At 64.6% G+C, this 55,467-nt stretch carries 52 protein-coding genes and 2 pseudogenes (2 of these 54 running past the window's edge); 32 read left to right on the top strand and 22 right to left on the bottom strand.

Annotated features, from left to right (window positions below; genetic code table 11):
- Positions 1 to 1,297: the 3' portion of a branched-chain amino acid transport system II carrier protein gene (gene brnQ, locus ACYUME_RS17800; RefSeq protein ID WP_460416092.1), read on the top strand. It extends 17 nt beyond the left edge of the window; the window shows 1,297 of its 1,314 coding nt (coding positions 18–1,314); its start codon lies off the left edge, out of view; it ends in the stop codon at positions 1,295 to 1,297.
- Between the two features lie 280 nt (positions 1,298 to 1,577).
- Positions 1,578 to 2,327 (top strand): DUF599 domain-containing protein, encoded by a 750-nt coding sequence (locus ACYUME_RS17795; RefSeq protein WP_279888589.1) that lies wholly within the window; start codon positions 1,578 to 1,580, stop codon positions 2,325 to 2,327.
- Between the two features lie 67 nt (positions 2,328 to 2,394).
- On the opposite strand, the gene ACYUME_RS17790 is transcribed toward ACYUME_RS17795, so the two are convergent.
- Positions 2,395 to 2,670, bottom strand: coding sequence for a hypothetical protein (locus ACYUME_RS17790; RefSeq protein WP_050706517.1), 276 nt, complete (start codon positions 2,668 to 2,670; stop codon positions 2,395 to 2,397).
- 136 nt (positions 2,671 to 2,806) lie between these two features.
- Here ACYUME_RS17790 and ACYUME_RS17785 point away from each other — a divergent pair, with 136 nt between their 5' ends.
- From ACYUME_RS17785 to ACYUME_RS17770, 4 genes are all read left to right on the top strand, one after another.
- Positions 2,807 to 3,283 carry a PaaI family thioesterase gene (locus ACYUME_RS17785; protein ID WP_460416090.1) on the top strand — a complete coding sequence of 159 codons (477 nt, stop codon included), beginning with the start codon at positions 2,807 to 2,809 and terminating at the stop codon, positions 3,281 to 3,283.
- Positions 3,280 to 3,738 (top strand): PaaI family thioesterase, encoded by a 459-nt coding sequence (locus ACYUME_RS17780; protein ID WP_050706515.1) that lies wholly within the window; start codon positions 3,280 to 3,282, stop codon positions 3,736 to 3,738. The genes ACYUME_RS17785 and ACYUME_RS17780 overlap by 4 nt, the downstream gene beginning before the upstream one ends.
- A gap of 94 nt (positions 3,739 to 3,832) precedes the next feature.
- Entirely contained in the window at positions 3,833 to 5,740 is a 1,908-nt protein-coding gene (gene htpG / locus ACYUME_RS17775; RefSeq protein WP_279888594.1) for a molecular chaperone HtpG, read from the top strand.
- Positions 5,741 to 5,898: 158 nt separating this feature from the next.
- The gene (locus ACYUME_RS17770) at positions 5,899 to 6,624 is read left to right on the top strand and encodes a dienelactone hydrolase family protein (protein ID WP_460416087.1); all 726 of its coding nucleotides are present in this window, start codon (positions 5,899 to 5,901) and stop codon (positions 6,622 to 6,624) included.
- Between the two features lie 30 nt (positions 6,625 to 6,654).
- Here ACYUME_RS17770 and ACYUME_RS17765 read toward each other — a convergent pair whose 3' ends face one another.
- Positions 6,655 to 7,518, bottom strand: coding sequence for a pirin family protein (locus tag ACYUME_RS17765; protein ID WP_460416085.1), 864 nt, complete (start codon positions 7,516 to 7,518; stop codon positions 6,655 to 6,657).
- Between the two features lie 116 nt (positions 7,519 to 7,634).
- Here ACYUME_RS17765 and ACYUME_RS17760 point away from each other — a divergent pair, with 116 nt between their 5' ends.
- The 3 genes and pseudogenes from ACYUME_RS17760 (at position 7,635) to ACYUME_RS17750 (ending at position 10,382) form a co-directional block, all read left to right on the top strand.
- The gene (locus ACYUME_RS17760) at positions 7,635 to 8,642 is read left to right on the top strand and encodes an amidohydrolase family protein (protein ID WP_460416083.1); all 1,008 of its coding nucleotides are present in this window, start codon (positions 7,635 to 7,637) and stop codon (positions 8,640 to 8,642) included.
- Positions 8,643 to 8,756: 114 nt separating this feature from the next.
- A pseudogene (locus ACYUME_RS17755) lies at positions 8,757 to 9,527 on the top strand (MCP four helix bundle domain-containing protein); the annotation flags it as partial.
- Positions 9,519 to 10,382, top strand: a complete 864-nt coding sequence (locus ACYUME_RS17750; RefSeq protein WP_460419384.1) for a methyl-accepting chemotaxis protein — start codon at positions 9,519 to 9,521, stop codon at positions 10,380 to 10,382. The pseudogene ACYUME_RS17755 and the gene ACYUME_RS17750, both read left to right, overlap by 9 nt.
- Before the next feature lie 207 nt (positions 10,383 to 10,589).
- On the opposite strand, the gene fabB is transcribed toward ACYUME_RS17750, so the two are convergent.
- From fabB to ACYUME_RS17725, 5 genes are all read right to left on the bottom strand, one after another.
- Positions 10,590 to 11,810, bottom strand: coding sequence for a beta-ketoacyl-ACP synthase I (gene fabB, locus ACYUME_RS17745; RefSeq protein ID WP_232883896.1), 1,221 nt, complete (start codon positions 11,808 to 11,810; stop codon positions 10,590 to 10,592).
- A gap of 11 nt (positions 11,811 to 11,821) precedes the next feature.
- Positions 11,822 to 12,337 carry a 3-hydroxyacyl-[acyl-carrier-protein] dehydratase FabA gene (gene fabA / locus ACYUME_RS17740; RefSeq protein WP_023631260.1) on the bottom strand — a complete coding sequence of 172 codons (516 nt, stop codon included), beginning with the start codon at positions 12,335 to 12,337 and terminating at the stop codon, positions 11,822 to 11,824.
- Positions 12,338 to 12,543: 206 nt separating this feature from the next.
- On the bottom strand, positions 12,544 to 14,472 hold the full coding sequence (locus tag ACYUME_RS17735) for a response regulator (protein WP_460416081.1): 1,929 nt from the start codon (positions 14,470 to 14,472) through the stop codon (positions 12,544 to 12,546).
- The gene (locus ACYUME_RS17730; protein ID WP_460416079.1) at positions 14,469 to 15,359 is read right to left on the bottom strand and encodes an ABC transporter substrate-binding protein; all 891 of its coding nucleotides are present in this window, start codon (positions 15,357 to 15,359) and stop codon (positions 14,469 to 14,471) included. Before ACYUME_RS17730 ends, ACYUME_RS17735 begins: the two co-directional genes overlap by 4 nt.
- Positions 15,359 to 17,473 (bottom strand): TonB-dependent receptor plug domain-containing protein, encoded by a 2,115-nt coding sequence (locus ACYUME_RS17725; RefSeq protein ID WP_460416077.1) that lies wholly within the window; start codon positions 17,471 to 17,473, stop codon positions 15,359 to 15,361. The genes ACYUME_RS17730 and ACYUME_RS17725 overlap by 1 nt, the downstream gene beginning before the upstream one ends.
- Positions 17,474 to 17,673: 200 nt before the next feature.
- Between ACYUME_RS17725 and ACYUME_RS17720 the strand changes: the two genes are divergently transcribed.
- The 3 genes from ACYUME_RS17720 to sixA are packed head-to-tail and all read left to right on the top strand — an operon-like array spanning position 17,674 to position 19,515.
- Entirely contained in the window at positions 17,674 to 18,699 is a 1,026-nt protein-coding gene (locus tag ACYUME_RS17720; RefSeq protein ID WP_460416075.1) for an NAD(P)H-dependent glycerol-3-phosphate dehydrogenase, read from the top strand.
- A gap of 13 nt (positions 18,700 to 18,712) precedes the next feature.
- Positions 18,713 to 19,060: a DUF4389 domain-containing protein gene (locus ACYUME_RS17715; RefSeq protein WP_460416073.1), complete on the top strand. Its 348-nt coding sequence runs from the start codon at positions 18,713 to 18,715 to the stop codon at positions 19,058 to 19,060.
- A complete protein-coding gene (sixA, locus tag ACYUME_RS17710; RefSeq protein WP_460416071.1) occupies positions 19,057 to 19,515 on the top strand; it encodes a phosphohistidine phosphatase SixA in 459 nt (152 codons plus the stop codon). Before ACYUME_RS17715 ends, sixA begins: the two co-directional genes overlap by 4 nt.
- 195 nt (positions 19,516 to 19,710) lie before the next feature.
- Here the strand turns inward: sixA and ACYUME_RS17705 are convergent, their stop codons facing one another.
- Complete coding sequence (locus ACYUME_RS17705) at positions 19,711 to 21,126, bottom strand: hypothetical protein (RefSeq protein WP_460416069.1); 1,416 nt, start codon at positions 21,124 to 21,126, stop codon at positions 19,711 to 19,713.
- A 197-nt stretch (positions 21,127 to 21,323) separates the two neighbouring features.
- Between ACYUME_RS17705 and ACYUME_RS17700 the strand changes: the two genes are divergently transcribed.
- From ACYUME_RS17700 to ACYUME_RS17650, 11 genes are all read left to right on the top strand, one after another.
- On the top strand, positions 21,324 to 21,674 hold the full coding sequence (locus ACYUME_RS17700; RefSeq protein WP_460416067.1) for a hypothetical protein: 351 nt from the start codon (positions 21,324 to 21,326) through the stop codon (positions 21,672 to 21,674).
- Between the two features lie 93 nt (positions 21,675 to 21,767).
- Entirely contained in the window at positions 21,768 to 22,556 is a 789-nt protein-coding gene (locus tag ACYUME_RS17695) for an alpha/beta fold hydrolase (RefSeq protein ID WP_460416066.1), read from the top strand.
- Positions 22,553 to 23,407 (top strand): alpha/beta hydrolase, encoded by an 855-nt coding sequence (locus tag ACYUME_RS17690; RefSeq protein WP_460416064.1) that lies wholly within the window; start codon positions 22,553 to 22,555, stop codon positions 23,405 to 23,407. Before ACYUME_RS17695 ends, ACYUME_RS17690 begins: the two co-directional genes overlap by 4 nt.
- A gap of 102 nt (positions 23,408 to 23,509) precedes the next feature.
- Positions 23,510 to 24,304 carry a DUF4892 domain-containing protein gene (locus ACYUME_RS17685; RefSeq protein ID WP_460416062.1) on the top strand — a complete coding sequence of 265 codons (795 nt, stop codon included), beginning with the start codon at positions 23,510 to 23,512 and terminating at the stop codon, positions 24,302 to 24,304.
- 12 nt (positions 24,305 to 24,316) lie between these two features.
- On the top strand, positions 24,317 to 25,369 hold the full coding sequence (locus ACYUME_RS17680; protein WP_279886683.1) for an AI-2E family transporter: 1,053 nt from the start codon (positions 24,317 to 24,319) through the stop codon (positions 25,367 to 25,369).
- 238 nt (positions 25,370 to 25,607) lie between these two features.
- Entirely contained in the window at positions 25,608 to 25,697 is a 90-nt protein-coding gene (gene kdpF / locus ACYUME_RS17675; RefSeq protein ID WP_279886681.1) for a K(+)-transporting ATPase subunit F, read from the top strand.
- A 9-nt stretch (positions 25,698 to 25,706) separates the two neighbouring features.
- Positions 25,707 to 27,401, top strand: coding sequence for a potassium-transporting ATPase subunit KdpA (gene kdpA / locus ACYUME_RS17670; RefSeq protein ID WP_460416060.1), 1,695 nt, complete (start codon positions 25,707 to 25,709; stop codon positions 27,399 to 27,401).
- A gap of 10 nt (positions 27,402 to 27,411) precedes the next feature.
- Positions 27,412 to 29,466, top strand: coding sequence for a potassium-transporting ATPase subunit KdpB (gene kdpB / locus ACYUME_RS17665; RefSeq protein ID WP_460416059.1), 2,055 nt, complete (start codon positions 27,412 to 27,414; stop codon positions 29,464 to 29,466).
- A gap of 13 nt (positions 29,467 to 29,479) precedes the next feature.
- Positions 29,480 to 30,043, top strand: a complete 564-nt coding sequence (gene kdpC, locus ACYUME_RS17660) for a potassium-transporting ATPase subunit KdpC (protein WP_460416057.1) — start codon at positions 29,480 to 29,482, stop codon at positions 30,041 to 30,043.
- Positions 30,044 to 30,223: 180 nt separating this feature from the next.
- Positions 30,224 to 32,878: a DUF4118 domain-containing protein gene (locus ACYUME_RS17655; protein WP_460416055.1), complete on the top strand. Its 2,655-nt coding sequence runs from the start codon at positions 30,224 to 30,226 to the stop codon at positions 32,876 to 32,878.
- The gene (locus tag ACYUME_RS17650; protein ID WP_460416053.1) at positions 32,875 to 33,573 is read left to right on the top strand and encodes a response regulator; all 699 of its coding nucleotides are present in this window, start codon (positions 32,875 to 32,877) and stop codon (positions 33,571 to 33,573) included. The genes ACYUME_RS17655 and ACYUME_RS17650 overlap by 4 nt, the downstream gene beginning before the upstream one ends.
- Before the next feature lie 110 nt (positions 33,574 to 33,683).
- Here ACYUME_RS17650 and lysA read toward each other — a convergent pair whose 3' ends face one another.
- On the bottom strand, positions 33,684 to 34,913 hold the full coding sequence (gene lysA / locus ACYUME_RS17645) for a diaminopimelate decarboxylase (protein ID WP_460416051.1): 1,230 nt from the start codon (positions 34,911 to 34,913) through the stop codon (positions 33,684 to 33,686).
- Positions 34,914 to 35,134: 221 nt separating this feature from the next.
- Here lysA and ACYUME_RS17640 point away from each other — a divergent pair, with 221 nt between their 5' ends.
- On the top strand, positions 35,135 to 36,049 hold the full coding sequence (locus tag ACYUME_RS17640) for a LysR family transcriptional regulator (RefSeq protein WP_460416049.1): 915 nt from the start codon (positions 35,135 to 35,137) through the stop codon (positions 36,047 to 36,049).
- A 21-nt stretch (positions 36,050 to 36,070) separates the two neighbouring features.
- Here ACYUME_RS17640 and ACYUME_RS17635 read toward each other — a convergent pair whose 3' ends face one another.
- The 9 genes from ACYUME_RS17635 to ACYUME_RS17595 form a co-directional block, all read right to left on the bottom strand.
- Complete coding sequence (locus ACYUME_RS17635; protein WP_279886659.1) at positions 36,071 to 36,328, bottom strand: PAAR domain-containing protein; 258 nt, start codon at positions 36,326 to 36,328, stop codon at positions 36,071 to 36,073.
- A complete protein-coding gene (locus tag ACYUME_RS17630; protein ID WP_460416047.1) occupies positions 36,325 to 37,434 on the bottom strand; it encodes a DUF6708 domain-containing protein in 1,110 nt (369 codons plus the stop codon). The genes ACYUME_RS17635 and ACYUME_RS17630 overlap by 4 nt, the downstream gene beginning before the upstream one ends.
- Before the next feature lie 210 nt (positions 37,435 to 37,644).
- Positions 37,645 to 38,784: a DUF6708 domain-containing protein gene (locus ACYUME_RS17625; RefSeq protein WP_460416046.1), complete on the bottom strand. Its 1,140-nt coding sequence runs from the start codon at positions 38,782 to 38,784 to the stop codon at positions 37,645 to 37,647.
- Positions 38,784 to 41,462, bottom strand: coding sequence for a T6SS effector BTH_I2691 family protein (locus ACYUME_RS17620; RefSeq protein WP_460416044.1), 2,679 nt, complete (start codon positions 41,460 to 41,462; stop codon positions 38,784 to 38,786). Before ACYUME_RS17620 ends, ACYUME_RS17625 begins: the two co-directional genes overlap by 1 nt.
- A 9-nt stretch (positions 41,463 to 41,471) precedes the next feature.
- Entirely contained in the window at positions 41,472 to 42,344 is an 873-nt protein-coding gene (locus tag ACYUME_RS17615) for a DUF4123 domain-containing protein (RefSeq protein WP_460416043.1), read from the bottom strand.
- Entirely contained in the window at positions 42,344 to 44,491 is a 2,148-nt protein-coding gene (locus ACYUME_RS17610) for a type VI secretion system Vgr family protein (protein WP_460416042.1), read from the bottom strand. The genes ACYUME_RS17615 and ACYUME_RS17610 overlap by 1 nt, the downstream gene beginning before the upstream one ends.
- 16 nt (positions 44,492 to 44,507) lie before the next feature.
- Positions 44,508 to 45,344, bottom strand: coding sequence for a type IVB secretion system protein IcmH/DotU (gene icmH / locus ACYUME_RS17605; RefSeq protein WP_460416040.1), 837 nt, complete (start codon positions 45,342 to 45,344; stop codon positions 44,508 to 44,510).
- 198 nt (positions 45,345 to 45,542) lie between these two features.
- Positions 45,543 to 45,842, bottom strand: coding sequence for an antibiotic biosynthesis monooxygenase (locus ACYUME_RS17600; protein WP_279888133.1), 300 nt, complete (start codon positions 45,840 to 45,842; stop codon positions 45,543 to 45,545).
- Positions 45,843 to 45,852: 10 nt separating this feature from the next.
- The gene (locus ACYUME_RS17595; protein WP_460416038.1) at positions 45,853 to 46,239 is read right to left on the bottom strand and encodes a hypothetical protein; all 387 of its coding nucleotides are present in this window, start codon (positions 46,237 to 46,239) and stop codon (positions 45,853 to 45,855) included.
- Between the two features lie 158 nt (positions 46,240 to 46,397).
- Here ACYUME_RS17595 and ACYUME_RS17590 point away from each other — a divergent pair, with 158 nt between their 5' ends.
- The 3 genes from ACYUME_RS17590 to ACYUME_RS17580 all read left to right on the top strand — a co-directional run bounded on the left by ACYUME_RS17590 (position 46,398) and on the right by ACYUME_RS17580 (position 49,236).
- Entirely contained in the window at positions 46,398 to 47,306 is a 909-nt protein-coding gene (locus ACYUME_RS17590; protein WP_279888136.1) for an AraC family transcriptional regulator, read from the top strand.
- A 31-nt stretch (positions 47,307 to 47,337) separates the two neighbouring features.
- Entirely contained in the window at positions 47,338 to 47,676 is a 339-nt protein-coding gene (locus ACYUME_RS17585) for a hypothetical protein (protein ID WP_279888138.1), read from the top strand.
- Positions 47,677 to 47,883: 207 nt separating this feature from the next.
- A complete protein-coding gene (locus ACYUME_RS17580; RefSeq protein WP_460416036.1) occupies positions 47,884 to 49,236 on the top strand; it encodes a spinster family MFS transporter in 1,353 nt (450 codons plus the stop codon).
- 56 nt (positions 49,237 to 49,292) lie between these two features.
- On the opposite strand, the gene ACYUME_RS17575 is transcribed toward ACYUME_RS17580, so the two are convergent.
- Positions 49,293 to 49,925, bottom strand: a complete 633-nt coding sequence (locus ACYUME_RS17575; RefSeq protein WP_460416035.1) for a YajG family lipoprotein — start codon at positions 49,923 to 49,925, stop codon at positions 49,293 to 49,295.
- A 110-nt stretch (positions 49,926 to 50,035) separates the two neighbouring features.
- Positions 50,036 to 50,887 carry a helix-turn-helix domain-containing protein gene (locus tag ACYUME_RS17570; protein ID WP_460416033.1) on the bottom strand — a complete coding sequence of 284 codons (852 nt, stop codon included), beginning with the start codon at positions 50,885 to 50,887 and terminating at the stop codon, positions 50,036 to 50,038.
- Positions 50,888 to 51,082: 195 nt separating this feature from the next.
- Between ACYUME_RS17570 and ACYUME_RS17565 the strand changes: the two genes are divergently transcribed.
- Together ACYUME_RS17565 and ACYUME_RS17560 are read left to right on the top strand one after the other, a co-directional pair.
- The gene (locus ACYUME_RS17565; RefSeq protein WP_460416031.1) at positions 51,083 to 51,397 is read left to right on the top strand and encodes a DUF2834 domain-containing protein; all 315 of its coding nucleotides are present in this window, start codon (positions 51,083 to 51,085) and stop codon (positions 51,395 to 51,397) included.
- Positions 51,394 to 51,825 carry an MAPEG family protein gene (locus ACYUME_RS17560; RefSeq protein WP_460416029.1) on the top strand — a complete coding sequence of 144 codons (432 nt, stop codon included), beginning with the start codon at positions 51,394 to 51,396 and terminating at the stop codon, positions 51,823 to 51,825. Before ACYUME_RS17565 ends, ACYUME_RS17560 begins: the two co-directional genes overlap by 4 nt.
- 7 nt (positions 51,826 to 51,832) lie before the next feature.
- Here the strand turns inward: ACYUME_RS17560 and ACYUME_RS17555 are convergent.
- A pseudogene (locus ACYUME_RS17555) lies at positions 51,833 to 52,021 on the bottom strand (helix-turn-helix transcriptional regulator); the annotation flags it as partial.
- A gap of 144 nt (positions 52,022 to 52,165) precedes the next feature.
- Between ACYUME_RS17555 and ACYUME_RS17550 the strand changes: the two are divergent.
- Positions 52,166 to 53,269: a polyamine ABC transporter substrate-binding protein gene (locus ACYUME_RS17550; RefSeq protein WP_460416027.1), complete on the top strand. Its 1,104-nt coding sequence runs from the start codon at positions 52,166 to 52,168 to the stop codon at positions 53,267 to 53,269.
- A 187-nt stretch (positions 53,270 to 53,456) separates the two neighbouring features.
- A complete protein-coding gene (locus ACYUME_RS17545; RefSeq protein WP_460416025.1) occupies positions 53,457 to 54,332 on the top strand; it encodes a contractile injection system protein, VgrG/Pvc8 family in 876 nt (291 codons plus the stop codon).
- Between the two features lie 9 nt (positions 54,333 to 54,341).
- Here the strand turns inward: ACYUME_RS17545 and ACYUME_RS17540 are convergent, their stop codons facing one another.
- On the bottom strand, positions 54,342 to 55,097 hold the full coding sequence (locus ACYUME_RS17540) for a TetR/AcrR family transcriptional regulator (protein WP_460416023.1): 756 nt from the start codon (positions 55,095 to 55,097) through the stop codon (positions 54,342 to 54,344).
- 176 nt (positions 55,098 to 55,273) lie between these two features.
- Between ACYUME_RS17540 and ACYUME_RS17535 the strand changes: the two genes are divergently transcribed.
- Positions 55,274 to 55,467, top strand: the beginning of a protein-coding gene (locus ACYUME_RS17535) for a quinone oxidoreductase family protein (protein ID WP_460416021.1). Its footprint extends 766 nt past the window's final position; the window shows 194 of its 960 coding nt (coding positions 1–194); its start codon is at positions 55,274 to 55,276; the stop codon falls past the right edge of the window.

Raw genomic sequence — 55,467 nt, 5'->3', positions numbered from 1 at the left:
CCAGGATATCCTGGCGCTTGGCTTTATGACGTTTGCGCTGTTCGTCGGCGCCGGCAATATCATCTTCCCGCCCATCGTCGGCCTGCAGTCCGGTCCGCACGTATGGATGGCGGCGCTTGGCTTCCTGGTCACCGCCGTGGGCCTGCCGGTCATCACCGTGGTCGCCCTGGCCAAGGTCGGTGGCGGCATGGACGCCCTGAGCAGCCCGATCGGCAAGTTCTTCGGTGGTCTGCTGGCGGCTGTGTGCTACCTCTCGGTCGGCCCGCTGTTCGCCACTCCACGTACCGCGACCGTGTCGTTCGAAGTGGGCGTTGCGCCGCTGACCGGCGAAAGCCCGACGGCGCTGCTCATCTACAGCATCGTGTACTTCGCCGTGGTACTGGCCGTGTCCATGTACCCGGGCAAGCTGCTCGACACCGTGGGCCGTTTCCTCGCGCCGTTGAAGATCATCGCCCTGGCGGTGCTGGGCATCGCGGCTTTCGCCCTGCCGGCCGGCACCATTGGCGAGGCCCAGCCTGCCTATGCCGCCGCCGCGTTCTCCAAAGGGTTCTCCGATGGCTACCTGACCATGGACACCCTGGGCGCCCTGGTCTTCGGCATCGTCATCGTCAACGCCATCCGCTCGCGTGGCGTCGAGTCGCCGAAGCTGATTACCCGCTATGCCATCATCGCCGGCTTGATTGCCGGTGTGGGTCTGGTGCTGGTGTACGTCAGCCTGTTCCGCCTCGGCGCGGGCAGCCATGACATCGCCGCCGACGCCACCAACGGTGCGATGGTGCTGCATGCCTATGTGCAGCACACCTTCGGCTCCCTGGGCAGCGGCTTCCTCGCCGTGCTGATCGCCCTGGCCTGCCTGGTGACCGCGGTTGGCCTGACTTGCGCCTGTGCCGAGTACTTCAGCCAGATCCTGCCGCTGTCGTACCGCGCCCTGGTGGTGATCCTGGCTGGCTTCTCGCTGCTGATCTCCAACCTGGGGCTGACCAAGCTGATCATGTTCTCGATCCCGGTGCTCACGGCCATTTACCCACCCTGCATCGTCGTGGTGGGCCTGAGCTTCGTGAAGGATCTGTGGAACTCGCCGGTGCGCATCCTGGCGCCGGTCATGCTGGTGTCGCTGCTGTTCGGTATCGTCGATGCGCTCAAGGGCAGCAGCCTGGCGCACATGCTGCCGGACGCCATGGCTCACCTGCCATTGAGCGAGCAGGGCATGGCCTGGCTGGTGCCTTCGGTGGTCACCCTGGCCGCCGCCGTGGTCTTCGACCGCATGCTCGGCAAGCCTCGCGAGGCGCTGGCCTGATGGATTGAAGCCTGCAGGGTAGGGCGCTGGCCACAAGCCGAAGGGCGCCTAGCCAAGGTGGATATCGAAACCCCGCTTCTTGTGAAGGAGCGGGGTTTTTTATTGTCCGTGCTGGCCCCTTCGCGGGTAAACCCGCTCCCACAGGAGCTGGTGCGAATCCTGTGGGAGCGGGTTTACCCGCGAAGGGCCGGTGCAGGGAAAGCAAATAGTGCATTCACGTGTCTTTTGCCGAATCCAGGCGTCGAAAGCCGGTCAGTTCCTCTTTCTACGGGATGCCCGCATGAGCTTCATCCAAAGCAACCTGGCCAATCTCCTGGCCGCCTGCTGGTTCGCCATCTGCTGGGGCGGCTACACCCGCTACGCTATTTGGAAAGGCCGCGACACCGCCTGCCTGGCCAGCGTGCTGCACCTTTATCGCGAAGACTGGATGCGCCGCATGCTGCTGCGCGACAACCGTATCGCCGATGCCAGCGTGATCGGCAACCTGGAACGCAACGCCTCGTTCTTCGCCTCCAGTACCTTGATCATCCTCGCCGGCATCCTCACCGTGCTCGGTGCGTCGGATCGCGCGCTGTCGCTGCTGGCCGACCTGCCACTGGTGCAGCAGGCCTCACAAGGGATGTCGGAAATCAAGTTGCTGTGCCTGGCGACGGTATTCGTCTATGCCTTCTTCACCTTCAGCTGGTGCATGCGCCAATACAACTTCGCTGCGGTGCTGGTAGGTTCGGCGCCGATGATCGGCGAGCGCCTGGTCAATGAACTCGAGCGCAAGGCTTTCGCCTCTCGGGCCGCGCGGGTACTGTCGCTGGCGGCCAACCAGTTCAACCTGGGATTGCGTTCGTATTACTTCGGCATGGCCATGCTGAGCTGGTTCATCAGCCCTTGGTTGTTCATGGTCATGAGCGTGGGCGTGGTATTCATCCTGTATCGCCGCGAGTTCCATTCCCATGTACTGGAAGTGATGGTGTTCACGCCGACCGAAAGTGTCTCGGTCGAGGTGGGCAAGGACACTTCCGGCGTTACCAGCTGAAGCCTTTCAGTATTAAATGCCAAGTACAAAAAAACCCGACATCGTCGGGTTTTTTTGTACTGCGCGATTACTGCTTGGCAGGTTCGGCAGGCGCAGTGGTCGGCGCTGGAGTGGTCGGCGCGGCTTCCTCGGCGGCCTTCTGCTGCGCTTCGGCCTGATCTTTGGCGGCTTCGGCGTTTTCCTTGGCGGCTTCGTTCATCTTATCCTGAGCTTCGCCCATCTTCTCCTGGGCTTGCTCGGCGTGTTGCTGTGCGTCCTGGGCTTTGTCTTCGCTCGCTTTATCGCAAGCAGCCAGGCCCATGGCAGCGGCCAGCATCAGAGCAAAAGCAAAAGGTTTACGCATGGGGTGTTTCTCCTGGGTGGAATAACTTTACTTGTACCTTCGAGTTCACCGGGTGCGAAGAAGTTCCACAAAGGTTACAGATATATAACTGCCCGACCTATATGGACTTTTTATCCATTTTATGAAGCGAGGGATAATGAACGAGACGCCATTGATGGCGATGGCCGAGCGTTTTCTCTCGGCGCTGAAACATTGCCAGGTATTGCAGATGCGCGTGCAGCACGCCGACGCCGATGGCATGACGCTGGTGCTGCCCTGGTCACCGGCGATTGTCGGTAATCCGCAGAGCGGCGCGGTGCATGGCGGCGTGCTGACCACGCTGATGGACACCACCTGCGGCATGGCCACCCTCTGCGCGCTGCCGCGTTTCGAGGTGTGCCCGACCCTGGACCTGCGCATCGACTACATGCACCCGGCCGAGGCCGGCAAGGATATCTACGGTCATGCCCAGTGCTATCGGGTGACCCGCGATGTCATCTTCACCCGTGGCACCGCCTACCAGGACGACCCTTCGCAGCCGATCTGCCAGGTGGTCGGCACCTTCATGCGCCTGGGGCAGGACGTCAAGGGCGGCATCCGCTTCGGCAACAGCCTCAAGGAGGGTCGTGCGTGATCCCCGCCGATATCCGTCAACAGCTGAACCAGGCCCACGCGCGGGGCGACTACCAGCCCCTGCTGGCGTTGATCCCGTATGCCGGGCTGATCGGCATCGAATGCGAGCGCCAGGGTGACGACCTGCTGTTCCGTCTGCCGGCCAACCCCGACAACATCGGCAATCCGTTGCTGCCGGCGATCCATGGTGGCGTCATCGCCGGTTTCATGGAGCTGTCCGCGGCGCTCTACCTGCTGATCTACAGCGAGAGCGCGAGCATCCCCAAGATCATCGATTTCTCCATCGACTACCTGCGCGCCGGGCATTTTCGCGACACCTACGCCCAGTGCCAGCTGTGGCGCCAGGGGCGGCGGGTGACCAACGTCGCCATCACCGCCTGGCAGGGTGATCGCGACACGCCGATCGCCACGGCGCGCGCGCATTTCAAGATCGAACCGGAAAAGCCCTTGAAATAGTCGGGGCTGCCCCCATCTGTTGGACATCCGCCATCAAAAGCAGGCCAGACGGCCGCCAGGCGCCAACAACCAACAGATTGGAGTTTTGAAGACCATGAGTGTGGAGACTCAAAAAGAAACCCTGGGCTTCCAGACCGAGGTAAAGCAACTGCTGCACCTCATGATCCATTCCCTGTATTCGAACAAGGAGATCTTCCTGCGCGAGCTGATCTCCAACGCCTCCGACGCCGCCGACAAGCTGCGTTTCGAGGCCCTGGCCAAGCCTGAGCTGCTCGAGGACGACGCCGAGCTAAAGATCCGCGTGAGCTTCGACAAGGCTGCCAACACCGTGACCCTAGAGGACAACGGTATCGGCATGAGCCGTGAAGACGTCATCGCGCACCTGGGTACCATCGCCAAGTCCGGCACCGCCGACTTCATGAAGAACCTCACCGGTGACCAGAAGAAGGACTCGCACCTGATCGGTCAGTTCGGCGTGGGCTTCTACTCCGCGTTCATCGTCGCCGACAAGGTCGATGTGTTCAGCCGTCGCGCCGGCCTGCCTGCCGCGGAGGGCGTGCACTGGTCGTCGCATGGCGAGGGCGAGTTCGAAGTCTCGACCATCGACAAGCCTCAGCGCGGCACTCGCATTGTCCTGCACCTGAAGAAGGGCGAGGACGAGTTCGCCGATGGCTGGCGTCTGCGCAACATCGTCAAGAAGTACTCCGACCACATCGCCCTGCCGATCGAACTGCCGAAGGAGCAGTCCGCCGCCGCCGAAGGCGAGGAGCAACCGGCGCAGGAGTGGGAAACCGTCAACCGTGCCAGCGCCCTGTGGACCCGTCCGCGCACCGAGGTGAAGGACGAGGAGTACCAGGAGTTCTACAAGCACATCGGCCATGACTTCGAGAACCCGCTGGCCTGGAGCCACAACAAGGTCGAAGGCAAGCTGGAGTACAACTCGCTGCTGTATGTGCCGGCCCGCGCGCCGTTCGACCTGTACCAGCGCGAAGCACCACGCGGTCTGAAGCTGTACGTGCAGCGCGTGTTCATCATGGACCAGGCCGAATCGTTCCTGCCGCTGTACCTGCGTTTCATCAAGGGCGTGGTCGATTCCAACGACCTGTCGCTGAACGTCTCTCGCGAGATCCTGCAGAAGGATCCGATCATCGACTCGATGAAGACCGCGTTGACCAAGCGCGTGCTGGACATGCTGGAGAAGCTGGCGAAGAACGAACCCGAGCAGTACAAGGGCTTTTGGAAGAACTTCGGCCAGGTACTGAAGGAAGGTCCGGCCGAGGACTTCGCCAACAAGGAGAAGATCGCAGGGCTGTTGCGCTTCGCCTCGACCCAAGACGACAGCGGCGAGCAGAGCGTCGCCCTGGCCGACTACCTGGCCCGTGCCAAGGAAGGTCAGGACAAGATCTACTACCTGACTGGCGAGTCCTACGCCCAGGTCAAGAACAGCCCGCACCTGGAAGTCTTCCGCAAGAAAGGCATCGAAGTGCTGCTGCTGACCGATCGTATCGACGAGTGGCTGATGAGCTACCTCAACGAGTTCGATGGCAAGGCGTTCGTCGACGTCGCCCGTGGCGACCTGGACCTGGGCAATCTGGACTCCGAAGAGGACAAGAAGGCCCAGGAAGAAGTCGCCAAGGAGAAAGAGGGCCTGGTCGAGCGTCTGAAGGGTGCGCTGGGTGACAGCGTTGCCGAAGTGCGCGTATCCCACCGCTTGACCGACTCGCCAGCGATCCTGGCCATCGGCGAGCAGGACCTGGGCTTGCAGATGCGCCAGATCCTTGAAGCCAGCGGGCAGAAGGTGCCGGAATCCAAGCCGATCTTCGAGTTCAACCCGGCCCATCCGCTGATCGAGAAGCTCGATGGCGAGCAGAGCGAGGACCGCTTCGCCGAGCTGTCGCACATCCTGTTCGACCAAGCGGCCCTGGCGGCTGGTGACAGCCTGAAGGACCCGGCGGCCTATGTGCGTCGCCTCAACAAGCTGCTGGTCGAGCTGTCCGCTTGATCTGATGCAGACAAAGCCCGCTTCGGCGGGCTTTTTCATTTCTGGCGGGGACTCACTTGTGAGGGCGGGCTTGGCCCGCGATACCTGCTTCGCGGGCCAAGCCCGCTCCCACGAATGCATCTATCATGTGCTGATCCGTGAAGCCCAAGGAGAGCTGAATGAGCAAGGTCATCGTCGAGTCGCTGGTCTATCACCTGTCAGGCAAAACCTATGAAAGCCGCCTGGTCTACACCCAGGGCGCGCTGCCGCAGCCGGGACTGGTGATGGCGCCGAACTGGATGGGTATCGGCGAGGGCGCCGAACGTATCGCCAAGGAAGTGGCCGGGCAAGGTTATGTGGTATTGATTGCCGACCTGTACGGCCAGTCGGTGCGCCCGTCCAATGCCGACGAGGCGGGCGCGGCGATGATGCCGCTGAAGAATGACCGCGCCGAGCTGCGCAAGCGCATGCAGAAGGCGCTGGCGCAGCTGGTGGGGCAATCGAAGGCTTTGCTGGAGCCCGGCAAGGTGGCTACCTTCGGCTTCTGCTTCGGCGGCTGCTGCGCACTGGAGCTGGCCCGCACCGGCGCTGATCTGAAGGCCGCTGTTTCCTTCCACGGCACCCTGGACACGCCAGACCCCGAGGATGCCAAGCGCATCAAGGGCTCGGTGCTGGTGCTGCATGGCGCGTCCGATCCGCTGGTGCCCAAGGAACAGCTGCCGGCTTTCGAGGCCGAGATGAATGCAGCCAAGGTCGACTGGCAGTTGCTCAGCTATGGCGGCGCGGTGCATTCATTCACCGATCCGAACGCCAATGTGCCGGGCAAGATGCAGTATGACCGGCGAACCTCGGAGCGGGCATTCCGCGCGATGCATAACCTGCTCACGGAAGTGTTCCGCGGCTGAATGTGATGGGGGCCGCAAAGCGGCCCCACATCAACGCGGCAATTCGATCCGCCCGTTTTCCCCAGGCACCACCGGCCAATCGCCCGCCGCCCAACGCGCTCGCGCTTGCTCGATCAACTCAGGGTCACTGGCAACGAAATTCCAGTTCATCCGCCGCGGCCCATCCAGTGCCGCGCCACCGATCAACATCAGCTGGCATTCTTCCTCGGCATACAAGGTCACCTCTTCGCCCTCCGGCAACACCACCAGACTGCACGGCTCTACTTCCTCATCATCCAGCATCAACTCACCTTCGAGCAGATACAGCGCACGCTGCGCATGCTCCGTCGGTACGACCAAGGACGTGGCCGCCTGCATATGCACATGGGCATAGAGGGTCGGGGAGAGTACCGGCACCGGCGATGCCAGGCAGAACCCGGTACCGGCAATCATGCGGATCTGTACGCCGAGGCTGTCGCTGGTCGGCAGACTGACAGCCGGATGGTGGCTGTAGCTCGCCGGCCCTTGTTCGGCGCTTTGCGGGGAGGCCAGCCATACCTGCAGCCCATGCAGGCGCGAGCCTTTGCGAAACACCTCGGAGGGCGTGCGCTCGACATGCGCCACACCCGCCCCGGCGGTCATCCAACTGACGTCCCCTTGGCGCACGCGCTGGTCTGAACCCAGGCTGTCCTTGTGCTGGATTTCACCCTCGAACAGGTAGGTGAGGGTGGACAGACCGATATGCGGATGCTGGCGAATGTCCATGCCATGGCCCGGCGCATAGTTGGTTTCCAGCATATGGTCGAAGAACACGAACGGGCCGACGCTGCGACACTGGGCTGACGGTAGGGGGCGCAGGATCGGCTGGCCCTCGACCGATTCGGCGCGTGGGCGGATGACCAAGGGGCGGCTCATGGCGAATCTCCGGACGGGCAGGGTGGTGCTGGCAAGCATAGCGGTTCGTGCACGTGTGCTGAACCGTCACAGGCGGGGTCGGGTCTACTCTATCCCCATCGGCGAAGGAGAGCGACATGATTGGTCGAGTGCTGGCTTGCATGCTGTTGAGCGCGAGCCTGACATGCGCGGTGCAGGCCCGCGACTACCGCTACAGCGACGCGCACCTGCACTACGTGGACTTCTTCCAGGAAACCGAGGGCATGCCGGCGCTGCTCAAGGCCATGGACGCGGCCGGGGTGGAGCAGTCGATGATCTCCGGTATCCCGGTGGCGAAGAAATGGCATGAGGATGAGCCCAAGCGCCCGCGCTATTACGCCGGGGACGACGCTGACGCCTACTGGTACAGCGCCACCGACCTTTATGTCGCCGCCGCGCTGCAGAAGCTGCCAGCGGAGCAGCGCCGTCGCTTCCACCCGTTCCTCACCGGCTTCAATCCGGTGGACAAGAACGCCGTCAATCATATCGAGCGCATGCTCGACCTCTATCCGGGGTTGTGGCAGGGCATCGGCGAAGTGTTCACTCGCCACGACGACCTCACCGCCCTGACCAGCGGCGATACGCCGCGGGCCAACAATGAAGCCATGACCCGCATCTATCACCTGGCCGCCGAGCGCGACCTGCCGGTGCTGTTGCATTCGAACATCACCTCCAAGCGCGAGCGCAACCCGCTTTACCTGGCCGAGATCGAAGAGCCGCTGCGCAACCACCCGCATACCCGTTTCATCTGGGCCCATGCTGGCAGCAGCCTGGAGATCCATCGGCACCAGGAACAGATGGATTTTCTCCTGCCGGTGCTGACGCGGCTGTTGGAGGACTACCCGAACCTGTACGTCGACCTGTCCTGGAGCGTGCTCAAGCCCTACCTGCTCGACCCGCAAGGTGTGCCGCGCCAGGCTTGGGTGGCCTTGGTGGAGCGCTTCCCACAGCGTTTCGTACTCGGCTCTGACCTGGTGGGGCGGTTCGACAGCCTGGGTGAGCAGATGCACGGTTTCGACCCCTTCCTCGATGCCTTGCCGGCAGCCGTGGCGGAGCAGGTGAGTCGGAGAAATTTTGTCAATCTGCTGCCAAAAGCGGCGAAATAGCGTGTTTTAGCAGTAGATAGCTTTTTGATATCGCCTTTTCGTCTTACGCAATTTCCAGGCGGCCCGATACCTTCATTAAGCGACGGAACAACGCTTTTGGGAGGGATCCTGGAAATGAGCCTGAGACGTTTGAATATCGCCCCGCGCGCCGGCCTTGGCTTCGGCATCATGGCGCTGCTGGTGGTGGCGCTGGGCGGCTTCGCGCTGCAGCAGATGACCAGCATGCGCCAGCAGTCCGAGCAGGTCGACAACAACTGGCTGCCGAGCGTGATCTCGGTGGGCCGCATGACTCAGGACATGCTGCGCATCCGCGCTTTGACCCTGCGCCTGCTGGTCAACACCGACCCGGCCGCCCAGCAGTTGAACCGTACCCGCATAGAAGAAATCAAAGGTGGCTTGAGCAAGGCCCAGAGCCATTACGACGGGTTGATCGTGCTGCCCGAGGAGCGGACCTTGTTCGACCGCTACCAGGTCCTGGAGCGTCAATACATGACCTTGCAGGGGCAGGTGGTGCAGTTGGCCACCGATGGGCATGTCCAGGCGGCGGCGGCACTGGTCAACGGCGAGATGAACCAGTTGGCCGACCAGATGACCACCACGCTCAACGAGCTGATCGAGCTGAACAACCACCAGGCCAATTCCGCCACCGACCTGGCCGAGGCCGTGTACAACGGCGCGAAGGTATGGGTCGGCGTGCTGTTGGTGATCGCCCTGAGCCTCACCGTGGTGCTCGCCCTGGCCCTGACCCGCAGCATCGTACGGCCGCTCGGGCAGTCGCTGAAGGTCGCCGAGACGGTCGCCACGGGCGACCTCACGCCGCAGATCACCGTGCAGGGCGACGATGAGCCGGCGCGCTTGCTGGCGGCGCTCAAGAGCATGCAGCAGAGCCTGCGCGAAACCATCGGACGGATTTCCGACTCGGCCAGCCAGCTGGCCTCGGCGTCCGAGGAACTGAGCGCGGTCACCGAGGACGCCACCCGTGGCCTGCAGCAGCAGAGCATGGAGATCGAGCAGGCCGCGACCGCGGTGAACCAGATGACGGCGGCGGTGGAGGAGGTGGCGAGCAATGCGGTGGCCACCTCGGAGGCTTCTCGCGAGTCCGACCAGATCGCCCGCCGTGGGCGCGAGCAGGTGCAGGCCACGGTCACCGCCATCGAGGCGCTGGCCAATGGCGTGGCGGGCAACGCCGAAGAGGTGGGGCAGCTGGCCCAGCAGGTGCATGACATCAGCAAGGTGCTGGATGTGATTGGCTCGATCGCCGAGCAGACCAACCTGCTGGCGCTCAATGCCGCCATCGAGGCGGCGCGGGCCGGCGAGGCCGGGCGCGGGTTCGCCGTGGTCGCCGACGAGGTACGGGCGCTGGCCCATCGCACGCAGACCTCGACCCAGGAGATCGAGCAGATGATCGTCGCCATCCGCAGCGGCGCCGAGCGGGCCGTGCAGGGCATGCAGCACAGTGATACCCAGGCGCGCGCGACGCTCGATGGTGCTCATGCTGCCGGCGAAGCACTGGATGCGATCGCCGCCGCCATTGGGCAGATCAACGAGCGCAACCTGGTGATCGCCAGTGCTTCGGAAGAGCAGGCTCAGGTGGCGCGGGAGGTGGACCGCAACCTGACCACCATTCGCGACCTGGCGCACCAGTCCTCGGCGGGGGCCGAGCAGACCTCGGCGGCGAGCCATGCCTTGTCGCGCCTGGCGGTGGATCTCAACAGCCTGGTGCAGCGGTTTTCTGTCTGACGCTCATCGCCTCTGTAGGAGCGGCCTTGTGTCGCGAAAGGGGCGCGAAGCGGCCCCAGGATACTGGCCTCACCGATGAATCGCCGGGGGCGCTTCGCACCCCTTTCGCGACACAAGGCCGCTCCTACAGGGGGAGAAGTTGGGCTGAAGCACAAACAAAAACGCCCGGACCAAGGTCCGGGCGTTCTCGTTCAGCAGATCAAGCGATCACTTGCCTTCCCAGCGCTTGAGCACCAGGGTGGCGTTGGTGCCGCCGAAGCCGAAGCTGTTGCTCATGACCGTGTCGATCTTGGCGTTCTCTTCGGTCTTGCGCAGTACCGGCAGGTCGGCGACCTCCGGGTCCAGCTCGTCGATGTTGGCGGAGCCGGCGATGAAGTTGTTCTCCATCATCAGCAGGCAGTAGATCGCCTCGTGCACGCCTGCGGCGCCCAGCGAGTGGCCCGACAGGCTCTTGGTCGAGCTGATCTTCGGTGCCTTGTCGCCGAACACTTCACGCACGCCCTTCATCTCGGCAACGTCGCCGACCGGGGTGGAGGTGCCGTGGGTGTTCAGGTAGTCGATCGGGGTGTCGACGGTGGACAGCGCCTGCTGCATGCAGCGAATCGCGCCTTCGCCGCTCGGGGCGACCATGTCGTAGCCGTCGGAGGTCGCGCCGTAGCCGACGATCTCGGCGTAGATCTTGGCGCCACGGGCCAGGGCGTGTTCCAGCTCCTCGACCACCACCATGCCGCCGCCGCCGGCGATGACGAAGCCGTCACGGTCGGCGTCGTAGGCGCGCGAGGCCAGCTCAGGGGTTTCGTTGCGCTTGGTCGACAGGGCGCCCATGGCATCGAACAGGAACGACTGGCTCCAGTGCTCTTCCTCACCGCCACCGGCGAAGACGATGTCCTGCTTGCCCCACTGGATCTGCTCCAGGGCGGTGCCGATGCAGTGCGCGGAGGTGGCGCAGGCCGACGAGATCGAGTAGTTGATGCCCTTGATCTTGAACGGCGTGGCCAGGCACGCCGACACGGTGCTGCCCATGGTGCGGGTGACACGGTAGGGGCCGACACGCTTGACGCCTTTTTCGCGCAGGGTGTCCAGGGCTTCCATCTGGTTCAGGGTGGAAGCGCCGCCGGAGCCGGCAACCAGGCCGGTGCGCGGGTTGGAAACCTGCTCTTCGGTCAGGCCGGCGTCCTTGATCGCGTCCTGCATGGCGAGGTACGCATAGGCGGCGGCGTGGCCGACGAAGCGATAGACCTTGCGGTCGATCAGCTCTTCGAGGTTGAGGTCGATGGAACCGGAAACCTGGCTACGCAGCCCCATTTCCTTGTATTCCGGGTTGTAACGAATACCCGGACGGCTGTTGCGCAGGTTTTCGGTGACGGTAGCTTTGTCATTGCCCAGGCACGATACGATGCCCAGACCAGTGATCACGACGCGGCGCATGCGAATAACCCTTAGAAATTGTCAGTGGAGGTGAACACGCCGACCCGCAGGCCTTCGGCGGTGTAGATCTCGCGACCGTCGACGCTGACCGAGCCGTCGGCGATGGCCATGTTCAGCTTGCCCTTGAGGACGCGCTTGATGTGAATGTTGTAAGTGACTTTCTTGGCGGTGGGCAGTACCTGGCCGAAGAACTTCACTTCGCCCGAACCCAGGGCGCGACCACGGCCCGGCAGGCCTTGCCAGCCGAGGAAGAAGCCAACCAGCTGCCACATGGCATCCAGGCCCAGGCAGCCCGGCATCACCGGATCGCCTTCGAAGTGGCAGGCGAAGAACCACAGGTCCGGATTGATATCCAGCTCGGCGACCAATTCACCTTTGCCGAACTTGCCGCCTTCTTCGCTGATGTGGGTGATGCGATCGACCATCAGCATGTTCGGGGCGGGCAGTTGCGCATTACCGGGGCCGAACAGCTCACCGCGACTGCAGCGCAGCAGGTCTTCCCGGGTAAAGGCGTTTTGTTTGGTCATGCGAGCTCCTCAATAACCCCCTGCGGCAGGGGACGAATCTTCCCGGCCGGCCCGAATCGCTTTGCATCCGGGGCGGCAGCCTACAGGTAGACTATTGCGTTGTGGTGAAAGTCACAGTGCACCCGGCGAAAGAAGTACAGGTGTGCACTGAAATGTTATTTTCCGGCCCTGAGGCGTTCCTGTCCAGTCCTTAAGACTGCCGCACTTTAGCATTTATCGCCAGTCGCGGTTGCCGGACCGGGTAACCAGCGACGCAGGGTGCGCTGCAGGTCGGTGCGCTTGAACGGCTTGCTCAGGTAGTCGTTCATGCCCGCGGCCAGGCAGCGTTCGCGATCGCCCTGCAAGGCGCTGGCGGTCAGGGCGATGATCGGCAGGTCGGCGGCCTTGTGTCGCAGGCGGATGCGTCGGGTGGCCTCGAAGCCATCCATGTGCGGCAAGCGGCAGTCCATCAGCACGGCGGCGAACGATTGCTGGTCGACCAGGTCGACGGCCTGGGCGCCATCGATCGCCAGGCCGACCTCGAAGCCCAGGCTGCGCAGCATGGCCTCGATCACGCTCTGGTTGACCGGGTTGTCCTCCACCAGCAGGATTCGCCCACCGCGGCCGTGCGCCAGGTTGTCGCGTGTTGCCGCGCCAGGCAGGGCGATCGGTGCGCTGGCCAGTGCAAGCGGCATCTCCAGGGTAAAGGTCGAGCCCAGTCCTTCGCGGCTTTCGCCACGCAACTGACCGCCCATGCGCTCGGCCAGGGTGCGGGCGATGGAAAGACCCAGGCCGGTGCCGCCGTAACGCCGGGAAATCGAGCTGTCGGCCTGCTGGAAGGCGACGAACATCATCTCCAGGCGTGTGCTGTCGATACCGATGCCGGTGTCGCGCACCGTGCAGGTCAGCCAGATCAGTTGACGGTCGAGTACCTGCCAGCGCGCCTCGATGGCCACTTCGCCGCGCTCGGTGAATTTCAGCGCATTGCCCACCAGGTTCAGCAGGATCTGGCGGATCCGTGTCGGATCGCCCATCACCTGCAGGTGCTCGATGCCAGGTGGTAGTTGCAGGCGCAGGTTCAGCCCGCGTTGCTGGGCGGAATGCTGGAATGACTGGACGCTGCTGGTGATCAGCTCGCCGACGTTGAAATCGATGTGCTCGAGCTCCAGCGTGGTGCGTTCGATCCGCGAGAAGTCGAGGATGTCGTTGATCACCTTGAGCAAGTGCCCAGTGGACTCGCTGGCCACCGCGGTGTATTCGGCCTGTTCGCCGGTCAGCTCGGTGGTCTCGAGCAGTTGCAGCATGCCCAACACGCCGTTCATCGGCGTGCGCAGCTCGTGGCTCATCATCGCCAGGAAGTCCGACTTGGCACGGTTGGCCTGTTCGGCCTCTTCGCGGGCCTGGATCAGCTGCCCCATGGCCTGTTGCTGTTCGTGGGCCGCCTGGTCGAGGGCGCTGGCCAGGTTGTTGATGTGCCGGGCCAGGTGGCCCAGCTCGCTGTCGTCGACCACCGGCAGCGGCGCATTGAAGTCGCCTTGCTGGATCGCCCGTACCGCGTCGCCCATGTCGCTGATCGGCTTGGACAGGCTCATGGCCAGGCGCCGAGCCAGCAGGAAGGTGAACAGCAGCGCGAACAACGCCAGGATCGCGGCTTTGATCACGATCTCCTGCTGGCGCTGGCTGAAGGCGTCATCGGACATGCCGACAATCACGCGGCCCAGGTAGTCGTCGCCGATGCTCGGCGGTGGCGTCCTGCCTTGCAGGAAGTCGTTGTCCAGGCGGATCTGCTGCAGGCGGATCGGCGCCTGGAACACCTCGACACGCTGGGCGCGGCTGAGGCTTTCGTCGGGCTGCTCCACGTACACCAGGATATGGTTGCGACTGTCCTGGACCTCCAGGAAGCGCACGTGGGGAATGCTGAGCGTGGCCCGCATCAGGCTGTCGAGCACCTCGTTGTTGCCCGAGATCACCCCGTATTCGGACGCCGGGGCCAGCTGGTTGGCGATCAGTTGCCCGGTGTGATTGAGCTCCTGGCGCAAGTCCTGGATACGCACGAAGGTGAAGAAGCTGATCAGCAGCAACGTCAGCAACAGGGCAGGGCCCAGGCTGATGATCTGGGTGCGGGTATGGATGTCCCAGCTCAGGCGTTTGCTCATGGGGTGGTGGCTCCTTCGACGAGGGCCAGCGCGGCGGCGGCGGGGTCGATGGTTTCCAAACCTAGGGCGCGGGCCACCTGCTGGTTGCCGCTGACGCCAAAGTGTTCGGGATAAAGGCTGCGTGGCCAGCGGGCGGGTGGCTGGTCGAGCAACCGCTCGAGCACGGCCAGCCAGTCCTCCTGGTCGCTGTAGGTGCTGGCCAGGGCGCCGGCCCGCACGAACCCGGCGTTCGGCCCGATCAGCGCCATCTGCCGGCCATAGCTGCTGAGCAGCACGTTCTTGGCCGACTTGGAGTTGTACAGGTCGGGGTCGTCCAGCCCCAGTAGCACGTCGCTGTTGTTCAACAGGTGCTGTAGCGGTCGGCTGTCGCGCAGGTCGGGCCAGTCCTGGGCGACGATCTCCAGGCCCAGCGGGAGGGCCGCCTGGCGCAGCTCATCGAGCAGGAAGCGACTGTGTTCGCCATAGAGGACACCAATGCGCCGCGCCTGGGGCAGCAGGTAACGGGTCAGGCGCAGCTGGCGGGACAGCGGCGGGTCGCTCCATAGCAGGCTGAGGTATGTCGGACGCGATGCGCCCAGGCGCTGCTGGGCCTGGACGCGGCTCACCCGCAACGCCAGCGCGGGTGGCCCGGCGCTTTCACTCAATCGCCATTCCAGGGCCGGCGTGTCGAGCAGCACCAGGCGCGTGTCGGCCTTGAGCTTGCCCGGGCTCGGCAACTGCGCCACGGTCTGAAAGCGCACCTGGTCGTGGGGGCGGTGCTTGTCCAGCGCGGCGACGAAGCTGCGAATGCCTGGCTGGTCCTCGGCACCGACCAGCAGGACTTCGCTGGCTGACAGCGTTCCCAGGGGCCAGAGGCACAGCAGCAGCAAGCGCAGCACACGGATCATCAGAACTCCAGCTCCGCGCTGAAGCTCAGGCGGTGGCGGCTGTCGTAGCGATTCTGCTCGAGGGTGATCGGCTCGTTGTCCAGGCGCTGTTGCCACAGGGCGGCCAGCTCCAGATTGCTGCCTTGTACCTTGAAACGCTTGGCCACGCGCAGGTCGACGCGCTCGTAGCGATAGCGGTTGAGCGCATCGTCACCGTAATAGAAGAGGGCGCTGGACCAACCCTCGCTCCAGTCGCGCATCCAGCCGACCGAGCCGCTGTTGCGCGCGGTCAGGCGGCTGTCGGCCGGGTTGCTGGCCCAGGCATCGACGAAGGCGTAGGTCAGGCGCAGCCGGTCGCGCTGGCTGGCGCGCCAGTCGAATTGCGCTTCGCTGCCGCGAAAGCGTGCCTTGTTGGCGTTGCTGGCGATGTACTGGTTGTTTTTCAGCGGCTCGCTGATCATGCCGGTGATCTCGTCGTAGAACAGCTTCACATCCATGCTCAGCTCGATGTCGCTGAAGTAGCCGTTGTAGCCCAGTTCGCGCGAGCGCATGCGTTCCTGGTCGAGGTTGCCCGGACCACGGGTCTTGACGAAGTACTCACCGTCCTGCAGGCCGTAGCGGTTGGGGGTCAGGTTCTTGACCGTGTAGCTCCAGTTGACGTTGTTCTCGAACATGTCCGGCGAGCGGATCGCCTCGGAGTACACCGCGCGCAGGCCATGGCGCGGGGTGATTAGGTAGTTCACCGCCATGCGCGGGGTCAGCGAGCTGCCCGACAACTGCGAGCGCTCGTACATCGCCCCGCCCTGGACGATCCAGTGCTCGTCGGCACGCCACTCGAGTTGACCGAACAACCGCCAGGTCTGGTCGTCGAGGCTGCCGTTGAAATAGGTCTGCGAGTCGGCCCGGTCATAGCGGTAATTCATGCCGCTGACCAGGCGCAGGCTGTCGGTCAGGCTCAGGGTGTCCTGGATCTCCAGGTCGTAGCGGGTTTCGCGGGTGCTCTGGTCGACGTCGCCGCAGATCGTGTTGCTGCCGCCGCTGGCCCACTGGCCGCGTACCTGCTCCATCAGGGCACCGAGCTCGGGGTCGGAGGTGCTGGGCAGGTCGCCACTGTACAGGTTGCGGGCGACTTTCTCGGCGAAGTTCGAGTCCAGTTGCCACAGTCGGGTCAGCTCCGGGCTGAAGGCGATGGCGGCATCGCAGGCACTCCATACCTGCTGGCGATCGAAGTGCTGGGCCGAGCCTTGCACATACAGGCTGTGCTCGGGGTTGAAGTCGATGTTCCAGCGGATCGAGCCGGCATAGTCCTTGGCATTGACATCGGCGTTGTCGCCGGCCCGGTAGTTGCCGAACACCGGTTGGTAGGTGTACGGGCGTTGGTTGCTGCCTTCCTTGGCCGCCAGTTGCCACTCCAGGGTCTGATCCGGCGCCAGATAATGGCTGGCGCTGAGGTTGACGCGGTTGAGCCGGCGGCTGTCGCGGTAGTCGCGGCCGTACTGGTCCTTGTCGAAACCGTCGTCCTGCTGGCCCGACAGCGACAAGCGCAGGTCGCCGGCGTCCCAGCCGAAGCCCTGGCTGGCGTAGTAGTCGTTGATGCCGTCCTGGCCGCGGGTCAGCTTGATCCGCGTGCCGTGGCTGTCGGCGGGGTTGCGGGTGAGAATGTTGACCACCGCCATCAGCGCGTTGGCACCGTAGCTGACGGTATTCGGCCCGCGGAACACCTCGATGCGCTCGATGTCCTCGATGGCGACGGGAATGTCGCTCCAGTCCACCGTGGCCAGCCCGGCCCGGTACACCGAGCGCCCGTCGATCAGCACCTGCATGCGCCGGGCGTCGCTGACGTTGCTGCCGTGGTAGTTGACCGTCGGCTGGTTGCCGGCACCGTAGCCGATCATCATCCCCGGCACCAGGCGCAGCAGGTCGGGTATATCACGGGCGCCGCTGGCACGGATCAGCTCGCTGTCGAGCACGGTCATGCTGCCGGGCACCGCCGCCGGGGATTGTTTCAGGCGGGTCGCGGTCAGAACCTGGGGCAGGTCCTGGTTGTCGATGAACAGGTCTTCGGCCACGGCCGGCCCGCCCAGCAGGGCAGTGAGCAACAGCAGACGCGGATAGGGAGGCGTGCCAGCGAACACGGGAGGCCTTGTTTCAGAAATGAATCAGGCATGTTAACCGACCGTGCAGGTTTTGCCAGTGACCCGGATCACCGAATTCGACCGGTACCCTTGTGGGGGTGGGGTCGCCCGCGAAAGGGCCGGCACTGCCACTGGTTCTGTCGCATGTGCCCCGTATAATGCGCCAGTCGCCACTTACTTTATTGGTTAACGGATTGGATATGACTGAACAGCAACCTGTTGCAGTTCTTGGAGGCGGCAGCTTCGGCACCGCCGTGGCGAACCTGCTGGCGCAGAACGGCCACCCTGTACGGCAGTGGATGCGCGATCCGGCCCAGGCCGAGGCGATGCGCGTCAACCGCGAGAACCCGCGCTACCTCAAGGGCATTCGCCTGCATGACGGCGTCGAGCCGGTCAACGACCTGCTCGCCACGTTGCAGGGCAGCGCGCTGATCTTCGTCGCCTTGCCCTCCAGCGCCCTGCGCAGCGTGCTGGCGCCCCACGCCGAGCTGCTGCGCGACAAGGGCCTAGTCAGCTTGACCAAGGGCATCGAGGCACACACGTTCAAGTTGATGAGCCAGATCCTCGAAGAGATCGCCCCCCAGGCACGCATCGGCGTGCTGTCGGGGCCGAACCTGGCGCGCGAGATCGCCGAGCACGCGCTGACCGCCACCGTGGTCGCCAGCGAGGACGAGGCGCTGTGCCAGCAGGTGCAGGCCGTGCTGCATGGCCGCACCTTCCGCGTCTATGCCAGTGCCGACCGCTTTGGCGTCGAACTGGGCGGCGCGCTGAAGAACGTCTACGCGATCATCGCTGGCATGGCCGTGGCGTTGGGCATGGGCGAGAACACCAAGAGCATGCTGATCACCCGCGCCCTGGCCGAGATGACCCGTTTCGCCGTGAGCCAGGGCGCCAACCCCATGACCTTCCTGGGCCTGGCCGGGGTCGGCGACCTGATCGTCACCTGCTCCTCGCCCAAGAGCCGCAACTACCAGGTCGGTCATGCCCTGGGCCAGGGCCTGAGCCTCGAACAGGCCGTCAGCCGCCTGGGCGAAGTGGCCGAAGGGGTCAACACGCTCAAGGTACTCAAGGCCAAGGCCCAGGAGGTGGGCGTGTACATGCCGCTGGTGGCCGGCCTGCATGCGATCCTGTTCGAGGGGCGCACGCTCAACCAGGTCATCGAGCACCTGATGCGCGCCGAACCCAAGACCGATGTCGATTTCATTTCCACCAGCGGTTTCAACTGAGAAGGAGCGACTTATGAACGATACCCCCGAGCGCGCCGCGCGCGAGTCGATCATCCTGCGGGTGCTGTGGATGGTGGTGTTCCTGGTGGCCTGGCAATTGGCCGAACTGCTGCTTGGCGGCCTGGTACTGGTGCAGCTGATCTACCGGCTGATCTATGGCGCGCCCAGCGCCAGCCTGATGAATTTCGGCGACAGCCTCAGCCAGTACCTGGCGCAGATCGGTCGTTTCGGCACCTTCCACACGGACCAGAAACCCTGGCCGTTCGCCGACTGGCCGACCGCGCGCGCGCCGGAAGGCGAAACCCCGCACGCGGTCGCGCCTGCGCCGCATCCGGTACGTGACGAGGAGCCCAAGCTGTGAAGCTCTGGGTGCTGCGCCACGGCGAGGCCGAGCCGCGCGCCAATACCGACGCCGAGCGGCGCCTGACCGCCCATGGCCGCGAGCAGGTGCTGCACAGCGCCGCCCGGCTGTTGGGCCAGCCGTTGCAGGCGATCATCGCCAGCCCCTATGTGCGAGCGCAGCAGACGGCAGCGCTGGTGCATGGGGTGCTGGGGTTTGCCGAGCCGGTGCGTACGGTGCCGTGGTTGACGCCGGAAAGCGACGTGCAGCAGGTCATCGGGGAAATCGAGCGATTGGGACTGGAGCATGTGCTGCTGGTCAGCCACCAGCCGTTGGTGGGGGCGTTGGTGGGCATGCTGGAACATGGTCATCTCCAGCAGCCCGTGCCGATGAGCACCGCCTACCTGGCGGAGCTGGAAGGGGATTGGCCGCTGGCAGGTTTGATGACCATGCGCGCACTTCACGCTCCGGGGTGATTTGCTGCTGCGCTCCTGCAGGTAGTGGGCAGCAGTCGGAGCGTGGGCGAGGTCGCGCGCGTCAACGCAAACGCATCGAGTGAAGTAGGCCGGGCGGATCGAAATTAGAGTCAGGAAAATAGATCTGTCCCGGTTTTTCCCGTCCGGTTTTTCCCCGGTTTTTCCCCCGGTTTTTCCCGTTTTATCCTTTTTGTCTTAGCTTGCTGAGAACGTAAAGTTATCGAGCCAAATACTAGTCTTCGACGAAATGCCAGTGAACCTTATACGGCGAATTGCAGGCCCAGGACTGAAATAGGAGAAACGTTGCCTGCGAGATGCACTGATTGGCGCGCTCGCGAATGGCATCGTACTTTCCGTGGTGTCGAAAAACTCGACCATATGCACCTGTTCAAGATAGTTGATCAGATCAAATTGAACAGACCGAACATTACGCCTGAGTAATAGAGACATAACACTGACGTTGCGGAACGCTATAATGATACCTTGCAGTGGCGGATGGTCACTGTTTTGTGCGATCTGAATGGCGGGACCGGCATCATTTCTTACTCGAAGTGCCGGAAACGTCGCAATATTGCCTGGGTTTAGCCATTGTGGGGCACCACTGTTAAAGTTTTCGGATAACGGGGTTGTCGCCAGTACGGTTATTTGTACGGGCGCAGATGGGGTACCGCTGCTCTCCTGGACCTCGTAGTGCCACATCTGCGTGCCAGTACCCTCAGCGCGTTCGAGTAAGCCTAGCGGGACGGTGATCTGGAGCGCGGCATTGGAGACTGGGACAATAACTGGATCGGTACGTCGCGTGCCCAGTACTCCGCTTACGTGTTCTCCTGCTCGTAAACGTGCAGCGGCGGGTATGAGCAATGTGACGGGGCGCTCAGGATTGGTGATTACACCGTTGGGCGCCTCTGGCACTGTAGGTGCGGGGAAGCGCCGCATTTCCGATATATCCAATACCAACTCAGGAAGTGCTTGCGCTGCGTCTTCAAGCGGTTCTCCATCGAACGCCACTTTGGCCGCAATGGTCAGTGTGCTTGCATGCCGCAGCTGCTCAAGCTCAGTTCTCGGCAACGTCACCTCGACCCCATTGTTGATTTCCCCCTGCGTCACCGCTTGATTGAAAGCGATGGTGATCTGGTGTGGTGTGCCATTTTCTCGCGTGCCACTGGCCCTGATCCAGTAGCGTTGCCCAACGGCGATCAGCGGCCAAGGCTCTAGCTGGACGCTGGCATTGCCAGTGAATGTACCGAGATCGAGCATGCCGGCGCTGGCTTGCGGGACTCGGGGTCTTGGCAAGTGCTCGATGTCGAGTGCCCGCACCTTTAGATCGAGCGGCTTCGATTGCTGCGCTTCCTGGCCTGGACGGACTACCGAATAGGAGACAGGCAAGGTCTGGCGCAGGCTGGCCGCCACCACACGGGTTGGAATGTCGAACGTGATGGGACCTGCGTTGCTGCCGTACTTGGACTCGGAGGTGTATAGCGTGCCCCAGTTCACCGCGATCCGGTGATCGGACTGCATTTCCGGGTACGTCACGCTGACGGTAGCCCCATCGGTCGCATTGATAGGGTCGAGTATCGCTTCAGAAGTCTGGAGGTTCAGTAAGGTAGCCATGGCGGACTCAATCAGTGGGGGCGTGCCAGGAGTTTTTCGCAATTCAGCGGGTTTGACACCTGGCAAAAATGCCAGGCCGGACACTGGCCCAAGCCGACCTGGATGCAGGGTGGCTGGTATTTCTGCCAGTTGTCCGGCCCAGACCCCATCGGTACCGTGCGCTCAACCCACGGACCACCGAAAACAGGGATATTCACATGAGCAGTCGACGTCTTGAGCTGGTGCGCTCGGCCAACCCGCAAGCGCAGTTGGACAAGCTGCGGGGGGACGGTGTGCCGGATCTGGCCGAGTACCTCCTGCTGCAGGACTGCGCCGACGACCGTCTGGATCAGTTGCTGCGCAAGCTCGAGGGACGGGCCGACCTGGAGTCGCTGCGCCAGGCGGGCATCGGCATGGCCCATGCGCTGCAGGCCAGCTGCCTGATGTTGCGCCGGCTCGATCTGGACGCCGAGGACAAAGTCCTTGCCCGCCAGGCCCTGGAGTACCGGATGGCTTATCTGCACGCCTGCCTGCGCCGCTCGATGCGCAGCTTCGACCACAGCCGATGACCTGATCACCCTTGGCGATGACCTATCCGAACGTTGCCGCCACCGCGTGCCTTGCCGACAATGGGCCATCCTTTCCGTGCAGAGCAGGCGGCCATGTCGCAGCAGATCTTCTTCGCCCACGCCAATGGCTTCCCCTCGGCCACCTACGGCAAGCTGTTCGCGGCGCTGGCGCCGGACTATGAGGTCCGGCACCTGGCCCAGCATGCCCACGACCCGCGTTTTCCGGTGAACGACAACTGGCAGAACCTGGTGGACGAACTGTTGCATCACCTCGAACAGGAGGCCGCGCCGGTCTGGGGTGTCGGCCATTCGCTGGGCGGTGTGCTGCACCTGCACGCGGCCCTGCGGCGGCCCGAGCTGTACCGTGGCGTGGTGATGCTCGACTCGCCGGTGCTGACCCGGGTCGACGAGTGGCTGATCCAGGCCGCCAAGCGCCTGGGCTTCATCGACCGCATCACGCCGGCCGGGCGCACCCTGGGCCGGCGCGAGGCGTTCCCCGACCGCGACAGCGCCCGTCGTTACTTCGCCGGCAAGACATTGTTCCGCCACTTCGACCCGGAATGCCTGGAGGCCTACCTGGAGCATGGCCTGGAGCAGGACGAGACGGGCCTGCGCCTGCGCTTCGATCCGGCCACGGAGATCAGCATCTACCGCAGTATCCCCCACGTCAGCCCGGCCAGCCCGCGCCAGCTGCAGGTGCCGCTGGCGATGGTGCGCGGCGCGCAGAGCCGGGTGATCCGCAAGCATCACGCCCTGGCGCTGCGTGGCATGTCCAGGGGCGAGTACCACAGTCTGCCGGGCGGCCACATGTTCCCGCTGGAGCGGCCCAGCGACACCGCCAGCCTGATCAAGGGCCTGTTCGATCGCTGGAGTCAGGCATGAGCGCCCAGGTCGAGGAAATCCGCCTGGCGCTCGGCCATATCGAGCTGGCCGCGCACCTGTTCGGTCCCGCAGACGGCCTGCCGGTGATCGCCCTGCATGGCTGGCTCGACAACGCCAACAGCTTCGCGCGCCTGGCGCCTTTATTACGGGGGCTGCGTATCGTCGCCCTGGACCTGGCCGGGCACGGCTACTCGGAGCATCGCCCGGTCGGGGCCGGCTATACGCTGGCCGACTATGCCCATGACGTGCTGCGCGTCGCCGAACAACTGGGCTGGCAGCGATTCGGCCTGCTTGGCCACTCGCTGGGGGCGATCATTTCCGTGCAGTTGGCCGGGGCCTTGCCCGAGCGGGTCAGCCACCTGGCGCTGATCGATGGGGTGATCCCGTCGACGAGCGCAGAACAGAACGCCGCCGAGCGCCTGGGCATGGCGCTGCAGGCGCAGCTGCGCCTGGAGGGCAAGCGCAAGTCGGTGTACGCGACCCTGGAGGAGGGCGTCGAAGCGCGCATGAAAGGCATGGTCGCAGTCAGCCGCGAGGCCGCCGAGCTGCTGGCCCAGCGCGGCCTGATGCCGGTGCCGGGTGGCTACAGCTGGCGCAGCGACAGCCGCCTGACGCTGCCATCGCCGACCCGCTTGAGCCAGGCCCAATCCATGGCGTTCGTCCAGCGCATCGCCTGCCCGACCTGCCTGGTGGTCGCGGCGGATGGCATGCTCGCCCGCCACACGGAACTGCTGGAGCAGCTACCCTTCGAGCAGACAGTGCTGCCCGGCGGGCATCACCTGCACTTGAACGACGATCAGGGCGCGGCCCTTGTTGCAGACTGTTTCAATCGCTTCCTTGGCATTCCTTGACTTGCGCCGAGCAAGTGTCGAGGCTTGGCGGCTTGAAAGGGAGACCACCATGCCTATGCCAGACATCCACATCACTCAGCCCCGCAGCCAAGAGGGCTGCCGATGAGCGCATCCGTTCACGCACGTATCGCCATCACTGCCTGCCTTGCCTTTGCCAGCCCGCTGTTGTGGGCCGGCGACCTGCCGGTTCCGGTCGATGCCAAGGTCGTCGACCAGCGTCCCGCCGTGGAACAGGAGCGCATCTATCCCATGGGCCCGCTGCGCAAGATCAGCGGTCGCCTGCGCGTCGAAGACAAGGTCGAGAGCCGCGGCCAGGTCAGCTCCGTCACCTATGAATTGCCCGTCGAACGCAGCGCCCGCGAAGCCTTCACCAGTGCCCGCGAGGCATTGCAGCAGGACGGCGGCTACCCACTGTTCTGGTGCCAGGGGCGCGACTGCGGTGAAGCCAGCCTGTGGGCCAACGATGTCTTCGCCAATGCCCGTCTCAACGGTGGCGACGAACAGCAGGCGTTCATCCTGTTGCGCCGCTCCGCCGAGGAGGCCGACACCCTGGTCGCGCTGTACAGCGTGACCCGTGGCAACCGCCGCGCCTACCTGCATGTGGAAGAGTTCGTCGCCGCCAGCCCGCTGGGCGAGCTGCTGCCGACCGCCGCCACGGTGCTGCGCGAGCTGCGCGACACCGGCAAGCTCGACTACCCTGATCTGGGCGAACCCCAGGCCACCTGGGCGACCTTGCTGGCCCGCAGCCTCAACCTCGACAGCACCCTGCGCGCAAGCCTGAGCGGCGAGGGCGCCGAAGCCTGGCGCGAACAGCTGGTCAAGGCCGGCGTGCGCGGTAGCCGGCTGGAAGTGGGCAGCGCGCCGACCGACGGCCTGCACCTGGAACTGATTCGTTGAACGAGGGCCAGCATGGCCAATAATGATCGCCTGTTGATCCAGATTCTGCTGCTGGCGCTGCTGGGCGCCGCGCTGTGGGTGATGGCGCCCTTCATCTCGGCGCTGCTCTGGGGCGCCATCCTGGCCTTCGCCAGCTGGCCGCTGATGCGCCTGCTGACGCGGGTGCTGGGCGGGCGTGAAACCCTCGCCGCCAGTCTGCTGACCACCGCCTGGATCCTGATCGTGGCGCTGCCGCTGGTGTGGCTGGGGTTCAACCTCGCCGACCATGTCCGTGATGCCACCACCTTCATTCGTGACGTGCAGGTCGATGGCCTGCCTGACGCGCCGACCTGGGTGGCCGGTATTCCCTTCGTCGGCGAGCGCCTGGTCGGCTGGTGGGAGTCGCTCGACCAGCAGGGCGCCGCGTTGCTGGCGTCGGCCAAGCCCTATCTGGGTCAGGTCGGCAACTGGCTGCTGGCGCGCAGCGCGCAGATCGGCAGCGGGGTGCTCGAACTCACCCTGAGCCTGGTGTTCGTGTTCTTCTTCTACCGTGACGGGCCACGCCTGGCGGCCTTCGTCCATCGCTTGCTGCACCGTCTGGTGGGCGAGCGCGCGGATTATTACATCGACCTGGTGGCCGGGACCGTGCAGCGGGTGGTCAACGGCGTGATCGGCACCGCGGCGGCGCAGGCGCTTCTGGCGCTGATCGGCTTCCTGATCGCCGGCGTTCCGGGTGCCATCGTGCTCGGCCTGGTGACCTTCATGCTCAGCCTGATCCCCATGGGCCCGCCGCTGGCCTGGATACCGGCCACCGCCTGGCTGGTGTCGAAGGGCGACTACGGCATGGCGGTGTTCCTCGGCATCTGGGGTACTTTCGTCATCAGCGGCGTGGACAACGTGCTCAAGCCGTACCTGATCAGCCGGGGCGGCAACCTGCCGCTGGTGATCGTGCTGCTCGGCGTGTTCGGTGGCTTGATCGCCTTCGGCTTCATCGGCCTGTTCATCGGGCCGACCCTGCTGGCGGTCGGGTATAGCCTGCTGCTGGACTGGAGCCGCAATTCGGCGCAGCACACGCCGCAATCTTGACCTTGCGGGCCTCTTCGCGGGTAAACCCGCTCCCACAGGTACAGCACAGCCCTTGAGCTTGGCGCAGCACCTGTGGGAGCGGGTTTACCCGCGAATGGGCCCGTGAAGCGATCCGGTGTATTTGATCTTTACGCTTTCTTTATGCCCTGACCTCGCCCCCGATCTCGCCCCTTTACGCCCCGCCCTCGGACAATTTCCCCCAAGCGGCCTTCACGCCGCACCAAGGGGAGATTCACTCATGCACATGCTCGACGGGCTGTCACTGCTATTGGCGGTGGCGTTGGCGGTTTACCTGCTGGTGGCGCTGCTGCGCGCCGATCGCGGCTAAGGGGCGACCATGCACAGTTACGATTACCTGCTGCTGCTGGCGTTCTTCGCCATCGTGCTGCTGCCGGCGCCCTGGCTCGGGCGCTTCTACTACAAGGTGATGGAAGGCCAGCGCACCTGGCTGTCGCCGATCCTCGGCCCGGTGGAGCGGGGCTGCTATCGCGTGGCCGGCGTGCGCGCCGACCAGGAGCAGAGCTGGAAGCAGTACACCCTGGCCCTGCTGGCCTTCAACCTGGTCGGTTTCTTGATGGTGTTCGGCGTCCTGCAACTGCAGGGCAGCCTGCCGCTCAACCCGCAGCACCTACCGGGCCAGGAATGGTCGCTGGCGTTCAACACCGCGGTCAGCTTCATGACCAACACCAACTGGCAGGCCTACAGCGGTGAAGCCTCGGTCAGCTACCTGAGCCAGATGATCGGCCTGACCGTGCAGAACTTCGTCAGCGCCGCCACCGGCCTTGCCGTGCTGGTTGCCCTGTGCCGGGGCATTGCCCGTCGCTCGGCCAGCACCCTGGGCAACTTCTGGGTCGACCTGACCCGCGCCACCCTCTATGGCCTGCTGCCGCTGTGCCTGGTGCTGGCGCTGCTGCTGGTCTGGCAGGGCGTGCCGCAGACTTTTGCCGACTACGTTCACGCCGTGACCCTGCAAGGCACCGACCAGACCATCCCGCTGGGCCCGGCCGCCAGCCAGATCGCCATCAAGCAGCTGGGCACCAACGGCGGCGGCTTCTTCGGCGTCAACTCGGCGCACCCGTTCGAGAACCCCACGGCCTGGAGCAACCTGTTCGAGGTAGCCTCGATCATCCTGATCCCGGTGGCCCTGGTGTTCACCTTCGGCCATTACGTGAAAGACCTGCGCCAGAGCCGCGCGATCATCGCCTGCATGCTGGCGCTGTTCCTGATCGGCGGCAGCACCGCGCTGTGGTCGGAGCATCAGCCCAACCCGGCCCTGGAAAGCGCCCAGGTGCAGCAGGCCGCGCCGCTGGAAGGCAAGGAGAGCCGCTTCGGCACCACCGGTTCCGTGCTGTGGACGGTGACCACCACCTCCGCCTCCAACGGTTCGGTCAACGCCATGCACGACAGCCTCAATCCGATTACCGGCATGGTGGCGATGGTCAACATGATGCTTGGCGAGGTGATCTTCGGCGGCGTCGGCGCCGGCCTCTACGGCATGCTGCTGTTCGTGCTGATCGCCGTGTTCCTCGCTGGCCTGATGATCGGCCGCACCCCTGAGTACCTGGGCAAGAAGCTGCAGGCCCGTGAAGTGCAACTGCTGGTGGCAAGCCTGCTGGTGATGCCGGTGGGCGTGCTGATCCTCGGCGCCATCGCCGCCAGCCTGCCAGGGCCGGCCGGCGCGGTCACCAACCCCGGAGCCCACGGCTTCAGCCAGCTGCTGTACGCCTACACCTCCGGCACCGCCAACAACGGTTCGGCCTTCGCCGGTTTCGGTGCCAACACGGTGTTCCACAACGTGATGATCGGCCTGGCCATGCTCATCGGTCGCTTCGGCTACATCCTCCCGGTACTGGCCCTGGCCGGCAGCCTGGCGGCGAAGAAGAGCGCGCCGCAAGGGATCAACAGCTTCCCCACCCATGGCCCGCTGTTCACCACGTTGCTGCTGGTGACCATTCTGCTGGTCGGTGGCCTGACCTTCCTGCCGACCCTGGCCCTTGGGCCGATCGCCGAACACCTGAGCCTGGGTTTCTGAGGAATACACAATGAACATGCCCCTTCCCGAAGTGAAAGCGCGCCAAGGCGCCAAGGACCAGACTCGCTTCAGCGCGTTGTGGCGCCCTGCGTTGGTACAGGCTTTCGTCAAACTCGACCCGCGTCAGCTCAAGCGTGCCCCGGTGATGCTGGTGGTTGCCCTCACCGCCGTGCTCACCACCGTGCTGTGCTTCGTGCCCGGCAGTGGCGTGAGCACCGGCGTGGCGGTGCAGATCGCCGTCTGGTTGTGGTTCACCGTGCTGTTCGCCAACTTCGCCGAAGCCCTGGCCGAAGGCCGCGGCAAGGCCCGCGCCGACAGCCTCAAGGCCGGCAGCCAGGGCCTGAGCGCCAAGCGCCGCAAAAGCGACGGCAGCTTCGAGACCGTCGCCGCCACCCAGCTGCGCAAGGACGATGTGGTGCGCGTCGTGGCCGGCGAGATGATCCCCGGCGACGGCGAGGTGCTCGAAGGCATCGCCGCGGTCAACGAGTCGGCGATCACCGGTGAGTCCGCTCCGGTGATCCGTGAATCCGGCGGCGACCGCTCGGCCGTCACCGGCAACACCCGGCTGGTCTCCGACTGGCTGCTGATCCGCATCACCAGCAACCCGGGCGAGTCGACCCTGGACCGCATGATCGCCCTGGTCGAAGGCGCCAAGCGCCAGAAGACCCCCAACGAGATCGCCCTGGACATCCTGCTGATCGGCCTGACCCTGATCTTCCTGATCGTGGTGGTGACCCTGCAGCCGTTCGCCCGCTTCGCCGGTGGCGAGCTGCCGCTGATCTTTCTCGCCGCGCTGCTGGTGACCTTGATCCCCACCACCATCGGTGGCCTGCTGTCGGCCATCGGCATCGCCGGCATGGATCGCCTGGTGCGCCTGAACGTGATCGCCCGCTCCGGTCGCGCCGTCGAAGCAGCCGGCGACGTGCATACCCTGATGCTCGACAAGACCGGCACCATCACCTTCGGCAACCGCCGCTGCAGCGCTTTGCACGCCGCCTCTGGCGTGACCGCCAAGGAGCTGGGGGAGGGCGCCTTGCTCGCCTCGCTGGCCGATGACACCGCCGAAGGCAAGTCGATCGTCGAGTACCTGCGCCAGTTGCACGACTTCGACGAGCCGTCGGCCGACCAGTACGCGGCCATCGCCTTCAGCGCCGAGACCCGCTTGTCGGGCATCGACTACCAGCAGCGCCGTTACCGCAAGGGCGCCGTCGACGCGGTGCTGGCCTTCTGCGGCATGCAACGCCTGGAGCTGCCCAGCGCCCTGGCCCGTGAAGTGGAGCGCATCGCCCAGAGTGGCGGCACCCCGCTGCTGGTGTGCGTCGACAAGCACCTGCTCGGCGTGATCCACCTCAAGGACGTGGTCAAGCCCGGTATCCGCGAGCGCTTCGCCGAACTGCGCAAGCTCGGCATCCGTACCGTGATGGTCACCGGCGATAATCCGCTGACCGCCGCCGCCATCGCCGCCGAGGCCGGCGTGGACGACGTGCTCGCCGAAGCCACCCCAGAGAAGAAGCTGGCGCGCATCCGCCAGGAGCAGAACGACGGCCGCCTGGTCGCCATGTGCGGCGACGGCGCCAACGACGCCCCCGCGCTGGCCCAGGCCGACGTTGGCATGGCCATGAACGACGGCACCCAGGCCGCCCGCGAGGCCGCCAACATGGTCGACCTGGACAGCGACCCGACCAAGCTGCTGGACGTGGTGCAGGTGGGCAAGGAGCTGCTGGTCACCCGCGGCGCGCTGACCACCTTCTCCATCGCCAACGACGTGGCCAAGTACTTCGCCATCCTGCCGGCGCTGTTCGCCGCCATCTACCCACAGCTGGGCGTGCTCAACCTGATGCACCTGGCCAGCCCGCAGAGCGCGATTCTCTCGGCCATCGTGTTCAACGCGCTGATCATCATCGTGCTGATCCCTCTGGCCCTGCGCGGGGTGCGGGTGCAGGCCGCCAGCGCCGCCCACCTGCTGCGGCGCAACCTGCTGATCTACGGGGTGGGCGGCATCATCGTGCCGTTCGCCGGGATCAAGCTGATCGACATGCTGCTCAACGCGCTGCACCTGGTTTGAAGGAGTGAATGACATGAGTGCCTATGTACGCCCGGCCTTGAGCCTGGTCCTGCTGATGACCGTGGTCACCGGCGCGCTGTACCCCCTGGCGGTGACCGGTATCGCCCAGGTCGCCTTCCCTGACCAGGCCAACGGCAGCCTGGTGCGCGATGACCGTGGCGAGGTGCGCGGCTCGGCGCTGATCGCCCAGGAATTCAAGGGTGATGCCTGGTTCCAGTCGCGCCCCTCGGCGGCGGCCTATGCCACCGTGGCCAGTGGCGCGAGCAACCTGGCGCCGAGCAATCCGGCGCTGGCCGAGCGGGTCAAGGGCGATGCCGCCGCGCAGTACCAGGCGCAGCAGGGGCCGGTGCCCCAGGCGCTGCTGACCACCTCGGGCAGCGGGCTGGACCCGCACCTGCCACCCGAGGCGATCGCCTACCAGCTGCCGCGCGTGGCGGCGGCGCGGCAGGTGCCGGTGGAGCGCTTGCAAGCGCTGGTGAATGAGGCCACCCTGCGTCCACTGGTCGGGCCACCCGTGGTGAATGTGCTGGCGCTGAACCAGGCGCTTGAGCACCTGGCGCCGCTCGCCGCGCACTAACCCCTGTAGGAGCGCCCTTGTGTCGCGAAAGGGCTGCGCAGCGGCCCCAGGGTTTAAGTGTTGATACAAAGATCGCCGGGGCCGCTTTGCGGCCCTTTCCGACCGGTCCGACGCCTCGGCAAGGCCGCTCCTACAGAAACCGCGCGGTTGCTGATAATTGCACCTGATTAAGGACCAAACATGAGTGACTCCGCCCGCGCCGACGCGCTGTTGGCGGGTCTGCCCCGGGAAGGACGGGGCAGGCTCAAGGTATTTCTCGGCGCCGCGCCCGGGGTCGGCAAGACCTTTTCCATGCTGCAGGCCGCCCACGCCCAGCAGCGCCAGGGCGTGCGCGTGGTGGCCGGGGTGGTCGAGACCCACGGCCGCGCCGAGACCGAAGCCCTGCTCGGCGGCCTGACCCAGCAACCCCTGCTGCGCAGCGAATACCGTGGCGTGATGCTCGAGGAAATGGACCTCGACGGCCTGCTCAAGGCCGCGCCGCCGCTGGTGCTGGTCGACGAACTGGCCCATACCAACGCCCCCGGCAGCCGCCACGCCAAGCGCTGGCAGGACGTGCAGGAGCTGCTCGCCGCCGGCATCGACGTGTACACCACGGTCAACGTCCAGCACCTGGAAAGCCTCAACGACAAGGTCCGCGACATCACCGGCGTGCAGGTGCGCGAGACCCTGCCCGACTGGGTGTTGCAGGAGGCCTTCGAGCTGGTATTGATCGACCTGCCGCCGCGCGAGCTGCTCGAGCGCCTGCGCGAGGGCAAGGTCTACGTGCCCGAGCAGGCGCGGGCGGCCATCGAGGCCTATTTCTCCCAGACCAACCTCACCGCCCTGCGCGAACTGGCCATGCAGACCGCCGCCGCCCAGGTCGATGCGGACCTGGCCAGCGGCTACCGCCAGCGCGGTCAGGAAGCCCCGGCCCTGCGCGGTCGTCTGTTGGTGGGCATCGACGGCGACGACCAGGCCGAGCGCCTGGTGCGCCACGCCAGCCGCGTCGCTCAGCGCCGCCACCTGCCGTGGAGCGTGGTGCATGTCGACAATGGCCGGCTGCGCGACGAGGTCGCCCGCCATCGGCTGCAGTCCGCCCAGCAACTGGCCGAGCGCCTTGGCGGCGAAGTGGTGCTGCTCAAAGCGGGGGAGGTTGCCCGCACGCTGATCCAGCACGCCAGCGAACGCCGCGCCAGCCTAGTGCTGGTGGGCCAGTCTCGCGACCTGCTGCGTCGGCGCTTCTTCGGTGCCGGCGTCGCCGCGCGTTTGCTGCGCGAGAGCCATGGCCTGGAGATCAACGTGCTCGACCGCGACGCCCAGCCGCAACCGGCGCGGGCGGCGGTCAAGCGCGTGTGGGTATGGCGTCACTACCTGCTGGCGCTGTTCGCCACCGTGCTGGCCACCGGCCTGGCCTGGGCGGTGTCGAGCATGCTGGCGCTGCCCAACATCTCCCTGGTGTTCCTTGCCGCCGTGCTGCTGGTGGCGGTGCGCAGCAGCCTGGGCCCGGCGCTGGCCTGCGCGGCGCTGTCGTTCCTGACCTACGACTTTCTGTTCATCCCGCCGAACTTCTCCTTCGCCATCCAGCGTGAAGAGGATGTGCTGACCCTGGTGTTCTTCCTGCTGATGGCCGCGCTCACCGGCAATCTTGCCGCCCGCCAGCGCCGTCAGCTGCAGGCCCTGCGCGAGACCCAGGCGCAAACCAACCAGCTGCTCGACCTGTCGCGGCGCCTGACCGTGGCCACCGACCGCCAGGCCGTGTTCAGCGCCGCCGGCCAGCATATGGACGGCTGGCAGGATGTGCAGGTGTGCATGATGGAGCGCAGTGGCGATGGCTTGCTGCAGATCGCCAGCGGCGGCGCACACGCGTTCACCGACAACGAACGCGCCGCTGCCGAGTGGGCCTGGCAGCACGGCCAGGCTGCAGGCTTTGGCAGCGACACCTTGCCCCATGGCCGTTGGTGGTGGTGGCCGCTGGCGGTGGAGGACCAGCCGCTGGCCCTGCTTGGCGTGCGCCCGCGCGACGGCGAGCCGTTGACCGCGCAGCGCCGCCGCCTGCTGATGGCGATCGCCCAGCCCCTGGCCCAGGCCCTGGCCCGCGCCCGCCTGGGTGAGCAACTGGAAGCCGCGCGCCTGCACGGGGAAACCGAGCAACTGCGCAGCGCCTTGCTCGCCTCGGTGTCCCACGACCTGCGCACCCCGTTGACCTCCATGCGCGGCAGCATCGACAGCCTGCTGGCCCTGGGCGACGCCATCCCGCCGGATGACCGCCGCGAACTGCTCGAAGGCACCCGCAATGAAGCCGAGCGCCTGGACCGCTACATCCAGAACCTGCTGGACATGACCCGTCTGGGCCACGGCACGCTCAAGCTGGCTCGCGACTGGGTGGCCCCGGCCGATATCGTCGGCAGCGCCCTCAATCGCCTGCGCGTGGTGCTGGCACCTTTGCGCGTGCACACCGAAGTGCCGCCTGAACTACCGCTGCTGTTCGTGCACGCGGCGCTGATCGAGCAGGCGCTGATCAACGTGCTGGAGAACGCCGCCCGTTTCTCTCCAGCGCAGGGGCGCCTGGAGCTGCAGGTCTCGGTGCGCGACGAGCAGCTGTGCTTCGCCGTCGCCGACGAAGGCCCCGGCATTCCCGAGGACGAGCGCGAGAAGATCTTCGACATGTTCTACACCGCCGCCCGTGGCGATCGAGGCGGGCAGGGCACCGGCCTGGGCCTGGCGATCTGTCAGGGCATGATCGGCGCCCATGGCGGACGCATCCTGGTCGGCGACGGCATCGATGGCCACGGCACCTGCATCACTCTATGCTTGCCACTGCCTACTCAACCTGAAAATGAAAGTGAAGCCTCATGAGTCAAGCTGCCACCCTGCTGGTCATCGACGACGAGCCGCAGATTCGCAAGTTCCTGCGCATCAGCCTGGTGTCCCAGGGCTACAAGGTGATCGAAGCCGCGACAGGTGGCGAAGGTCTGACCCAGGCAGCCCTGAACAAGCCTGATCTGGTGGTGCTCGACCTGGGCCTTCCGGACATGGACGGCCAGCAGGTGCTGCGCGAACTGCGCGAGTGGAGCGCGGTGCCGGTGATGGTGCTGTCGGTGCGCGCCAGCGAGGTGCAGAAGGTCGATGCGCTGGATGGCGGCGCCAACGACTACGTGACCAAGCCGTTCGGCATCCAGGAGTTTCTTGCCCGGGTGCGTGCCTTGCTGCGCCAGGCGCCGCAAGGCACCAGCCTGTCCTCGGCGGCGAGCTTCGGGCCGCTGGTGGTGGATTTCGCCTTTCGCAAGGTGACCCTGGAGGGCGTCGAGGTGGCGCTGACGCGCAAGGAGTACGCGTTGCTGGCGCAGCTGGCCGGGCATCCGGGGCGGGTGATCACCCAGCAGCAACTGCTCAAGGATATCTGGGGGCCGACCCATGTGGACGATACCCATTACCTGCGCATCGTGGTGGGGCATCTGCGGCAGAAGCTGGGCGATGACCCCACGGCGCCACGGTTCATCGTCACCGAGGCGGGTGTGGGCTATCGGTTGGTGGCACCTGCGATGCTGTGATCGCAGGTTGGCGTCGCCCTTGTGGGAGCGGGTTTACCCGCGAACACCGGCGTAGCCGGTGCCATGCCGCGAGGTAGCCGAATCGCGGGGCAAGCCCGCTCCCACAAGCCTTATACACCCAGCTCCAGTGCCAAAAGCTCCTGCACGGTCTGGCGCCGACGGATCATGCGCAAGCTGTCGTTCTCGATCAGAAACTCAGGCAGCAAAGGGCGGCTGTTGTAGTTCGACGACATCGAAGCCCCGTAAGCCCCCGCATCGTGGATCACCAGCAGATCGCCCACCTTGGCCTCCGGCAGTTGCTGCGGGGTCAGTTCCTCGTCGTTCTGGGTGAACACATCCCCCGACTCGCACAGCGGCCCGGCCACCACGGTCGGTTGCAGCGGGCGGCTCACTGGCCGGCCTACCGCATCGAACAGGCTCATGCGGTGGTAGGCACCGTACATCGCCGGACGCATCAGGTCGTTGAAGCCGGCATCGACCAGGATGTAGTGCCGGTCGCCCATCTGCTTGACGGCGCGCACCTCGGCCACCAGGCACCCCGACTCCGCTACCAGGAAGCGTCCCGGCTCGATCTCCATGCGCACGGGGTGGCCGAGCATGGCTTCGATCTCCGCCCGCGCCACCGCCCAGGTGCGGGCGTAGCGTTGCAGGTCCACCGGCTGGTCGTCGCTGCGGTACGGCGTGGACAGCCCACCGCCGATGGAGAAGGCTTCGATATCCATGCCCAGCTTGCCGATCAGCCCGACCATGGCGCCGGCCACCTGTTCCAGGTGCGCGTAGTCCACCCCCGAGCCGATGTGCATGTGCACGCCCACCAGGTGCAATCCGTGCTCCCTCACACAGGCCAGCGCCTCGGGCAATTGCTCGTGCCAGATGCCGTGCTTGCTGTTCTCGCCACCGGTGTTGGTCTTGCGGCTGTGGCCGTGGCCGAAGCCCGGGTTGATGCGCAGCCACACCCGGTGCCCGAGGGAGTGCTCGCCCAGTTGGCGGAGCATGTCGATGGAGCCGGCGTTCACTTCGATCTTCGTCTCGACCACTCGGGCCAGGGTCGGCTGGTCGAGCACGTCGCAGGTCAGCACCACGCCGGCCGGGTCACCGTCCACCGTCGCCCCGGCCGCGAAGGCCCGCTCCATCTCGCCCAGCGACACGGCGTCGAGCACCAGGCCGCGTTCGCGCATCAGGCGCAGGACGTGCAGGTTGGGGTTGGCCTTCTGGGCGAAGCGCACCGTGTCGAAGTGCTGCTGGAGTTGGTCGATGCGCTGGTGGATGGTCCGCGCGTCGTAGGCCCACAGCGGGGAGCCGTGCTGGCGGACGGCCTGGGCCAGGAGGGTGGTGGTCATGGTGCTGTTCCTTGTAATGGATGCAGCGATCTTGAGTGAGTTGGTCGATCCAGAAAAATAGCTATTTTTTTATAGGTGATTCATATCTGATATGCATCGTTGGTTTTCGTGGGAGCGGGCTTGCCCCGCGATCACTGGCAGAGCCGGTGCCAGCCTGCGTGGTGCCCGCATCGCGGGGCAAGCCCGCTCCCACAGATTCACCCATAGGCCTGGATACAACATTGAAACTCTCCATCCGCCATATCGAAGTGTTCCGCGCCATCATGGCTGCCGGCAGCGTCACCGGCGCGGCCCGCCTGCTGTTCACCTCGCAGCCCACCGTCAGCCGCGAGCTGGCGCGCATGGAGCAGGTCACCGGCCTGCATCTGTTCGAGCGCGAAGGCGGGCGCCTGGTCCCGACCGCCCAGGCGCTGCTGCTGATCGAGGAAGTCGAGCGCGCGTTCATCGGCCTGGAACGCATCGACCGCTTCGCCCAGGCCGTGCGCAACTTCGAGCAGGGCCGGCTGGCCATCACCTGCCTGCCGCTGTTCTCGCAAACTTTGCTGCCCAGGGCCTGCAAGCGTTTCCACCAGCAGCACCCGGGCGTGAGCGTGAGCATCACTGCCCAGGAGTCGCCACTGCTGGAAGAGTCGCTGGTCGCCCAGCAGCATGATCTGGGCCTGACCGAAACCGGGCAGGTGCCGCGCGGCGCGGTCGGCGAGCCGCTATTCAGTGCCGATATGGTCTGCGTGCTGCCCGAGGGGCATCCGTTGCAGGCCAAGTCGGTGCTCGAACTGCGCGATTTCCACGAGATCGACTTCATCAACCTGGCCAGCCTGGACCGCTACCGGCAACAGCTCGACCAGCACTTTCGCGAGGCCGGGGTGAACCGGCGCACGATCATCGAGACCACCAGCGCGGCCTCGGTGTGCGCGATGGTCCGGCAAGGGCTGGGCGTGGCGATCATCAACCCGCTGAGCGGGCTGGAGGCCGGGCAGGGCGGCTTGCCGATTCGCCGGTTGAGCCTTTCGGTGCCGTATCAGGTGATGCTGATCCGACCGGAGCTGCGACCGGCGTCGGCGGTGCTGGAGCCGTTCTGCGAAGCGCTGCGCGGGCAGGCGCGGGAGATGGAGGAGGCGCTGGCGACGAGGCGCTGAATGACCCGCGAGCAGCCTGGTTCAATCGACCAGCCAGCCGGCGTCACCCTCTGTCAGCGTGCCGCCATGGCTGGTGGTATCACCCAGGCGTGCCACCGCTCGGCCTTCGATGCTGTGGCTCGCCGAGCCGGTCTCGATGACTGCCCCACAGCTGATACGGTCACCGACACAGGCGACCGCCCGGCCATTGACCAGCGTGGCCGAGTGACCCGAAATCACCTCACCTTCGCCATGCACCGGGCAATGGTGCTTATGGCCGACAAGAACGATGGGTTTCATGGTGTGGACTCCTGTTGTGCGCGTGTCGCGCGTGGTTTACGGGGTTTGCGTTGCGGGCGCTTGCCGGGTTTGAGCTGCCAGCGATCGGCATTGGCCAGCAGGCGCTCCTGGATCTGCGGGGGATAGTCGGCCAGGGTGGTCACGGGCGGTATGGGTTTGCCGGGCCTGCCGGCCTCGCGGATGATCTTCGGCCAGCGCGGTCGCCAGCACAGCATCAGGCTGACCCAGTGGGCGGTGCCGATGATGACGAAGGCGGGCCAGATCAGCAGCAGGGCTACCTTCAGTGGCCAGCCGCTGTGACGGAAGAAACGGCCCAGGCCTTCGAACTGGGCACTGAAGGCCTGGATGGGCGAAGGGAGTTGGGTGCTCAGGCGTGGGCGTGGGACCGCGTCGGGGCCTTCTTCCATGTAGCGGCGGATGAACTCCCATTCGTCACGCAATTCACTGCCGCCTTGGCCTTGCTTGCCGAGAAAGGCGAACTCCAGATGAGGAAGGCCCGTTCGGATTGGATGCCATACCAATGCGAGCCTCATGCCGAGGCTTAACGCATCATCTTCCGGGTGGATAGCGGTGCTGCCGGTAGATCGCCAGGGGAAGGTCACGATGCCGCCGCAGTAGCTAGGGCGATGCAGATGGACTTGTTGAGTCTTTCGATTGAAACGAATGAGCAGATGGCGGCTGGTTAACATTTCCAAGCGAGTAAAATGTAGGCCGTATTTTGCGTAGAGATAAAGTACCGCTAGATCAAGTGCTAGAATTAGGAGTGTTAATAAATTTGAGATGAGGGTTTGGTTGGGTATTTGGCTTATTTCTAAGTATAGGTTGCTTGGGCTGGTCAGTATGCTCGTGTAGGCGAATGGGAAGAGTCCGCCTATTGTCATGAGTGTTATGATTCCACGCTTTTCTTCTGAGCCGCCGCAGCGTAACTCCATGAAAGTATCATTGAAGGAAAAAATAGGTCCGCGCATTTTAGGTGAGCAGCTGACCGACTTGAAGTGTATATCTGCTGCCAACTCATCTGCGTAAAGATCCTTGTCTGCGCGTTTCTCGGCTGGGGTTCGCGCCGCATCGGTGGCTTTGCGTTCCGCAGTCGTCTCTATGCTCATGCCCCAAACGCCCCGCTCGAGTAAATACATCACATGATCTCGCTGAATGCTGAGTAAACCGCCGCGCGGACGTTGTAGAAATCGTTGTGCGAATCGCTCGCCTGCATCAGGTCTTCGGCCCAGGCCTGGCCGAGATAGCGTGTCACCTGACGACCTTGGCTTTAGGAGGTATTGAGCCGTTGTGTTCGTGGCCGACAAGAAGGGTGGGTTTCATTCGGAGGTTCCTTGTCTAGCCTTCGTCGTACGCGGCTTACGGGGTTTGCGTTGTGGGCGCTTGCCGGGTTTGAGCTGCCAGCGATCGGCATTGGCCAGCAGGCGCTCCTGGATCTGCGGGGGATAGTCGGCCAGGGTGGTCACGGGCGGTATGGGTTTGCCGGGCCTGCCGGCCTCGCGGATGATCTTCGGCCAGCGCGGCCGCCAGCACAGCATCAGGCTGACCCAGTGGGCGGTGCCGATGATGACGAAGGCGGGCCAGATCAGCAGCAGGGCTACCTTCAGCGGCCAGCCGCTGTGACGGAAGAAACGGCCCAGGCCTTCGAACTGGGCACTGAAGGCCTGGATCGGCGAGGGGAGCTGGGTACTCAGGCGTGGGCGAGGGACCGCGTCGGGGCCTTCTTCCATGTAGCGACGGATGAATTCCCATTCGTCACGCAATTCGCTGCCGCCTTGGCCTTGCTTGCCGAGAAAAGCGAACTCCAGATGAGGAAGGCCCGTTCGGATTGGATGCCATACCAATGCGAGCCTCATGCCGAGGCTTAACGCATCATCTTCTGGATGGATAGCGGTGCTGCCGGTAGATCGCCAGGGGAAGGTCACGATGCCGCCGCAGTAGCTAGGGCGATGCAGATGGACTTGTTGAGTCTTGCGATTGAACCGAACAAGAAGGTGGCGGCTGGTTAGGAGCTCCAACCGAGTGATTTGGAATCCATGCTTTAAATATAGGTAGATTAACCCTAGGCCAGAGAAGGCTACTAAGATGGTGAGGGCTATGGTTAGTATTTTGTAGTCGGGGAGGCGCGATATATTTATATGGATAAATCCGGCTGTGATTTTTATCCAAAAATAGCTCAGGGGGATTAGTGAGCCGAGGGTCATTAGTGTTATGATTCCACGCTTTTCTTCGGAGCCGCCACAACGTATGTCCATGCTCGAATCATTGAACGAATAAACTGGTCCGCGGATTTTAGGGGTCTCGCTTACGGGGTTGAAATGGAGCTCTTCTTGTAATTCGCTCTCGTAGAAATTTTTGTCAGCTTTTCGTTCGGTAGATGTTCGCGCAGTATCGGTGGCTTTGCGCTCATCTTCCGTTTCGATGCTCATTTTCCAGAACCCCCATTCAAGTAGGTACATTAGATCACCTCGCTGAAGGCTGAATATAAACTTCTTAGTTCTGTGTGTTCTGTATAAGGCTTGATGTCTTTGTTAAGTCTATAGATGCTATGCTTGCACCATTTTTCCAGAGCGTCATCTTCGAGTATGAGTATCATTATGGAGATGGCCGCCCCGATCCAAAATGCGCCTAAAATCAGACGAGATAACAACAGGCGGGCACCATTGGTTCCAAGTTTTGCTGCGAGCGTGCTTAGAGATCTTCCTAGTAATGTTGTTAGTCTGCTGTTGTTTCTTTGCGCGAGGTAGTCGAAGAAGGGCTTTGCAGCTGCGATTGCGCTTCCAAGCTCTGCCAGTGATAGACAAGTGGTGGCTGCTGCTCTTATGAAATAGGCTGACGCTAGAATTTCTGATTTAGATATGGCGGTGGATGTTTTTTTAATACCTGCCTCATGGATAAAATGAGCACCATCAACTAAATCCCACCACGCCAACACAAACCCTCCCATCCCAGCCATCCCCGCGCCCCAGAGCTTCAACCTGCCAAGCGCTATCGCAGCCCCTTTACCGGTCACACTGTTTGCGCCAAAGCGTGTCACCACCTGCTCCACATAGCTGGCGCCAATCTCGAATCCTGCGGCGGCGGTGGTCATGGCCGAGGCCAGCAGTTCGGTCTTGAAGCGGGCATCGCTATCGGGCAATTGCCGTGCCTTGAACGCCATCAGCATGCCTTCCAGCAGGCAGATGACCGCCGCCGCGCGGACTTTGTAGAAGTCGTTGTGCGAATCGCTCGCCTGCATCAGCCCTTCGGCCCAGGCCTGGTCGAGATAGCGGCTTACCTGGCCGGCGACGCGCCGTGGGTTCGATGGCTTGTCACTGTGCGCGGTTTCAGCCAGGCGAACTTCGACGGCGCTGTGATGAACGGAGGCCAGCAGCGTCAGGCGCAGACCATGGTGCAACGCGTGATCCACGCTGTTGGGGGCAGCGGTGCGCAACACCTCTTGCCCGAGAAGGGCGAACCAGCCATACAGGCCGACGCTGGCCTTGGCATTCTGGCTTTGCAGCTGTTCGTGGAGGGTATTGATGCGCGCGAAGGCATTCGCCGCGACATGGGCCTGGCGGGCGAGGGCCTCGGGCAAGACCAGCGTCGAGGGTTCTGGCGGCATGGCCTTGGCGGCTTCGCGCAGGGCCACCAGCTCTTCACGCAGGTCGTCCTGATTGAAGGTGACGCCGCGCACCGCGAGGTTGCCCCGTTCGTGGGGATTGCCGCGCCACCAACGCTCCAGCAGGCGCGCGCCGGACGGGGCGAGCTCCATGCCGATCACGCACAGGCCGGTCTGTTCGGCGAAGGCCAGGCCATGGCTCAGGTCGGCATTGTCGTAGCGGTCCAGGGCTTGCAGCAGGCGTTCGCTGGTCAGCCAGCAGACATGGTCTTGCGCCCGCTCCTGCGCTGCCTGTCGCGCCTGCTGCATGGTCTGCTCGAAGGCTTCGAGCTGGGCGTGCATGGCCTTGCGGTCGACCAGCTGGCCGTATTTCTCGTCGAACTTGGCCTTGAACTCGCCGGCCTGCAGACGGGCCTCGGCCTTGGCCCGGGCGTTGCGTTCGAACTGCTCCAGGTGCGGTTTGAGCCGGGCATCGTGGGCGTCCTGCATCTGCCTGGCGTGCGCGGTAAAGCCATAGAACTCCGCATGCATGGGCGATTGGCTACGCACGGTCTCGGCCATGACCTCGCGCTTGACGGTGCGTTCGGCGACCATCTGCGGGTAGAGCGTCTCCACTTCCAGGAACGACTGCGCCACCAGCAGCTTGCGCTCGTTGTCCACGCCGGGCTCCACCGTGCGCTGCAACCATTGCGTGCGTACATCGTCGATGGCCGCGTTGCGCCAGGCGTTGAGTTCCTGGGTGATGCCCAGGGCATCCTCGATCACGATGGCGGCGCCGCGCGGCTTGCTCTGGCCCGAGCGCGGCGCGAGGGCCTGGTACGTGGCCTGGAACGAGACGATCTGGGCACTGTTGAACGGCTGCTGGTCGAGCAATGCCTGCAGTTGCGGGTCGTACCGCGCGCGGAAGTCGGCGACCCAGTCCAGTTGGTCGTGCTTGAGCACATGGGGTTGGGGCGGGGCATCGGCGGGTTGGATGAAGCGCTGGATGTCGATGGCCGGCAGGCTGCTGCGGTATTCGTCGTCGAGCAGGCGGTAGTTGTCGAGCATGCGCGGGGTGAGCGGGGTGGGGCTGAACAGTGGGCGCAGCTCCTGGAGATCGTCCAGGTCGTACAGGGTGATGGCCCAGCCGAAGCCGCGGATCATGTCGTCGAGCGTGGCCGCGCTGGGCGCGGGCTCCCAGGGCGAGTCGGCGCTGATGTACTGCAGCGAACCGTTGGCGGCGACGCGGTACTGGCTGTGCCACTCGTAGGCCTCGGCCCGCTGGCGCTTGATCAGCAGGTACAGAAACCCTTCGCGCAGTGGGCGGATGGCGTAGCTCGAATGCTCGAGCGCAGCGATCTCCTGGAATGGGCTGAGGTGCCCGGGCAGCTTGGGCAGTCGCTCGCGCTGGGCGGTGGCGCCGCCCACGGCGGCGTAGCGCAGGGGCAGCAGTTCGAAGCGACGGGTGCAGTCGGCCACGGGGCTGTTGCGCAGGGCGGGTTTGTAGCCGGCGTTGATCGTCCGGCACAGTTCGAGGGTGTCGAGAAGTGAGGTCATGGGCGGCACTCAACCAGGCGAGCGGTGCAGGCAGGCCTGCAGGTTGTCGGAAAGGGTGGTTTGCTGGGCGCGGGTCGCGGCCAGTGCGTCGTGCCAGGCGGGCGTCTGCCGCAGTTGTTCGGCGTTGCCGGACATCAGCAGCACGAAGGTGACGAGATCTTCTTCTCGGCTCAGGCCCTGGCTGCGAGCCTGCTCCAGGTAATGCTGCACCAGGCCTAGCCGAGTACCGTGGCAGTGCCCTGCCAGAGGCGGGTGGCCATCGAGCATTTGCGCCAGCCGATGGCTCAGCGGATCGCCCGCCAAGGCCGTCCAGAACGCCTCATCGAGGGTGATGGGCGGCACCTGGGGCGAGGTTGGCTGCCCATCGCCGCTGATCTGCAGCCAGAGCTTCTTGTCCGGGTTGGCCATGGGCACCCACCAACGGTGGATCGGCGAGAGCCATTGACTGACTCCGGGCAGGTCGCGGCGGCTATCCAGGAGCTGCAGGCTGGCGGTGGTGTGATAGCGCAGCAGATAGCTGTGGCCGTCCGCCCCCGTCACGATGTTGGCCTGGCTCAGGTGCCGTGCCAGCTGCTCGGGTGGCAGGGGGCTGATGATCCAGCCGCAGACGGCATTCGGCGCGTTGTATTCCAGCGCCCCCATGAAATCATATTGAGCGCGTACGTCGCTGCCTGGCCGAGCGCCCACCAACCAAGGGCCTGCGGCTTGCAGCGCGGCGAACGCGGGCTGTTGCAGCAGCGGCCAGCAGCGCTGCGCGTAGTACTGCGCGAACTTGTCGCGTGCCGCCGACGAAAGGTGGGCCATCTCGACGATGGCGCTGAGGCGATAGCGCGCTGAGGCCCTCAGTTCGCCGACCAGCGCATCGATGAATGGGTTGGACATCAGTACGTGCCCTCCATGCGGATCACATTGCTGCCCTCGGCAATGGCCTTGAGCAGGCAACTGAGGCAGATGGGCTCGCCAGGCTCCGGTACCCCCGCGGTCGACAGGGTGTGGCTGCTCGCCATGGGTTGCTGGCTGACCGGGCCCTTGAAGGCGAGGGCAACGCCATCCAGGGTGAGGCCGGCGGCATCGATGCGCAGCAGGCCGGCCGGGCTTCTGATGGTGAGGCTCTCGCTCACCTGGATGTCGTAGACCTTGGTGGTGTGGCGTATGGCCTCGCCGGTCTGCAGTGCGCTGCAACCGGCGACGGTCTGCTCCAGGTGGCCGCCGATGTCGACCGTGTGATTGGCCTTGGTCGTGTCCCGGCGGTGGTTGCCGACCTGCTCGATCCGATCCTGGCCGGTGGTGATGGTATGGGTCCGGCCAATGACGAGGTTGTCGTCGTTGGCAATCTCGTGTGTCCTGTCCTGGCCGATGGCGAGCGTCTCGTCGCGGCCGACGTCTTCTCGGCGATCCTGGCCTATCGAGATCGTTTCATCGCGTTCGACCCGCTCCGTGCGGTCGTTGCCGATGCGCGTGGTCTCATCGTGCTTGACCACATTGTTCTGGTCCCGCTCGGCATGGATGAACACCTCCTGGCGCCCCAGCTCATCCTCGAACCTCAACTCGTTGAAGCCATCGCCCTTGTGGGTCTGGCTCTTGATGGTCATGCGCGTCTTGTGCTCGGGCAGGTCGTACGGCGGCAACTGGTTGCCGCAGTAGGTGCGCCCGGTGATCATCGGCTGGTCGGGGTCGGCGTTGACGTACTGGATGACCACGTCCTGGCCGATCCGTGGAATGGCCATCGCGCCCCAGCTGCCGCCGGCCCAGCCTTGGGAAACGCGCACCCAGCAGGAGCTGAATTCGTTGTCGCGGCTTTCCCGGTCCCAGGGGAAGCTGACCTTGACCCGGCCCCACTGGTCGCAATAGATCTCCTCGCCGGGCGGGCCGACCACGGTGGCCATGTGCGGGCCGTCGATGCACGGCTTGGGCAGTGGCTCGGGGCGCCACTCGGCCATGCCGGGCACCAGTTGCGCGTGCTGCACGTAGTGGCTGCCACGGCTGGCGTCGGCGGCGTCTTCCTGCAGGCTGGTGAACTGGCTGCCCTCGTGGCGGATCGTGGCCACCCGCCAATGCACATTGAGGTCGGCCCGCGGGTGGCCGACCAGGGTGAAGCTCAGGCCGGGCTGCAGACGCGGGTCGTCGCCCTCGACCTCGGCGATGCGCGCGTCGTGGCGCAGGGTGGCGAGGCGGGTCGCGGTGAACGGCTTGCCGACCACGTCGCGCTTGTAGCGGCCGGGGTAGTCGAAGCGCTCGTACTCGTTGGCCCCGGGCGGCACCTCGTGGCTGACGGCGGTGTGCTCCTGGCGGTAGGCGGGGTTGGTGAAGGTGTAGTCGCGCTGCACCTGGCGGGTGCTGCGCACCTGCTCGCTGTAGCGCAGGCGGCGCAGGCACGGGCGCGGTTGGTCGCCGCCGCCGTTGGCGTGGTACAGCACGGTGTGCGGGGCGAGGTCTTGATCGTCGTCGCCCCGCGCGATCAGGCCAAAGCCCAGCAGGCGGTCGCTGATCAGCAGCTTGTGGTGTTTTTCGCTGTGCTCGAAGCGGTAGACGAAGCCTTCCTCGGCGGCGAGGCGGGCGATGAAGGCGAGGTCGGTCTCGCCGGCCTGGACGCAGAACTCACGGACCTGGTGGTCGAAGCTGGTGCCCAGTTCGAACTGCACGATGCCCTGGCGGGCGAGCATGAGTTCGAGGATCTGCGGCACGCTCTTGTGCTGGAAGATGCGCCAGTTCGAGCGCAGGGCGGCGCGGGCCAGCTGCGGTTCGACCAGGGCGTGGTAGCGGGTGCGGTGAAAGCCGCTGTCGCCCTGGCTGAAGCGGCTGACCAGGCCGTGGACATGGCGCAGCGGGCGCTGGCCGCGCCAGAGGGTGAAGAGCACGGGCTGGTCGAGCAGTTGGCCGAAATCGATGTCGTCCTGGTGGCTGACGAGTTCCAGGTGCAACTGGAAGGGCGTGCTCAGCGCTTCTTCGAGCTTGAACGACACCACTTCGAATGCGGCGCGGCCCACCAGGGGCTGGAAGGTGTAGCGCAGGTCGGATTGGCCGGGCATGGGAGCACTCCGTGCGTCACTGCTGCAAGATGGCGTTGAGCGACTCCAGCACCTCGGTGGTGAGCAGGTGCAGGCGGTAGCTGTACACGCCGTAGATGATGGCGATGATCACCGCGCTGAGCGCCAGCGGGCTCCACCACGGCAACTGGCGGCGCACGCGGTACTTGCGCTCCAGCACATTGCTGTAGGGGTCGCACAGCTCGGTAGGTACCGGGTCGCGCTGCTCGAGGACCACGCGCTGCAGCTGCTCGATCAGGGCCTGGTGGGCTTCGTCGCCCCTGGGCGCCAGGGCGTACTTGCCTTTCAGGCCGAGGCACAGGCACAGGTACATGAACTCCAGCACGTCCTTGTAGCGCTGCGGTTCCTGCATCATGCGCGTGAGCACGGTGAAGACCTTCTCGCCGCCCCAGGTCTCGTGGTGGAAGATGCTCAGCAGCGGTTCCTGGCTCCAGCAGGAGTTGCGGCCCCAGGGCCGGGACATGACGGCTTCGTCCAGATGCAGGCACAGGGCGTAGGAGTAGGCCAGCAGTTGCGCGGACTCGTAGTCGTGCTGGCGCATTTCTTCCTGGATGGCGCTGATCTGCTCGCGCACCTTGGCGTGCACCTTGTCGATGTTGGGCAGCTCGTCGAGGGTGCGCAGGCGCATCACCAGGCCGAACAGCGGCATGGCGGCATCGACCATCGGGTTGGCGTAGTTGCCGCGCAGCCGGAAGTCGGGGTCGGCGGGGTAACCGGAACCGCTCGGCTTGCCGCTGGCATCGACGCGGTGGGCTGAGTGCCCGGTCGAGTCTTCGAGCACTAACGGTTTTGCCGCCCGTTGAGGTGCTGCGTGTTCATTTGATTGGCTAGGCATCAGATATCCGTTCAATTGGCCATTGGTCATTCCAGGACCTCGTTTTCGACCAGGCACGTTCAGTGAGAAACGGATGCTAGCGAGCCACTCAATTCCAGGTAGGTGTCGAGCTCCCAAAGAGTTGTAGGAATTTTCGCGATCGGATTTCTTCCAGGGGGGCGCCGTATCGCGCTCGGCGAACCCGGGAGCCAGACTCGCCTAGCTCGGCGGAACCTGAACGCTGGCGAAGCGCAGTGTCGTCACCAACCGTCGCGCCGTCAGGTCGAACAGCATGCCCAGGCAGGGCAGGTCGAAGTGCGCGGTCATGCGTTCGATGCAGTCCCAATGACCGCTGATGAGCCAGGCTTCGTCCGATGCTCCTCTGCGCGCCAGGCTGTAGGCCATGCAACCCGAGGTGCGATTGAGCACTTCCAGCAGGGCTTCGAGTTGCGCCAGAACCGCTGCGGTCGAGCCTTTGGCGATATCGATTTCCACCGTGTTGATGGCAACCAGGGTCATGCTGATTCCCTCACTGTGCCAGCACGCGGTGCGCCACCTGCACAGCCTCCTCACGGGTGGGCACGACGAACAGCGGATAACCCCAGAACGCTGCGAATTTGGGGGCGAACGCACGGGCGGCTTGTTGCCGGCCGGTGTCCGGTTCGATGAGCACCTGCCCCTTGACCCAGGTGCGCAGCGCAGTCTTGTGGCGCTTCATCCACAGTGACAGCTGCTTCTGTTCCTCGTGGGTGTGTTCGTGTTCTTGTTGCCGGGCACGTTCGGCATCCAGCAATACGAACGGTTGCGCGCGTGACAGCAGCGCTTCGAAGGCGGCGAAGCCTTCATCGTGGGTGTCGATGGCGGTGTTGCCGATCGCCATCCAGACCAGTGGGAAATGGGTGATATCCAGTAGCATCGTGCTTGTCCTCGGAGTGGGTCGCGACGTGTCAGCCTTTATGGCCAAGGGCCTCGATGACACCGTTGCACGATAACGGCCGGCCCTGTGTACGTCATTGCGAAAGCCTGTCATTCTGTTTTTCATTTCGGCCAGATCGATGGCCAAGGACATGTCGTGTGGAAGCCATCACCACCGAGCACCTGGCTCACGCCTGGGATGTCGATGCCATCCCCCGGCAGGTCATTGCGCTGAGCGCGGCCCGGGTGGGGCAGGACTGGGAGCTTGCGCCTCATCGCCATCGCAAGGGGCAGCTGATCTATACCGTGCGCGGCATGCTCGACTGCGAGGTGGAAACGGGGGTCTGGATCGTGCCGCCGCAGTGCGCGGTCTGGATCCCCGGCGGGATGTTGCATTCCACGCGTGGTTCGGGTGAAACCGAGTGTTACTGCCTGTTCGTCGAGCCGGAGGCGGTCGAGCACCTGCCGGCCAGGTGCTGCACGCTGTCGGTATCGCCGCTGCTGCGCGAGCTGCTGCTCAAGGCCAGTGGATTCGCGCCGCTGTATGCCGAACAGGGTCCCCAGGGGCGGTTGATCGCCACGTTGCTGGACGAACTGTGCGCAGCCCCCGTCGAAGACCTGCACCTGCCCATGCCCAGCGACCGTCGGCTGCGCCAGCTGACCCAAGGGCTGCTGGCCGACCCGGCGAGCGCGGCGCCGAGCGGCGAATGGGCCCGGCGCATCGGCATGAGCGAGCGCAGCATGAGCCGGCTGTTGCAGCAGGAAGTCGGCATGAGCTTTGGCCGCTGGCGGCGGCAACTGCATGTGATTCTTTCGCTGCAGCGCCTGACCTTGGGAGAGAGCGTGCAGGCCGTCGCCCTGGGCTTGGGCTATGAGAGCGCCAGTGGTTTCGTCACCATGTTCCGCAAGGCCATGGGCAAGCCGCCGGCGCGCTACCTGCTCGAGCGCGGCCTCGACGGGGAGACGCAGGCGGGGCGTGGGATCGTGCTGAGCGGCCAGGCCGACGGCGGAGCACCAGGAAAACCTGAACGATTGGCGCCAGACGCTAGTCAACACCTTCAGCAATGAGCAAAAACGCTCCGCTTGATGAGGATTGGCCATGAGCACGTTGACGATCGAAGGTTGGTACAAAGGTAGCGGTGATCGCCGGTCCACCCCGGTGGGCGACATCCATTTCGATATCCAGGGCCCGACCCACACCGCGTTGGAGCAGGCCGAGGAGCGCCTGCAGCAGAGCCACGAGGCCGAGGCGATGGTGGATGTCGACATGGAGACCTTGAACCTGATCCTGCCCGAGGGTTACGGCCCCTTGTCCGACTGTCGCCTGCGGGTCTACCTGAGCGACGACCAGCGGGGCCAGTTCCATCTGGTCGGGCACCGAGCCAGTGACGGCAGCCTGATCTACAGCAATGCGGTGTTGATCGCTCAGTTGAGCTGAGCGTGGCGTAGCGCATTCGAGCTGTGGATACGTGACCGGGCCATGGTCAACGGCGGGCAAGCCCATCGGCTTGCCCCACCGTGGTGTGTGTTTCGGCCATCTCTCGCTATCAATGCGATCAATGTTGGCAGACGTTTTCCCTGAACCCCCTCTAGATTCCGTGTGGCGTGCTGGCTGCCCCAACGACAATAACGAGGGACCCCGACTATGCCCACCGCCACCCAAGCGTCCAACGCCTGGCGCATCCTCTTCCTGTTGTTCCTGGCCAACCTGTTCAATTTCTTCGACCGCACCATCCCCGCCATCGTCATCGAACCGATCCGCCTGGAATGGCACCTGAGCGACTTCCAGATCGGCATCATCGGCACCGCCTTCACCCTGGTCTACGCGATTGCCGGGGTGCCGCTGGCGCGTCTGGCCGACACCGGTTCGCGCAGCAAGCTCATGGGCTGGGGCCTGGTGGCGTGGAGCGGGTTGACGGCGGTCAACGGCATGGTCGGCAGCTTCTGGAGCTTCCTGCTGGTGCGCATGGGCGTGGGCATCGGCGAGGCCAGCTACGCGCCAGCCGCCAACTCGCTGATCGGTGATCTGTTCCCCGCTGGCCGGCGGGCGAGGGCGATGGGTATTTTCATGCTCGGCTTGCCATTGGGCCTGCTGCTGGCCTTCTTCACCATCGGTGCCATGGTCGAGGCGTTCGGCAGCTGGCGCGCGCCGTTCTTCATCGGCGCCGTGCCCGGCATGCTCTTGGCGCTGCTCATCTTCATGATCCGTGAGCCGGCGCGGGGCGCGGCGGAGGCCGTGGTCACCGCCCAGGCACCGCTGGACCGTCCCTTGCGCCGGGTGCTGAGCGTGCCGACCTTCGCCTGGCTGGTGCTGGCGGGGCTGACGTTCAACTTCGCCACCTACGCCTGCAACTCGTTCATGGTGCCGATGCTGCAACGCTATTTCGCGCTGCCCCTGCATGACGCGGCGGTGGCCACCGGGGTGATCGTCGGGCTGAGTGGCCTGGTGGGCCTGACCCTCGGCGGCTGGGTGGCCGACAAGGTGCACCAGCGCTTTGCCAACGGCCGCCTGGTGTTCGCCGCGCTGAGCATGCTGGTGGCCGCCCTGTGTACCGCCTGGGCGCTGCATGCCGGGCGCATCGAGCTGGGGCTGTTCGTGGCGGTCTTCGGCATCGGCTGGCTGTTCTCGTACAACTTCTACACCTGCGTGTACACCGCCATCCAGGACGTGGTGCAGCCACGCCTGCGGGCCACGGCCATGGCGCTGTTCTTCGCCGGGCTGTACCTGCTCGGCGGCGGGCTGGGGCCGGTGGTGGTCGGCGGGCTGTCGGACCATTTCGCCGTGGCGGCCATGGCGGCGGCGGGCGAGTTGGCGATGAGCGAGGCGTTCAAGGCCCAGGGCCTGCATGACGCGATGTACCTGATCCCGGTGGCGCTGCTGCTGACCATGGTGTTTCTGCTGGCGGCGTCGCGTTGCTTCGGCCGGGATGCGCAAAGGATGCGGGAGGGGATGGTGATCGACGCAGGCTCGACAGGAGGGCAGGTGGCCGAGGCGTGACGGCGCTCATGCTACCCGTGGCGGCCTGTCACCGAAGGCCGCCACGAGTGTGACGCTTATGGCCGGTTCTTGCCCAGTTGCTTGCCGGTCTCGGTCACGATGGCGTTCAGGCCTTGTTCGTTGATGGTCTTCCAGTCGCTGTCGGTTGCCACTTGCATGCTGTCGCGTGTGTTGGTGACGACTTCCAGTGGCGCCGCATCCGGGTGTTCGATCTTCAGGTGGGCCTTGTTGTTGACGGCCACGGTGAATGCGCCGGGGGAGAACCAGGACCAGTACTCGATGATGTGCACGTTCACTGCTGCGGCAGTCGGCGAGGGCGCGCTGACGACCTGGTAGCCGGCCTGCTGGTAGGCGGCAACCGCGTTGCCCACCAACTGCGATACGGTACGGCCCGAAGGCAGTACCACATCGCCCAGCCCTTTGCCGAAGCCGTTGCGCTTGCGCCCGATGGCTCGCTCGGTGATGCGGGTGTCGTGGATTTCATCGTTTTTCAGCGAAGGAATATCGGCGCTGCGCGGGTCGATCTGGAACACGCGCTCGTCCACGGCGCTGATGTACACCTGCTGCCCTTGGCCGGCGGTCGCGGCTTGTGGGGCAGGGCCGCTCACGTCCACTTCGGAACGGCTGGTCGCACAGCCTACCAGTGAAGCGAGGGCGATGGCGGCGGCGGTGGCTTTGAAATACGTCATGGTGGCTCCTGAGCGATTCGGTCGTCCTGTGTGTCCAGCGTCGGCCACTGGCGCGCAGGAGCTTAGCGGTTGAGCGATGGCGGGGGAAGCACAAATGTGGCCATGAGCCATTATTGCGAATGTGCGGTTCGCGCTTGATCCGGTTTTTCTGTGCTCGCCAGCCACTCGGAGTAGGCCGTCGTCATCGTTCGCCACGTTTCATCATCGGCGGGAACCAGATGCTCGATGCGCAGCGAAGCCACGGTGATATCCAGCGGCATGCCAAAGGTGGTGAAGGTGGACAGGAAGCGCAGTTCGCCCTCGCCCGCGCGCACGCGGGTCAGCACCACCGGTGACAGCGGTGCGTGCGGCGGCGGCGCGGGTGGTGCGGGCAAACCCAGCAGCCGCTGCGCCAGTTCGGGATTGCTCAGCGCCTCCCTGGCCGCCCGCTGCCAGGCGATCGCGCGTATCTCGTCGGCATTGACCAGATGATCCCCTAGCCCGCCCGGGCGTAGCAGCGTGTCCAGCAGGTTGAGGTTCGAAGTGCTGCTCGTTGGGATACCGGCCATTGTGAACAACAGCCCGGCACTGGCATTGGCCGCGGTGATGTCCCAGTTGCTGGCGATGACGATGGCCGGTGCGGGGTTGTTGGCCTGCAGGATGTGCTGCACGGCGTCGTGCACCATCTTCAGGGCTGGGGCGTGCGGTACGGAGGTGATGTAGCGCGGCGCATAGCCAGCGGCGAGGAATACTTCGTTGCAGTGTTCGAGCGGTACGTCCAGCGCGCTGAGCAGGGCATGCAGGGTCCCGGGGCTGGCCTTGGCGCGGCCGGTTTCCACACAGCTCAGGTGGCGCTGCGACAGGCCCGCCAACAGCGCCAGGTCGAGCTGGCTGAGGCCGGCCTGGCGGCGCAGGCGGCGCAGGTGCTCTCCGGCATCGGTGATGGCGGGTGTCTGCGTGGCGTGAAAGGGAGAAGTGCTCATGCTTCGACTCTGGCTGTCCTTGGCTGATGCGTCCATGACCTGTGAGGTCATTGAGGCGGGGACGACTCTATCACTACCGTGAAAGCCAGATCGCGCTCATGGAACAAAACATAATTCTTTGATTTGACCGGGGCTCCGCAGCGCCTGCATCGCGGGGCAAGCCCGCTCCTACAGGTCCCTGCCAAGGAACAGACAATGAAAGCTGAATGGATCGCGCTACCGGTATTGCTGCTGTTTACCCTGTACACCGGCTGGACCTTGGTGATCGCGGATCAATCGCTCATCGCCTTTGGCCTTGACCTGATGTCCCGGCCAGATACGGCCCAGGTCGTCATCGACCTGTATGTGATGGCCGGTCTGGGTTGTGCGTGGATGGTGAGCGACCAGCGCAGGCGAGGCGGATCGTTGCTCGGTGTCTTGCCCTATCTGCTGCTGACGACGGTGTTCGTCTCCGTGGGGCCGCTGCTGTACCTGGTGGTCAAGGGCTTTGCGCAGAGGCGTGGGGCATGAGCGGCGCCCTGGAGGTCTATGCCTGCTGCGCGGTGGCGCTGTTTTTCAAGATGCTGGCGATTTCTTGCTACCAGGGTTATTTCCGCCTGCGCTTCCTGGCCTTCACCAACCGCGAGGATGCTGCGGTGTTCAACCGTTCGGCTTGCCCAGCGGAATTGCCGCAGGTCATGCGGGCCATGCAGGCCTGGCGCAATGATCTGGAGAACATCCCGCTGTTCCTGGCGTTGTCTGGGCTGACAGTTGCGCTGGCAACACCGTCGACCACGAGCGCCTGGCTGATGGGGGTATTCACCGTCGCGCGGATACTGCACACGGCGACCTACCTGGCGGGCATCCAACCATGGCGGACGGTGAGTTACGGTGTGGGGGTCATGTGTTCGATCGGGTTGGCGGTCTTGGTCATCGAGGCGCTGGCCACGGCCCCTTGACGGCCTGCCGGTCGGCGTCGAGTTGAACGTTGTACTGCGCCTCACCGGCCCAGATGTAGTGGGCGAAATACGGGTGGTAGTACTCGGTCTCGAGAAAGTACTCCGGCGCGATATCCAGCAGGTGGAAGAAATCGCTTTGCGGGTTTTCCCGATTGGCGATGTAGAACGGGTCCCGCAGGTAAAGCCCCTTCACGTACGGCATTTTCTACCCCTATTGGGTTTGGCAGCCGCGAGTCAGAGGTAAGTATTCCGAGGTATTTACTATCCGCTCCTGCCCGGTATAGTCGCTCACTGGGCCTAGGATGGCCGCGAAGATACATCGTCTCGATAAGGATGTTGCATGATGAGGTCACGTTTGCGAACCCTTTTGTCGGCCTCGCTGCTCTGCGCAGGGATCAGCACCTCGGTGCTGGCCGCCGAGCCCGGGATGCACCTGTACAACTGGTTCGGGCTGCTCGCGCCGGAGACGCCGAAGGCGTTCGAACAGGAAACCGGCACCCGCGTGCGCATGGACGCGTTCGACAGCGCCGACATCATGCAGAGCAAGGTCATGGCCGGGCGCACTGGCTACGACGTGGTGGTGGCGACCTCCAACGTGCTACCCAGCCTGATCGCGGCGGGCGTGCTGCAGCCGCTGGATCGAGCGCAACTGGGCAACCTGTCGCATATCGACCCCGATATCCTTGCCCAGCTGGCGGTCAACGACCCCGGCAATCGCTACGCCGTGCCCTACCTGTGGGGCACCACCGGCATCGGCTACGACGTCGACAAGGTCAAGGCCGCGTTGGGCGACCAGGCGCCGGTGGACAGCTGGGACCTGATCTTCAAGCAAGAGAACATCAGCAAGCTCAAATCCTGTGGCGTGGCGATGCTCGACTCGCCCAGCGAGATCATCTCGATTGCCCTGAACTACCTGGGCCTGCCCAGCAACAGCAGCAACCCGGCGGATTACCAGAAGGCGCAAGACCTGCTGATGAAGATCCGTCCATACGTGCTGTATTTCGACTCCTCGCGCATCGATGCCGACATGGCCGACGGCAATATCTGTGCGGTGGTGGGTTGGGCCAACGGCGCCCTGGCCGCGCAGGCCCTCAACGAGAAGAACAACACCGGGCGGCGGATCGGCTACAGCCTGCCGCGCGAAGGCGCGCTGGTGTGGTCGGAAAACCTGGTGCTGCTCAAGGATGCGCCGCATCCCAAGGCAGGCATGGCGTTCATCAACTACATGATGCGCCCGGAAGTGATCGCCAAGACCTCGAACCATACCCTGTACCCCAACGCCAACAAGGACGCCACCCAGTTCGTCGAACAGGCGCTGCGGGACAACCCGTGGATCTACCCCGACAAGAAGACGATTGCCACGCTGATTCCGCTCGAGCCGCTGCCGTTGAAGCTGGAGCGGATCCGCACGCGGGTCTGGACCAAGGTGAAGAGTGGCGTTTGACCTGAATTGACGTGTCGCCCGCTGCCCGGTGCACGGGAGTACCGGACAGCGCGTTGACCAAGATTGCCTGTGGCTGATTGCTTCAAGCACCAGCGAATACCATCGTCTCGCGGTATCCGGCTGCTCAGCCGAGGCGGGCGGTGGTCTTGCGCACCTGATTTCATCTTGAGCCGGAGGAGAACAGCGGATGTTCAGCCCAGCCCATAAGACACACTTGAGTTTGACGATCGAAGGTGTGGAGCACGATTTCCAGGTGCTCGGCTACACCGGGGAAGCGGTGGCCAACAGGCCTTTCTTCTTCAATGTGGAACTGGCCAGCGCACGGCCTGACCTGGACCTCGAACGCTTCCTCGACCTCGAGGCGTTCTTCAGCTTCGACAGGAACGGCGATGGCATCCATGGGCGGATCTACCACATCGCGCAGATAGGACAGGGCCCGCTTTCGACGCGTTACAGGCTGAGCCTGGTGCCGCACTTGTCCTACCTGCGCCATCGCATCAACCAGAGGATCTTCCAACAGTTCTCGGTGCCCGGGATCGTGGCCTTGATCCTGGAAGAGCATGGCATCGTGGGGGACGCTTATCGCTTCGAGCTGAGCGCGAGCTACCCCGAGCGCGATTACCGCACCCAGTATGGCGAAACGGATCTGCACTTCGTCCAGCGCCTGTGTGAAGAGGAGGGCATCCGCTTCCACTTCCGGCACAGTGCCCAAGGTCATGTGCTGGTGTTTGCCGATGGCCAGGCGGTGCTGCCGTGGGGCGTGCTTTATCGTCCACCTCTGGTTCATGCCAAGCCCCGGGTGGCGGAGAGCCAGACCGCCTTGGTCATTGCCGTGGAGGATGACGAGGGCCGGTGTGATCGGCGCCTTGCCAGGATCCAGGTCAAATTCCCCTGGGATCCCGAGGACAGGTTCGACGACAAGAGCTGTTGCTGGCTGACGGTGGCGTCAGACTGGTGTTGTGCTGTCACGCCTCCGCGAACGGGAATGGAGGTGATGGTCTCTTTTCTCGGAAACGATCCCGATCAGCCGCAGGTCAGTGGGTGCCTGTGTTGCCGGCACTAACGCCAGCCTTCAGCCTGCCTCCCGACGAAAGCGCAGAAACGCCTGCCCCTGGGGTGTATCGAGGTTCGCCGCCCACTGCGGGTGGGGCAGCCCCAGCGCCCCGGTTCCCCAGTCCTGGACATACCTCAACGAGAAATCCACCCCGAGCTGGCACCGCTTCGGCGCCAGCCCCACGCTGCTCATCGCCATGCGCACGCAGGCATCCATGTAGGCGTTGACGTCCTCCACGCCGTGCAGGATCGCCTGGATGCAATGGGCGGAGGCGCCCATCAGCAAGTGGGTGGCGGCGTCGGTGCGGTCGAACGCCAGGTAGCCGGCCGCGCGCCCGCGCTCCAGGTCCTGGGTGATGTAGCGGGCGACCAGCGCGCGGTGGGTCCAGGCATCGACGCGGATGACGAACCCCGCCCACTGCCGATCCAGCATGGCGCGCACCAGGAACACCCGAAAGCCCACCGAGATCCGCTGCCAGGGTTCTTCGAGCACGTCGTAGAGCGCCAGGATATCGGTGGTCATCTGGTCGCTCAGGCGCTGGCCCAGCGCGACCAGCACCTCGTCCAGCGATGTGAAGTAGCGGTAGAACGTGCCCCGTGACACCTCGGCCCGGCGGATCACATCGTCGATCACCGGGGCGCCGCTGGCCGCTTCGGCAAACACCGCCATGGCGGCGTCGAGCAAGCGGGCCTGCATCAGCGCGCGTTTTTTCTCGGCCAGCACCACGCGATGGTCCGGGGCCGTTTCGGGCGTGGCGTTGTTGCAATCGGGCATCGATAACCTACTTGGGAATGACGAAATGTCATTGTTAAAATTAATTAATTTAATGAAATTAATAGTTTCAGTGTTGAGCGAGGCACCGTGATGGCCTACGCTTTGTCGCGTCGGAATGACAGTCTTGTTCCATCCTAGCAGGCTGTAGGCCTCAGCTGATTTTCTGGAGTAGATGAATGAAAGCCGCGATTGTCCATGCCTTCGACCAACCGCCCCGGTTTGGCGAGATCGAAGCGCCACAGGCCGCCCCCGGCGAGGTGCTGGTCAAGGTCCGAGCCGCCGCGCTCAGCCAGTTGGTACGCGCTCAGGCCAGTGGCAAGCACTACAGCAGTTCGAAGACGCTGCCCTGCGTGCCGGGCGCCGACGGTGT

Source organism: Pseudomonas sp. microsymbiont 2 (assembly GCF_054788395.1).
The sequence above is the reverse complement of the archived record's forward strand: the minus strand, read 5'-3'. Positions and strand labels throughout refer to the sequence as shown.

Bases quoted from the DNA above. Each gene is read 5' to 3' on its own strand.
- ACYUME_RS17795 (WP_279888589.1), top strand. From the start codon at position 1,578: ATGAGCTTCATCCAAAGCAACCTGGCCAATCTCCTGGCCGCCTGCTGG.
- ACYUME_RS17790 (WP_050706517.1), bottom strand. From the start codon at position 2,670: ATGCGTAAACCTTTTGCTTTTGCTCTGATGCTGGCCGCTGCCATGGGC.
- ACYUME_RS17785 (WP_460416090.1), top strand. From the start codon at position 2,807: ATGAACGAGACGCCATTGATGGCGATGGCCGAGCGTTTTCTCTCGGCG.
- htpG (WP_279888594.1), top strand. From the start codon at position 3,833: ATGAGTGTGGAGACTCAAAAAGAAACCCTGGGCTTCCAGACCGAGGTA.
- ACYUME_RS17770 (WP_460416087.1), top strand. From the start codon at position 5,899: ATGAGCAAGGTCATCGTCGAGTCGCTGGTCTATCACCTGTCAGGCAAA.
- ACYUME_RS17765 (WP_460416085.1), bottom strand. From the start codon at position 7,518: ATGAGCCGCCCCTTGGTCATCCGCCCACGCGCCGAATCGGTCGAGGGC.
- ACYUME_RS17760 (WP_460416083.1), top strand. From the start codon at position 7,635: ATGATTGGTCGAGTGCTGGCTTGCATGCTGTTGAGCGCGAGCCTGACA.
- ACYUME_RS17750 (WP_460419384.1), top strand. From the start codon at position 9,519: ATGCAGCAGAGCCTGCGCGAAACCATCGGACGGATTTCCGACTCGGCC.
- fabB (WP_232883896.1), bottom strand. From the start codon at position 11,810: ATGCGCCGCGTCGTGATCACTGGTCTGGGCATCGTATCGTGCCTGGGC.
- fabA (WP_023631260.1), bottom strand. From the start codon at position 12,337: ATGACCAAACAAAACGCCTTTACCCGGGAAGACCTGCTGCGCTGCAGT.
- ACYUME_RS17735 (WP_460416081.1), bottom strand. From the start codon at position 14,472: ATGAGCAAACGCCTGAGCTGGGACATCCATACCCGCACCCAGATCATC.
- ACYUME_RS17730 (WP_460416079.1), bottom strand. From the start codon at position 15,359: ATGATCCGTGTGCTGCGCTTGCTGCTGCTGTGCCTCTGGCCCCTGGGA.
- ACYUME_RS17720 (WP_460416075.1), top strand. From the start codon at position 17,674: ATGACTGAACAGCAACCTGTTGCAGTTCTTGGAGGCGGCAGCTTCGGC.
- ACYUME_RS17715 (WP_460416073.1), top strand. From the start codon at position 18,713: ATGAACGATACCCCCGAGCGCGCCGCGCGCGAGTCGATCATCCTGCGG.
- ACYUME_RS17705 (WP_460416069.1), bottom strand. From the start codon at position 21,126: ATGGCTACCTTACTGAACCTCCAGACTTCTGAAGCGATACTCGACCCT.
- ACYUME_RS17700 (WP_460416067.1), top strand. From the start codon at position 21,324: ATGAGCAGTCGACGTCTTGAGCTGGTGCGCTCGGCCAACCCGCAAGCG.
- ACYUME_RS17695 (WP_460416066.1), top strand. From the start codon at position 21,768: ATGTCGCAGCAGATCTTCTTCGCCCACGCCAATGGCTTCCCCTCGGCC.
- ACYUME_RS17690 (WP_460416064.1), top strand. From the start codon at position 22,553: ATGAGCGCCCAGGTCGAGGAAATCCGCCTGGCGCTCGGCCATATCGAG.
- ACYUME_RS17685 (WP_460416062.1), top strand. From the start codon at position 23,510: ATGAGCGCATCCGTTCACGCACGTATCGCCATCACTGCCTGCCTTGCC.
- ACYUME_RS17680 (WP_279886683.1), top strand. From the start codon at position 24,317: ATGGCCAATAATGATCGCCTGTTGATCCAGATTCTGCTGCTGGCGCTG.
- kdpF (WP_279886681.1), top strand. From the start codon at position 25,608: ATGCACATGCTCGACGGGCTGTCACTGCTATTGGCGGTGGCGTTGGCG.
- kdpA (WP_460416060.1), top strand. From the start codon at position 25,707: ATGCACAGTTACGATTACCTGCTGCTGCTGGCGTTCTTCGCCATCGTG.
- kdpB (WP_460416059.1), top strand. From the start codon at position 27,412: ATGAACATGCCCCTTCCCGAAGTGAAAGCGCGCCAAGGCGCCAAGGAC.
- kdpC (WP_460416057.1), top strand. From the start codon at position 29,480: ATGAGTGCCTATGTACGCCCGGCCTTGAGCCTGGTCCTGCTGATGACC.
- ACYUME_RS17655 (WP_460416055.1), top strand. From the start codon at position 30,224: ATGAGTGACTCCGCCCGCGCCGACGCGCTGTTGGCGGGTCTGCCCCGG.
- ACYUME_RS17650 (WP_460416053.1), top strand. From the start codon at position 32,875: ATGAGTCAAGCTGCCACCCTGCTGGTCATCGACGACGAGCCGCAGATT.
- lysA (WP_460416051.1), bottom strand. From the start codon at position 34,913: ATGACCACCACCCTCCTGGCCCAGGCCGTCCGCCAGCACGGCTCCCCG.
- ACYUME_RS17635 (WP_279886659.1), bottom strand. From the start codon at position 36,328: ATGAAACCCATCGTTCTTGTCGGCCATAAGCACCATTGCCCGGTGCAT.
- ACYUME_RS17630 (WP_460416047.1), bottom strand. From the start codon at position 37,434: ATGAGCATAGAGACGACTGCGGAACGCAAAGCCACCGATGCGGCGCGA.
- ACYUME_RS17625 (WP_460416046.1), bottom strand. From the start codon at position 38,784: ATGTACCTACTTGAATGGGGGTTCTGGAAAATGAGCATCGAAACGGAA.
- ACYUME_RS17620 (WP_460416044.1), bottom strand. From the start codon at position 41,462: ATGACCTCACTTCTCGACACCCTCGAACTGTGCCGGACGATCAACGCC.
- ACYUME_RS17615 (WP_460416043.1), bottom strand. From the start codon at position 42,344: ATGTCCAACCCATTCATCGATGCGCTGGTCGGCGAACTGAGGGCCTCA.
- ACYUME_RS17610 (WP_460416042.1), bottom strand. From the start codon at position 44,491: ATGCCCGGCCAATCCGACCTGCGCTACACCTTCCAGCCCCTGGTGGGC.
- icmH (WP_460416040.1), bottom strand. From the start codon at position 45,344: ATGCCTAGCCAATCAAATGAACACGCAGCACCTCAACGGGCGGCAAAA.
- ACYUME_RS17600 (WP_279888133.1), bottom strand. From the start codon at position 45,842: ATGACCCTGGTTGCCATCAACACGGTGGAAATCGATATCGCCAAAGGC.
- ACYUME_RS17595 (WP_460416038.1), bottom strand. From the start codon at position 46,239: ATGCTACTGGATATCACCCATTTCCCACTGGTCTGGATGGCGATCGGC.
- ACYUME_RS17585 (WP_279888138.1), top strand. From the start codon at position 47,338: ATGAGCACGTTGACGATCGAAGGTTGGTACAAAGGTAGCGGTGATCGC.
- ACYUME_RS17580 (WP_460416036.1), top strand. From the start codon at position 47,884: ATGCCCACCGCCACCCAAGCGTCCAACGCCTGGCGCATCCTCTTCCTG.
- ACYUME_RS17575 (WP_460416035.1), bottom strand. From the start codon at position 49,925: ATGACGTATTTCAAAGCCACCGCCGCCGCCATCGCCCTCGCTTCACTG.
- ACYUME_RS17570 (WP_460416033.1), bottom strand. From the start codon at position 50,887: ATGAGCACTTCTCCCTTTCACGCCACGCAGACACCCGCCATCACCGAT.
- ACYUME_RS17565 (WP_460416031.1), top strand. From the start codon at position 51,083: ATGAAAGCTGAATGGATCGCGCTACCGGTATTGCTGCTGTTTACCCTG.
- ACYUME_RS17560 (WP_460416029.1), top strand. From the start codon at position 51,394: ATGAGCGGCGCCCTGGAGGTCTATGCCTGCTGCGCGGTGGCGCTGTTT.
- ACYUME_RS17550 (WP_460416027.1), top strand. From the start codon at position 52,166: ATGATGAGGTCACGTTTGCGAACCCTTTTGTCGGCCTCGCTGCTCTGC.
- ACYUME_RS17545 (WP_460416025.1), top strand. From the start codon at position 53,457: ATGTTCAGCCCAGCCCATAAGACACACTTGAGTTTGACGATCGAAGGT.
- ACYUME_RS17540 (WP_460416023.1), bottom strand. From the start codon at position 55,097: ATGCCCGATTGCAACAACGCCACGCCCGAAACGGCCCCGGACCATCGC.